This is a genomic window from Anaerobutyricum hallii DSM 3353 (assembly GCF_000173975.1).
In the GTDB taxonomy this organism is placed as follows: Bacteria; Bacillota; Clostridia; order Lachnospirales; family Lachnospiraceae; genus Anaerobutyricum; species Anaerobutyricum hallii.
On the sequence record NZ_ACEP01000172.1, the window covers coordinates 1 to 43,626 of the forward strand.

A 43,626-nucleotide genomic window follows, 5' to 3' on the forward strand; every position below is an offset into this window, starting at 1 on the left:
TTAAATTTGGAGATGTTGCATTATAATAACATACTGCAACATCTCCGTTTTTTTACTTACTGGTAATTAGCTATCTTGTAAACGAAATGATAAATTTTTAATCCATACAAAATAAGAACTTGCCAACAGGATACTTGATAAGAACCACGTTATACCAAAGAAACTATATTTAACATTTGACCATAGAATATACGCAGCAAACAATACTATTGCAATATAAAACAAAATACTTACAATCTTCCATAGCAGCGAATCATCAGAAGAATAACAAATTTTTCTTATATCAACATATTCATTAGTTTGATAAATCAAGGTGATGATGATCAATACGATAGAACTAATAATTTTTATAATAGCTGCTCCATAATTCCACATTATAGGAAAGATCAACAACACCATTGTATTACTAACTTTAGAACCATCCGCCGTATCCATCATAATTTTTACATATTCATAAGATAGTAAGTAATTAAGCCATGTTAAAAATAAAATAAATACTAAAAATATCTTCTTTTTCATTGCCTCGCTCCTTTAATCTGGATGTATTATTTAACATCTTCTATTGATTGCGTTGAAGCTTCTTTGGCAGCTTCCTGTTGATCTTCTTCACCTGCTTTATCATACCATTTTTGTGCTTCTTCTCCTTCTAACGTAGTAAACGTACCATCTCCATTAGGAATATCAACTCTTATGACCTGTCCTCCCTGGTCAACAGAAACAGACTCATCAACCACATTACTTGTTTCTGACTGGTCTGTAAAAGTACAAGCATTTAATGACAAAGCTACTGTCACTGCCATAACCAGTAATATTTTTTTCATGATAGACCTCTTTTCGTTTTACTTTTTTGCTTTCTTTAATGTAGTATTACTTTTTATAATACATATCTTCTTCCACGTTTTCAAGATAAATCACTTCAGGTTAATGATTATTTTTTCCAATAAAAAAAGAAGCCAGCTATATAACCGACTTCTTCTAGAACGTATTTGAAAAATGCTTTCTGCAAGATGTGCGTCGCAATTTGCGGGAGATTTCGCCTGAATGAAGGCGGCGTAGCGGGCTACGGCAACTGAATGAAGGCAAAATATACCGTAAATTAAGGCGTGCAGGTTGTAGGAATGATTTTTCATACACGCTCTAAACTGTGTAAAAAATTCTCTGTTCAAAATTGATTCAATCTATCTCTTACAATGACTTTCTAAACTCTTCTTCAATTCCTATAATTGTCTCGATTAAATCATCTGCACTTTGATACTTATATCTTCCAAACATAATTCCCCAGTCTATCATGAGTGACAGTACAGTTGCATTACGTTTGGCATCTTTATCTTCGATTATATCAAAGTCTGGATATGGTATCTCACTTACGGAGCGGAACCAGTTTACCATGCTGGCGTATCCTGGTACATCTTCCATGACTTCCTGCAAGATGCTCTGTAAAAGTCCCTGCTGTCCACGGTACCTTTCTTTTACACTCTTTTCCCAACATAAGGTAAATGTCTTCATATATATTTCGATTAATGACTTAATCGTTGCTAACAGATATGCTTTAAATTGCTTTCTACTCTGCTCGGACGGGAAGCGTTTAAAACAGGCTGCACAGTACTGAGAAATGAGGTTGCCAACCAGATAACCGAGATCGTAACCAAATGGTCCCATGAAAGCAAATTCCATATCAATCACTTTCATCTTGTCTCTTGATGCCATAATATTTGATGTGTGTAAATCGGCATGAATCAATCCATCTGCATGGCTCATAAACTTACGGCGGAGCTTATAAAGCTCTGTGCGGTATCTGGAATCTTTACTGAACTGATCTGCAAAATCTGCAAAGTTCTTCCCTAAAGAGTAATCAATGTCACAACCAAAACAATCTAAAAACATCTGATCTTCCATAATCTTTCGAAGCTCAGTATTTTCAAAATGCTTTTGCAATCCACGATACTGTTCACGGGACAGATAATATTCTGATGTGCAAAATTCCGTCTTTGCCATAAATTCGCCACACTGACGGCCAAGTTCCGGGAACATCTTATTCTTATTTAACTGAAAACGCACTACCTTTAAATCAGATACATCTTCCATCACAAAGATATTATTTTCCCTGTCCTGAAACTTAAGATATGGCACATATTCCGGTGTAATCGCATAGAAAATACGCATACTATTGTATTCAAGACGATTGCGGTATGTTGCGATTTTCTGCTGGCTTACCCTGCTGATTTCTGTTCCTTGCTTCAGCACCAGAGATTCCTTCGGTGTCTGCACCCTGTAAATGTAATTCACATAGCCGTCTCCGTCCTCTTCCTCTGTTCCCTCTCCAACCATACTGATCTGCACAGGAAGAGAATCATCAAAATCTGGCATATGCGCTTTTAAATACGGAATAATATTTTCCTTCGTAATCTTAATCATATACTTCCCCCAATAATCTTCTATCCGACTCTATATTTATCTGCAACAATCTGCGATTATCATTTAATTACATAGACAAACTTTCTCATAATTATTATAGCCTAATATTATGAACAAAAAAAGCAAAATGTTTGTCTGTGAGGTGGGAAAAAATGTGGCATTGGGGACAGACGAAAACCTGAAAATCCTCATATATCACAAATGCTTCGTATCACTGCGTCCAAACTGCTCAACCGCAATTTGAACTTGCTCTAAGGCACATTTGTGATATATGAGGATTTTCAGGTTTTCTGTGTATTGAACATTCCATGTTTGCCACTTCACAAGCTAGATGCTGTGAATATTAACCTCAATTGCTGTGACTCATATTATTAAATTTGATTCCTTCTGGCATTCTTTATTGCCTTTTTTGAGAAAACAGAAGCTCGATAACAGATAATATATATAAGAACTGTGACTTTAGAGCAAGCTCTTAATGCGGCTGAGCATTAAGAGTGCAATGACACGGAACAGTTCTTATATATATTATCCATTATCGAGCTTCATCAGCTTTTTCATAAACAAGCAATAAAAAAATGCCCAGAACCGGAATCGAACCAGTGACACGAGGATTTTCAGTCCTCTGCTCTACCAACTGAGCTATCTGGGCATTCATTGTATTGCTACAACGTCTAATATTTTACTGTATAAAGTGCTTTTTGTCAATATGAAATGAATAAAAATTCATAAAAAATGCAAAATATTTATTCTCCGTATTCTGCAATCCATTCTGAAACAGTGGAAAATATCTCTTTATTCAGGCTATAATATGTCCATTTTCCATTCTTTCGTGCCTTTACTGCTCCTGCCTGCAGTAAAATTCTCATGTGGTGTGACAGTGTGGACTGTCCAAAGTCCATTTCGTCTAAAAGTTCGCTGGCATTATATTCCCTTTCACGAAGTAAATCAAGAATACGAAGTCTGTTCTCATCAGACATTGCTTTTAATACTCTTGCGTGAACGACAAACTTTTTATTCATATTATGATGATGCTCCTTTCATCTATCAATTTAAAATCTGAACATTAATAATAATGCTCTACTTTAGAGCGTGTTTGAAAAATGCTCTAGCAATGCAATCTGCGGCATATTGCAACGCCGCAGATAAAATATCTGATTATGTTATGCTAATGAAACAAAACTCTCGTTAAGAAATCCCTTTTGTTAAATCTCCCATATTCCTTCCTTGTTCTCCGTTGTCTGAAGCTCAATCTTCTTATCAGAATCTTTAATCTTGATTTCCGGATTCTTTACGATTACCTTTGTATGTGCCGGAACAGACTTCGTTACAAATGCTCCACCTGCTACGATAACACCCTCACCGATTTCTGTCTCTCCACCAAGAATACTGGCTCCAGAATATACCGTAACGTTATCTTTGATCGTCGGATGTCTCTTCTTACCCTTTAACTTCTGTCCACTTCTTGTAGAAAGCGCACCTAAAGTTACTCCCTGATATAACTTCACATTATTACCAATCTCTGTTGTCTCACCAATTACAACACCAGTTCCATGGTCAATAAAGAAATATTCCCCAATCTTTGCGCCAGAGTTAATATCGATTCCTGTACGGCTATGTGCATATTCCGTCATAATTCGAGGAAGGAATGGCACATCCTGTGTATACAGCTCATGAGCGATTCTATAAACAAAAATAGCAAACAGTCCCGGATAAGAAATAACAACATCCTCTCTGCTCTTTGCAGCAGGGTCGCCGTCAAATCCAGCCTGCACATCTTTTAAAAGCATCTGCTGTACATATGGAAGCCTCTTAAAAAATTCCTCACAGACTTCTTCTGCCCGCTCACTGATCTCTTCCTCTGTATACTTTTCATAATCTCTATAATACAAAGAAATCTCAATCTGCGGTTTTAACTTACCATAAATATCTGTCAGACGGTCACCGATAAAATACTGTGGTGAAATGAGTGCAATATTCTCCTCACCAAAATATCCCGGAAACATTACTCTCTTTAAATCCTTTAAAATACGAATAATACAGGAACGGTCAGGAAGGCATCTCTCCCCTCTTGATACGATAAAATCAGTTTTATGGCAGCTTTCCGTCATATCGGCGGAAGCGTTTAAAATAATGTCTTTCATTGTCTCTTTCATAACTTAAGTCTCCCAATTTTTTCAGAAAAAGATTTAATCTCTTTCTAAAATATGTATTACTACACTTATTTTATTTATGCTAAATTATACCAAACAACTCCTAGAAATACAATTCTAACATAAAAATTTCACATTTGCCATTTCTATAACGATTTTTCTTTCCATTTTCCACATCGATAATGAATCACATAGAATATCGCTCTGACCACCCAGTCAAGTACCATCGCAATCCATGCGCCAAATACGCCAAATCCCATATATTTTCCAAAAATAAAGGCACAGGCAATACGGAACAGCCACATAGAAGTTACGCCGACAACCATCGTAAAACGGACATCATTTGCGGCACGAAATACATTTGGCAGGGCAAATGCAGCCGGCCAGAATATCATTGCCATGATACTGTGGAGTATCATAATCTGCGTTGCATAACCGCTTGTTTCGGGAGATAAATTATAGATTTTCAACATAAATGGTAACAAGAGCATCATAACGATGCAGGTAATCCACATACAAGTGTAGGTGAATTTTAACAGACGTTTCGCAAAGTATTCTGCCTGTGGATAATCTCCCGCACCGACACATCGGCTGATTACTGTCACAGTTGCAAGCCCCAATGCCATTCCTGGCAGGATTTCAAAATATGCCAGCGAATTACTTACGGCATTCGCTGCGATAGATGCCGTTCCAAACGTGGAGATCAAGCTTAAAAGAAGGATTTTCCCAAGCTGAAACATACTATTTTCTATGCCATTTGGCACGCCAATATGAAGGATTTTTCGAATCATTTTCCCGTCAAATTTAAACAGATTCATTCCCTTCAATGTAAGTATATGCTTCTCATCATGTAAAAGCCATACCATCAAAAATGCAGCTACCACACGGGATAATAATGTTGGTATCGCAACACCTTCTACCCCTCTATGAAAGCCAAATACGAGGATAGCATTTCCACTTACGTTAATCACATTCATAATACAGGAAACATACATCGAAGTTTTTGAATTTCCCATTGCACGAAACAGAGCCGCTCCACCGCAATACACTCCAAGAAAAGGAATCGAAGCTGCAGATATCAGCAAATATGTATTACAATTCGCCATAACATCTGCCTCGATCGAGCCAAAAACTGTATGTAAAATAAAATATTTACCAAGATAGATAAGTAACATAATGGCTATAGACATCCACACCATAAACTGCATCATCTGTCTTCCGGCATAGGCAGCCTTTTTCTTATCTTTGGCACCAAGATATTGTCCCGAAACAACAGCTCCTCCTGTTGCCAGTGCATTAAAAATATTGATAAGCAGGATGGCAATTGAATCAACCAGTGAAACTGCGGACACCGCCGCTTCACCAACCTGCGCTACCATAATTGAATCGGAAAGGCCGACAAAGACACTTAGAAGCTGCTCCAGAAACAAAGGCAGAATCAACGCTGTCAATGCTTTATCGGAAAAGAGAAGCTCGGTCTTTCCAGTCCAGGGTTTTCTTTTGAATAATGACATTTTTGCCTCCTTTCTTTTTTTGTTAAAACAGACGGAAACTAAGGAATATGCTATACCAATCTGTGACTTTCGTCGCGGCGTGTTGAATGCTCGCTTACGCGCTCGTATCCAACACTTGCTCCCAGGCCACAGATTGGCATAGCATATTCCTTAGTTTCCTGTCTTTGACAGTTCAGAAGGACAAAGGGCATTCAAACTGTCGTATTCTGCTTACTCAAAAGTTGTATTTGGAATATATCATCAATTGAGGCCTACAGCTTAATTTTTAATTTCCCAACGCCAGCCAAAGACAGCCCTCAAAGCGAGAAGATATCCTATATTTGTGGTCTTAGAGCGAGGATTGAATGCGAGCCCTTAGGCGAATATTCAACCCGCAGTGATAGAGTCACAAATATAGGATATCTTCTCACTTTGAGAGCGTCTGTTTTGCTTTTGCCTGCGGCAAATTCCTATTTTAGAAGCCGCCTCCAGAAACATCGAGTTTGCCATCATCATCTGCCGCAGTTCCATTCGAACCGCACCAGTTACAAACTACCTTATCGGAGCCGTCATAACAGCTTACCTTACCGCAGTTTCCGCAGACAAAACATTTCTTTGCGCCGCAGTAAGGGCAGCCTGGATATTCTTCGTCAGTGTAGAAACTTCCGGTAAAGTTGATTTTATCGAAGCCTTCTTTTTCTGCTGTTTCTTCTTTTAATTTAAATGCCCAGGTACGAACCCAGTCATTATCTCTTTTTTCAATTCGGATTCCGTAAAGCTTATCCTGAGCACATTTTGCCAGAATTACGCTTGCTTCTTTTTTCATTCTGCTTCCTCTCCTTCCTGATAAACGAAAGCAATGGATATATCGTCACCGCTGCCTTCTCTTGTCCTTTTTTCAAAATTCCGCTTTAAACTTTTTTGCATTTTTTCCGTATCATGAAACATGTGAGAAAGCAATCCATGATATTTCAAAAAGTCTTCTTCGCTTGCAAATGATTTGAATAACCCGTCTGTGGATACGAATAATGCTTTTACTGTTTCTGTGGTATACCAGTGTTCAAAGAAATGAATCGCATCGGTATTGCAGAGGGAAGAGGTGTAGTTTGCATGGGAATTTTTGTCCTCGAGCGGAATATACAGTTCTTTATCTCCTCCGAGTACAACAAATCCACCATCGCCAAGAATCATTCCATAGGAAAAATCTTTTGTCAAAACGGCTGCCAGTACGGTACTTCCGTAAATGACTGCAGTTCTAAGTCTTCCTTTTGCCTTTTCCGGAATCTTATTCTCTTCTTCCTCGGTCAATGGATTTTCTAAATGATATTCCTCTACGGCCTCTCTCCATTTCATAAGAATCTGCTTTTCCATCTGTGCCAGAATAAATTCGGGATGTTTAAAAAACTGCTCCTTAAAGTCTGGACGGTTCATATAATTTTTCAATAACTTTGTCGTAATCTTTACAGCAATCCTTGAACCTACATCGCTGCGGAAATGCTTGGCGCTGCCATGCCCATCTGCCACAACAGCAATCGCAAACTTGTCAGTGACTACCGTTCCTGAACTGTCCTGACAGACAATACCTTTTCTAATATGGCTGTCTCCGATTACTGTAGAATGTACTCCCTGAAACATTCTACCATCCCTCATCAAATTCAATATCCATATCGTCAAGGTCAGTGAGATCATCCAGTCCTAAAATGTCCTGTTTCATTTCCTGAACTGCCTCCACCATCTGCTCTTTTTTAGCGCCTGCTACTTCTGCAAGAGAACGCTCACCGGTCGCATCGGTAAGTGTCATGCTCGTGCTTCCGATCTTAGAAGAAGTAACCGCAATTTCACGAACAAGCTTTTTCAGCATTTCTGCACCGCATGCCTGAAGTACCAGTTCCTCATCATCAGTAAATTCGCGAAGCACATCTAAATCTACGTTAGAACCGATTGCCAGTGCGATTTTTAGGCCATACTGGAACCAGCGGTTCTTCTTCAGCATCTCGAAACCTTTTTTATAGTTATCAGTTGGATAACCGTCTGTCATAAGGAAAATGACTGGCGCATAAGAGAGGGATGGCGCTCTTAAAAAGCTGTTTCTTGAAAGCTTCTGGCAAAGTTCTTCACAGGCATCTCCCAAATCTGTTACGCCATCTGCTCTTAAGTTCTCCCATCTCTGATATTCTTCAATCAATACTGGTTCTGGTGTAATCCACTCACATCCAGAAGAAAATGACATTACGGCAACTTTTACATCGGTTCCTGCCTCGCCAACACCGATTAATTCCGGTAAAATGTCTCCCATAACACGATTTAATGATTCAAGCTTTGAACCTTCCATACTTTTTGAAGTATCTACCAGAAAAAAAATGACCATACTTTTCTTGGCAGGTGGCATTGTCTCTAACGGGTCAATTGCCTCTATATTTTCATCAAACTGTCTGCTCATCCTCATCTTCCTTTCTCTCCTCCACCTGCTGCATCAGACGGAGATTCCATTCTTCACCCAATTCAAATCGGACAGACATTCCATTCCAGATAGGAATTCCCTGTCCATTCGGAATATCCTTTATTTTTCCGTCAGGATAAAATCCTCTCCACACGCCCTGACTTACATTTTTAATACCATACAAGCCCTTTTTCTGACGATTCTCCACGATCAGACCTGTAACCGTATCTTTATCCATCGGATTTCTTCCTGTCTGGCATTCGTAAAGTTTTTCTCCTTCTGCAAGAAGAATCCTGTCCATTCCATTGGTCAGTGGGTAGTAAATCTTTCCACACTTTGGACAGGCAAATGTTCCATTTTCCTTCGGAAGCAATCGATAACAAAATCCGTGAAAACCACAGTGACAGGACTTGTAGTCCATTGCCATACGAACAAGGAGCTGCTTCCAGTCCACCTCTGTCGGACGAAGTTCTCTAAGCCTTCCCCCATCAAGAAATGCCTTCTGGAACATTTTCTGCAAAATCTCCGGATACTCGTTCCAGTACTGAATCAGCTTGTCCTGAATGCCTTTTACTGGAATATTTTCTTCCTCACCCGGCTCCATGCAGAAGCGTCCTTCTCTCGCCCGGAAAAGTTCTTTTTCCTCTGGGGAAAGAAAACAGCGGTTCACCATCTTTTTCCCTTCAAATGGAGAACCTGTGTGGAAGAAATATTCAAATAAATATACTGCCATAAAATAGCGGTCTGTCTCTAAAGAATAGCATTCTTTAAAAGTTTCGAGTGTTTCCTGTTCTTCTGTTTCAGATAATAATTTTTCCTGCTCTTCTGCTAATGCCTCTGCCAATTCTGGGGCAAGAAATTCTGTAAATTCTATTTCAGCGGCATCTGGTTCCTGCACATATGCCTCTCCAAGAAATTCTTCCCCCTCAAAATGAAACGCTCCATTTTTCAGGTTAAAATAAAATACATCTGGAGAAATGCTACAATACACCTTCCCTTTTTGATGAATCTCCTCAAAAAACCTCGCAAACTGAAATGCACCTTCTATCATGGCATTCATCGAAGAAAAATATGCTGGCCTTAAAACCTTTTTCCCGGTTTCCGCATCAATCACAAGCTGCCTTTCTTCACAGATCTGCGCGAGGGAAACCCAGCCATTTTTATTAAAATTACTCATTCTATCCTCCTACCTACAGGAGAATCTTTGCAATCAGATTATCTCCAAAGTCAATCTCTAATCCTTTCCAGATTGGAACACCTTTTCCCGGTCCAACTTCTCTGACAGAGTTATCCGGGAACTTCGCTTTCCAGACATCACCGGACATATTTTTAATGCCAAATAAGCCTTTCTTTAAACGGTTTTCAATGACCATTCCCGTAACAGATTCAAAATCATCACTATTTTTCTTTGTCAGGCATTTGTATAACTTTGCGCCAAGATTCAGTGGAAGTTCATAGTCTTTCACACCCATTGTGTAAATGGTACTTCCACAATTACGGCAACGTAATGTATGTTCTCCTGTCTTTTCAAATGCAGAAGAAAATGCGGTCTTTCCACAGCTACAGTGAATAATATCCAGCTTTAGCTGAATGAGCATCTGAATCCAGCTCTTTTCGATAATCCGGGCATTTGGCTCCTGAATTCCATAAGTAAAGGAAAGGGTAAATGCCTCTCTGATAAAGTCCGGGTAAATCTTCCACAGCTTGATAACATTATCGTGTACCCCATTAACCGGACGGTTTGATGCATTATTCGGATCATAAATAAATACCGGATCTTTTCCATAATGAATCAGGTCATTTTCCTCAGTCATAACGACACACTGAAGTACCTTACTTCCTTCTAATGGATCCCCACGGAAGAAAAGCTTAAATAAAACAACTGCCAGTGAATATCTGTCTGTCAGCACATCCGGCTTTGCAATACCTCGAACAACTTCCGGTGCCATAAAACCTGGCATACCGCCAATTCCGAAGTTATCACCATCTGCTGCTACGTTATCGCAATCACAAACTAACACATCGCCGCTTCTCGTATCAATAAAGAAACCGCCATCATTTAAATCCTGATAACTTTTTCCTGATAAATGCAGGGCACGGAAGGCCTTAACAATATTAATGGCCGCTGTGAGCATCACATCAAGAGAAGCGAACTTCACCTTAATCTTTCTCGCCGGCTGCCCCTTCACTCTCGGTTTCTCCCAGCGGTATCCATTATAAATATCAGTAAATGATTCATATCCTGACGGAGCAAGCCGCATCAGATACCCAAATGCACCATTTTTCTTTGTCTCTGTTAAAAATAACGGCCAGATAAACTGCTTGCCACCCTCCGGCGCACCATCCTCAATATTCTTTCGAAGATTATTGCGAAATGCCTCCGGATTTTTAATACGGCTGATAAAATACCATTTAAGCGCATACTCCCTGCCATTATAACGGACAAGATAAACAATACCCTGCCCACCTCGTCCAAGCTCTCTGGAGACAACCGCCTCGCCGCCTGCCTCTATTGGAATCCTCTCTCCAATCTTTAACTCTCTCATCTATGTTCTACCATCCTTTATATTCTACCATCCCTCATCGTAATTCACAGCACCAAGGTCAACTGCTTCACCAAGAATATCCTTCGCTCCTGTGCGAATCTCCTCCACAAGTACCTGCTGCTTTGCCTGTGCCACGGTCTCGGCCGCTGGCTGTCTGCCATTTGAATCTACGAGTGCAAGACTACGGCTTCCAATCTGGGAAGAAGTCACTGCAAGAAGCTTAATCAGTTCTCTAAGCTGATCTGCATTCTTTGCCTGAACTGCAAGTTCATCATTCCCGGTAAATGCACGAAGCACATCCATATTTACCTTAGAACCGATACCAAGCGCAATCTTTAACCCATGCTGGAACCATTTATTCTGCTTTAATGTATCCAGGCCCTTCTTCCAGTCATCATTCGGAGAACCATCTGATAACAGGAAAATAACCGGCGCAAAAGAAAGCGATGGTGAACTTAAAAATGTGCTACGGGAAAGCTTCTTAGAAAGCTCCATAAACGCATCCCCCATAAAGGTAAGGCCATCTGCCTCCAAACGATTCCAGTACTGATACTCCTCAATCTTTACCGGTTCCGGAGTCACCCACTCTACATCCGTAGAAAACTTCATAATCGCAATTTTCACATCCGTAGAAGCTTCTCCAACACCAATCAGTGATGGCAATAATTCTTCCATCGTACTATTTAACGAACCGATTTTCGTTCCTTTCATACTGCCTGATACATCAATCATAAAAAATATTGTCATACTCTTCTTCGCCGGCTCCATCGTATCAAGGAAATCTTCCTCAGCCGCATCTGCAACCTCCGGCGTATCAAGAACAAGACTTCTGCTCATCCGATTCTTCTTCAAAAGAATCTCATCATCATCAACTTCATTTAAATCAAGCCACTTTGGCATAAAAAGTTCCCCCAGTCTTCATAAATTCTCTATTTTTTCAACTTCATTTATTATATAACAATTTAGATATTTTACAAACTGCTTTATCTAGTTCTTTGAGATAAATTCTTGCACGAAAAGTTTGATTTGTAAGGTTGGAGAAATAAACAGACGCACCCACATCTCCTGTGTAGTTCAATCCTACAACACAAATTCTGATTTTGCCTCTCCAGCCAAAGCACATCTATCTGGAAATAAAAGAATCTATATTTGTGGTCTCGGAGTAAGTGTTGGATACGAGCGAGTAGAGCGAGTATTCAACACTCTGCAACTAAAGTCACAAATATAGATTCTTTTATTTCCAGATGGCATCTACTTTGCCTGCGGCAAATTACAATTCACAATTATTCACTGTTCTTGGGAATGGAATCGCATCTCTGATATTAGAGATTCCTGTCAGATACATGACGCATCTCTCGAATCCAAGTCCGAATCCTGAGTGATGTGTGGAACCGTATTTACGAAGATCTAAGTAAAACTGATATTTTTCTTCGTCCAATCCAACTTCTTCCATACGTTTTTTAAGCATTTCATAATCATCTTCTCTCTGGCTGCCGCCGATGATTTCTCCGATACCTGGCACGAGGCAGTCCATTGCTGCTACGGTCTTTCCGTCTGGGTTAAGCTTCATGTAGAAAGCCTTGATTTCCTTTGGATAATCGGTTACAAATACAGGACGTTTGAATACTTCTTCTGTGAGGTAACGTTCATGTTCTGTCTGTAAATCTGTACCCCAGGATACCTTATATTCAAATTTATCGTTATGTTTTTCAAGGATTTCTACAGCTTCTGTATACGTTACATGACCAAATTCAGAATTCAACACATGATTCAGCCTGTCTTTTAATCCTTTATCTACAAACTGGTTTAAGAAATCCATTTCTTCCGGCGCATTCTCCATAACGTAGGAAATAACATATTTAAGCATTGCTTCTGCCACTTCCATGTCATCTTTTAAGTCTGCAAATGCCATCTCCGGCTCAATCATCCAGAATTCTGCTGCATGACGGGCAGTATTAGAATTCTCCGCGCGGAAAGTTGGTCCAAATGTGTAGGTATTGCGGAATGCCTGTGCAAATGTTTCTGCATTGAGCTGGCCACTTACTGTCAGATTCGTTGGTTTGTTAAAGAAGTCCTGTGCAAAATCAACATTTCCTTCTTTATCTTTTGGAATATTATTTAAATCAAGAGTTGTAACCTGGAACATTTCTCCCGCTCCTTCACAGTCACTTGCTGTAATGAGCGGTGTATGAACATAAACAAATCCCCTCTCCTGAAAAAACTGGTGAATCGCATACGCTGCCATAGAACGGATACGGAACACTGCCTGGAATGTATTTGTTCTTGGACGAAGATGAGAAATTGTTCTTAAATATTCTAAGCTGTGACGTTTCTTCTGCAGTGGATAATCTGGTGCAGAAGCTCCCTCTAAAGTAACGGTAGCTGCCTGAATCTCAAATGGCTGCTTTGCCTGCGGAGTTGGAACTAGCGTTCCCTCTACGATCACCGCCGCTCCAACATTCATCTTGGAAATCTCCTGAAAATTCTCAAGTTTCTCCTCATATACAACCTGAATTGGTTTAAAAAATGTTCCATCATGAAGCACAAGAAATCCAAAATGTTTTGAACCCCGGATGCTGCGAATCCATCCGCCAAGCTTCACTTCTTTATTTAAAAATTGTTCACTGTTCTTATAAATCTCTCGAATTGTCATGATATAGCAATCCTTTCTCCTACTTATTTTTAATTATATTAAGGCACCATTTCTAATTATTTTTAATTACAAAAGCCCGTTTCTATTTTATCGCAAACTAAGGGGAATTGCTACCTTTTTTTCTGATTTGCCGGGTTTTGAAACAAACAGACGAACCCTCAGCCCCTGTTATATTATTTTTCATGAAATTTTGAATCTACATAATCAAGCAAAGACAATTCCCAAGTTAAATTTGCACAGACAGCCAAAGACAGCTCCCCCTTGCCTGGGGCAAATTCAAATCTTCCTTTTCACCCGATAGATATTACAAGACTGATTTGTGAGTGTATTGGATACATACATCATGTAAATCTGTCCGCCAGCCAGCACTTTTATTCCCTCCGGTTCGCGGAAAGATAATGTTTTTGCACCACGAACTGTTATTGTTTTTTTGCTTCTTACCGCATAATTATAGCGGCGGATTTTTGTCGGCTGATAGCGTCTGGAACGGTCATAACCAAGGAGAAATGACTTTCTCGGACTGCCTTCGATTGTATAGATTGAAGTTCCGTACAGGTCAAATCCCTGGAAATCCCCGCTGGTAGCAGACAAACAGATCCTTTTCACTGGATTTCTTGGATTTATAAATCGTCCCTTTGCAAGATTATAAATCTGATAATACTGCTTGCCGCCATAAGTATAACGAACCGCCATCTGCGTACTATTTTGATTGATTGCCGGATATACATTCGTCATATACTTTTTACTTTTAGCATCTGGAATTTTGTAATGAATTGTTCCGTGTTTTCGAAGTGTTTTATTTTTTTGATAACGAAATCCAGAAATTGCTCTTGACACATCATTCCCTTTACAATCACTGCCTGTCCAAAGCCATGTTTGTCCATTCGAAACCGAACAGTCAAGATTTGTGGCATGTCCAAATTTTTTCAAATCCATGTGGTCTTTTATGTATCGTCCCAGTCCTCTGTATTTTACTCTCGTGATACGCAGATTTCCGGTATATGGGCTTGTCATCTGTATATAATAATAATATTTAGAATCCATTGTGTAAGACTGAATCCAGCGGTGTGCTGCTAACTTTGTTACCTTTTTTATCACTTTTAAATCACTTGATGCTGCTTCTTTTGGTGTAATATCTTTATGTATTACCCTTGTTTTTGCTTCTACGTTCAGCGCATTCTGCTGAAAACACAAACCAAAAAGCAAGGCAAAAAATAATATACCTAATATACTCTGTCCTTTTTTCATACTGCTTTCCTTTCTTTTATAAAACTAATTCACAGGTGAAGTACCTAGAGCGTGTTTGAAAAATGCTCTAGCATTTACATTACCAAAGATTTCCACTTAATTTTCAAACATGCTCTAAACCTGATTCTAGGTTTTCTTATTTATAATATTTATTTAGATACTGTACTCTATGTAATTTTACATACGGGACGCAATTCATCTCCCACCTTAAATGAGAGAATCTTCTTGCTGGAAGAGAAGAAATTGTATTTATTTTTCTTTGTAGTAAAGCATACAATGACAGTATCCTTCAAAATTCTCATCCGCAATCTGTTCCCGAAATTCTTTACACATGCATTTCGTGTCCTCATTCATTTCCAAACGACATGGACAATATCCATTTTTCTTTTTTAAACCTTCTTTTACCATCTTTACTACTTTCTCATTTTCGTTTAATCGAATTTTCATGTTTTTTCTCCTTTTATATTTTTATTTTTTATTATTCTTGGTTCTAATTTTATATCAGATGTGAGATGACGCGCATCTCGTAGCAAGAATGCCGAGACATTCTTGAATTGATGACTGAAATGATTTTTTAAACACCTTCTAGACAATTTTACATTTTTACATATGCGAATTGCTGTAATTTTCTTAAAAAATGTAGTATAGTATAATTATCACATATGTAACAAGGAGGAGGTATATTATGAAAAAATCAGATGAACAGGAACGGAATATAGCTAACCGGCTTTATAATCTGGACAAAAAAGTTTATGAGACAACAGGCAGTACTTTAGGACGTGTCTTTCCTTCCAGTCCATCATTCGCATTAGAGAAAATTATTGATGCACTCAAGATAAATCGAGAATATTTTCTTAAAAACGAGATGACACTAATTGCCAACATGATCGGAACAATCCGAGACGAGGAAAAGGCCGCCCCATTAAAACAGGAGTATGACGAACTGGAGAAAGATATCCTCGCCTACAATCCTACGATTATCTTGCCTCACAGCATTGATAATAATGATGCCGTTGCCTCCCGTCGTTTTTCTTCTGATAACCATTTAATCATATGCATCAGCAGGCAGTTTGGAACCGGTGGGCACACGATTGGTTTTGAACTGGCTCAGCGTCTTGGCATCGCCTATTATGATAAAGAAATCATTCATCTTGCCTGTGACAGAATGGGCTTAAACTCCAAAGATGTAACGGATTACGGTATTGACAGTTCCGGCAGCAGCCGTGGAATCTTAAGCAGCATCGGAAAGGCTTCCAAGAAGTTTTTCTCCACACAGTCTGATATGCTTTTCTTTACCCAGAGCAATCTAATCTGTGAAATGGCCACACAAGAAAGTTGTATCTTCATGGGGCGCTGCGCCGATGTAGTTCTTACCAATAACAACATCCCTCATCTTTCCATTTTCTTATCTGCTCCATTTAAAGAAAGAGTAAAGTATGAGATGGGGATTGCTTCCTGTGATTATAAAACTGCTTCTGCAAAAGTAAAAACAATGGATCAGGAACGTAAAAATTATTACCAGTATTATACCGGCCGTCAGTGGGGATATGCCGGCAATTACGATCTGTGCGTGAACACATTTTTCTATGGACACGATGAGACTATCCAGGTTCTCTATGATATGGCGGAAATGTCCTGTAAAAAATAGTTCATATACTGTCAATTTTATATTCTTGATTTCATAAGAAGATTTTTTGCCAGTTATACAAAAGCATATACAAACATATACCGCAAATTGGGGCGTGCAGATTGCAGGAATGATTTTTTCAAACACGCTCTGGAATATTTAAAAGGCAGGGAGATTCTATTTGTAATTTCCCTGCCTTACTTTTATTGTGCCGGTCTGGCAATCTGTGCAACTCTTCCTTTTCTTGAAGTGTAATCTCTCTTTAAAATAGATGGGTAATTTCCAGTAATAGAAGACATTGTATATCCTACTAACTGATTATTTCTCCATTCATATCCTACAAAGATTTCTACATGATATATATTTTTGTATCTTCCGTTATATCCCTTCTTGTAAAACACCAAATCACCTGGCAAAAGTTTTTTCTTGCCTATTGACACACCGCTGTTTGCTACTACTTTGCCCTTCTTAGTAGACCAGAGCGCCATGCCTGCTGCTGTATTACACCAGGAGGTACTTCCTCCCATTGTAATTCCCTGTGGTAGATAACATCTGCCACAAAATGAACTACAATCCACAGAACGCTTACCCATTCTGTTTCCCTGACTGTAACTCATATTTCTCGCACTATGGAACTTTTTCGCTTTTTCTACTGCTTTATATGCTTTTTTACTACACACAGATACGATACATTTCAAGGTTTTCTTTCCAACCTTTGCCTGAACAATAGCGTTACCCTTTTTATGAAATGTAACCGTTCCATCCTGTGAAACTTCTGCTACAGATGACTTTGATGAAAACCAGATGATATTCTTTCCTTTCTTTACATTCTTTACCTTAAGCTTTACTGGAGCCATCCCCTTATAAGCCGTGACTGTTGTCTTATTTAATGCTACACTCTTACGCTTTGCCTGTACATTTCCCTTTCCTGCAAATAGCAAAACTGCCATAAAAAAGACAGTAAAAAAGAAAATTCTCTTTCCTGTACGTTGATATGTACTCATATTTTTCTAACACTCCCTCGAATAATTACATATTATTTATCTTTTTTCTAAAATGCTATTACAAACAACACGGTTATCATTTTACCATATTTTATTAAAAAATGCACACAAAAATTTAATATATTTGTAACATATATTTCCCTTGTGGACATTTTCAGAGAAAGTTATAATACAAACAGGTAAATTGAATTGCAAATCACACAGCAAAACAAACTACAAAAACACCGATGATATTTAAATATATCAACATACTTAAAAACAAGAAACTTCAGCTTTCACGAGCTGAAGAGTTCACAATATTTATCAACGAAAGGATTTACTTATGAAATTTCACAGAGTTTTACTATTCACTTCTATCCAGATGGATATCACTCCAGTAGGCGATGACCTTCATGTACTTCTTACCTGCGGCGGAGAAAACCGTCTCGGCTGCACCGCTTTTTCCACACCAGTTACAGATACCGACCCTGTAGAATGCGAGACTTCCGTTATCACAGACGTAGATAATCCAGAAGATTTATTCTGCCCTTATATTGCAGAAAGCCTCTGCAAAAAGACCGGACAGCGAGTTTTATGTACTGGTGGAATTTTTGTGGAGAATCCTGACGAACATCAGATAGATAAACTTTACGAAAACGTAGATGAAATGATAATGGACTGGGTTCATTTTCTGGATTAATCATTTCGTATCTGGCTAAAAGCAGACGAAAAACAAGAGAGCATATAATCCCTATCTGTGACTTTCGTCGCGGCGTGTTGAATGTTCGCTCTACTCGCTCACATCCAACACTTGCTCCCAGGCCACAGATAGGGATTATATGCTCTCTTGTTTTTCTGACTTTGGCTAGATAACTTTGGCTAGATACAATGAATTAAATCAGAAATTGATACTGGGGGATTTGGGGACAGAAACTGATGTCTTCTACTTACTCGAAAATGACTGGGAATAGGGGATATGATTTGACCTGCCTATATGTAATAGTAAGATAAAAAAATATCTATCTACAATATCCTGAGAGCAAGCAGAAAACTTCTGCCCTCTCCCCCAAATCCCCACAACCACTATTTAATTCAAACAAAATCCAGCCAAAGACAGCCCGCGAAGAGATACGATATCCTATATTTGTGGCCTCGGAGCAAGGTTTAGATGCGAGCGCTTTAAGCGAGCATTTAAACCGCCGCGACTAAAGTCACAAATATAGAATATCGTATCTCTTCGCGGGCGTCTGTTCTTAATGAATCAAATAGTAATCTATCCATTCGTCTAATGTTAATGGTACATAGTCTGAATACATACAAAAACAATTAATCATATTACAGGGAATCGGCATCGGTTCTTCATCATATTTGCTCTGTCTCTTTGTCTCTCTCGTAATCTGACAGAACTGCCGTACAAGCTGTTCATCCATTGTGTCGTGCACATGTCCGTAAAGCATATAGGTAAGTGGCTCTCCTTTTTTATTTCTTCGATACTGTCCGTTATAACAGAATATCGGGTAGTGGGATAAGACTACTTTTCGGCGGTTATCGTGCATTTCTGCGTATGGTTTTATCCAGACAAAACGTTCTTTGTTGAACTCGCTATCTTTTAAATAACTGTCATGGTTTCCTTTTATCATATAAAGCGTGCCGTTAAGCTGGCTTAATACTTCATTTGTCTCTTTCGCCTTGCCCACAGAGAAATCACCGAGAATCACAACCTCGTCTTTGGGGCGGACTCTGCTGTTCCACTGTTTTATCATATAGGCATTCATCTGGGCTGAGTCTTTAAATCCACGACAGTCCATCTGGGTGTTTAGACTTTCGTGGAAAAAATGCAGATCTGAAATATAATAACGCATAATAATTGTTTGCTCCTCTCTGGAAAGTTATGACTGATTAAATTCATTGAGTGAACAGCAAACAGACAGACGAATCATGAAAGCAAAATATTCCCTATCTGTGGCTTTAGTCGCAGATAGGGGTTATATTCTATCTTTGGGTTCGTCTGTTTCCCCTGATAAATTTAAATAGCAGCTTGAGAGCGTCTATGTAACTAAATTACCAGATCATCCACCGAAATATTCTTTCCTGTCAATCCGATAAAGGCTCCTTCTTCCCCGCCTTCTTCGTGGGCGATGAGCCATTTATTTTTGGCGAAAAGTAACTTTTCTTCTGGAAGTTTTTCCTCTTCTGCTTCCGCTCCAAGCTTTACTCCAAGCGGGAAATTTGTTCCAAATGGTAAAATAACTCCTGTCTTAAATGCGTAATCGTTCTCTTTTGTTCCAATTGGTGTGTAATGAAGTGTTGTGGCATACAGTTCTACTGCGGTTCCTGCGGGAACAAAAAATGCTTCTAACTGTGCGGTATCGTATTTGAAATCATCAGTAATATCTGACTGCTGTCCTAACAGTAAAATGACATCGGTCGCAGCGACATTTGCCTCGGAAGAACGATGATATTCTAATGCATTCAACACTTTGTTGTGTCCACAACAGTATCCAATCTCTACGGAAAGTTCTCCGTAAAGTGTATTGGAAATTTTCTGGCGGAAATCTGGTTCTTCTAATGGTCCAAAGGAAGCTGCATATTCTACCGTCTCTGGATACTTAATCTTTTCGAGTACATTGTAAATCTCTGAAAAATCAATTCCTGTTAAAATCTTTCCATACTTCTTGAAAGAAGCGTCTGTTACCTGTTTCACCTTCATTATAAATCCCCCTGTCTTTGTGAGCGGCTACCTCTTATTCGAACGCCGCCATATCTTTCTTTTTTCAGCTTCTTTTATGAGTTCGTCCCTGAAATCCGGGTGGGCAATAGATATAAGCCCTTCTGCCCTCTCCCATGTAGAACGACCCTCCATGTTAATAACACCATATTCTGTTGCAAGAAAATATACCTGACTTCGCGGAGAAGTGATAATATCTCCATTAAACTGCGGCAATACTCTTGAAAAAAGCTGGCCGCTTTTATCCTTATATGTGGAGCTCATACAGATAAATGCCTTTCCCCCTCTGGCTGAAGACGCTCCAATTAAAAAGTCAAGCTGTCCTCCGGTACCGCTGATCTGCCTTGCACCAAAGCTTTCTGACGATACCTGTCCATATAAATCTACGGAAACACAGCTATTAATAGAAACCATATTGTCAATCTGGGCAATAACGTCCGGACGATTTACATATTCAAGTGGATATGCTGCTACCCCATGATTATCATCTAACCATTCATAAAGCTCCGAAGAGCCAATGGCAACACCGAATACGCCTTTTCCCCTGTCAATCGTTTTCTTTTTATTGGTTAACTTGCCCGCCTTATACAAATGCAGATATGCATCGGAACAAAGCTCGGTGTGCATTCCAAGATCTTTGCGGTCAGTTTCTGCTATCAGCTCTCCAAGAGCATTGGGCATACTTCCAATTCCAAGCTGCAGGGTTGCCCCATCACATATGTACGGCAGAAGATTCTGTGCAATCTTTCGGTCAATCTCAGACGGCACATACGGCTTGCCTGTCGTAAAAGGTTCATGCTTTCCCTCTACGATATAATCCACCTCCGACACATGAATACATTCTCCATATCCACCGTGTATCTTTGGCATATGCTCGTTGACTTCTACGATAACAACATCTGCATTCTGCACAATAGGCCCGGCAACTCCGGTATTTACCGAATAATTAAAATATCCATGCTTGTCCATCGGTGAGACACTGACCATTACTACATTGACATTTAAAAAATACTTATAATACGCAGCATTGTTGTGAAATACCATTGGAATATAATAACATAATCCTCTGTCACAAAGCTTCCTCTCATAAGCAGAACAATGCCATGTATGATAGACAAAATGTTCCTGAGTCTCGTCACATTCTGCTACCTCAATCGGCCCCTCCACAAGATTCCCCCGAATCTTTACATCAAAAAGTTCGTCTCTCCTCTTAGCAAGAGCCTTATCTAAAAGAACCGGCTTTCCGAGCGAGCTGGTATAATCCACCCAGTCTCCACTCTTTACTACTTCTACCGCCTCTTCCGGTGTACAAAGCTTTTGTCTGTACTCAGTCATAAAATCCTTTAACACCGTTCTTCTCCCCTCTGTATTTCTCTCTGTTTGCCAGTTGCACTGACATATCTTCCAATTCTTTCACCATTATTTTAACAAGATTTGTGCTAAATAACAAGAGGATGTGGGGAATTTTTGGAGTTGGCAAAACAGACGAAAGGTAGAGTGCCCTATTATACAATAAATGCTTCGTATCACTGCACTTAAACTGCTCAACCGCAGTTTAAGCTTGCTCTAGAGCGTGTTTATTGTATAATAGGGCACGCTACCTTTCTGACTTTTGCAAGGACCATAAATTTCCCGTACAATCTGGTTGCTTTTTAAGTTACAAATTTTTCTTGGGGATAGATTTGAGGTTGAGAACTGTAGATTTCTGCTTGCTCGGAAGTTAAATAACAGTCTTTCCTACATCTCCCCACTCCCACCCTACTTCTTCCACACTTCTTTTTGAAGAAAAAATGCTATCTATATTTCCAACTTCCTCAAATTCAAAACTACTCGCTCTTGTCGCTACCTGAAATAATTCTACAACACACTCATAGAGTTAACAAATTTAAATTTGGAAAACATTTAAAATAACTTCTGTCTTCCAAAAAACAGAACCCCAACAGATAAAGACTCCCTATTTGTGGCCTCGGAGCAAAGGCTGGATGCGAGCGTGTAAGCGAACATTCAACCTGCAGCGACTAAAGTCACAAATAGGGAGTCTTTATCTGTTGGGGTTCGTCTATTTAGCCAAAACCCAGAATTATTTATCCAGCTTCTTAGCAGCGAGCATTGTTTCTACCACCGCTCTTACGATAGCTTCTAATCCTTCTTCGTCTACTTTTTCTTCTTCTGGAACGCTTAATGCAGCAGTTACGATAGACATGCTGTATACTTCTTCTGCGTTACATCCACGGCTTAAGTCGTTGATTGGAGCGTTAAGTCCCTGTAATACAGGACCTACTGCTGTATATCCACCTAAACGGGAAGCAATCTTATATCCGATGTTAGCTGCGTTGATGTCAGGGAAGATAAATGTGTTAGCCTGTCCAGCTACTGGTGAACCAGGACATTTTACTTCTGCTACTTCTGGAGATACAGAAGCGTCGAACTGAATCTCACCCTCTACTGCTAATTCAGGAGCAGCTTCTTTAATCTTCTTTGTTGCGTTAGCCACCTTTGTTACAGAAGGTCCTTTACCAGAACCAAGTGTAGAGTAAGATAACATAGCTACTTTAGGATCGATTCCGAAAATCTTAGCTGTCTTAGCAGATTCGATAGCAATCTCTACTAAATCATCTTCGGATGGATCAATATTGATAGCACAGTCACCCATAGCAATCTTCTCGTCTCCTCTTACAAGGATGAAGCAAGAGCTTACGATGTTGTTGCCTGGTTTTGTTTTGATGAGCTGAAGAGCTGGACGTACAGTATCTGCTGTGGAATATGTAGCTCCACCTAACAGACAGTCTGCTCCACCCATTTTTACGAGCATAGTACCAAAGTAGTTGCTCTTAGAAAGAGCTGCTCTTACCTGCTCGTCTGTCATTTTACCTTTACGAAGCTTAACCATCTCTGCTACCATAGCATCAATTCCCTCGTAATTTTCAGGGTCAATAATCTGGCAGGCATCAATATTAAAGTTACCTGCTTTTGCTGCAGCCTTAACTTCTTCTGGCTTACCAAGAAGGACAACGCCGAGAATTCCTTCCTGTGTCAGACGATGGGCTGATTCAAGAATCCTTTTATCTGTACCTTCTGTGTATACGATGGTACGAGGATTCTTCTTTAATGTTTCAATCATTTTTGTTAACATAAGATACCTCCCAAAATATATCTTTGTCTAGTAGTATCAATAATAGTACAAAATACGCTACTTATATAGTAAGCCCTGCACCATGTTTTTTCAACAATACATTGATATAAATTTTTGACTACATCGTATAAAAGAAAGTACAAAAATGCATCGGAATTTGTATAAAAATTCCGATGCACCTTTATTTTTTTGATATTTAAATTATACTTTTTTGTGAAGTCAGCAATTCTGGCTTATCATAGCCAAAACTTTCTGCTTCCATCATAAATCATATGATAAATCGACATATGTTTTTTCAACAACATAATCTATATTTTATCATTTATAACAGTATGCGTTTTGTCTCTATTCTACTGTCATCACTGCTTCACGATTCCTTTTTTATTCTGCTAATACTTTCTGCTGTTCTTCTGCATCTTCCGGATTCTCATGGAAAATGGAATAAGCAATGTTTGTAGAGTGGTCAGCGATTCTTTCAAGGCCAATTACCATATCGGTAAAGATAAGGCCGATTTCTACACCGCATACTCCTTTGGACAGACGTTTTACCTGCTGATTCTGGTAATCAATCTGCATCTGATCTACATCATTTTCCATGTCAATGATCTCATCAATGTTGTCCTTTTTATTTGTGACGAACATTTCCATACTCTTATCAAAAAGCTGAAGAACTTCTGTATACATTGTTGTAAGTTCTTCCTTTCCGGCTCCGGTGAACTTCTCGTTAAGCTGACTTCTCTTCTCCGCATTCTCAAGGATATTGATTGCGTGGTCTCCAATCCGTTCAAGGTCAATAACAACATGGAAAAGAGCACCAATTCGTCTGGAATCGGCAAGCGGCAGTTCATAACGGTTAACTTCTACAAGATAATCCGTAATCTCGCTGCTTAAGTAATCAATAATCTTTTCTCTGGCATTGATTTCCTTTACCTTATCAAGATTCTTATCTGCTAATGCTTCCATAGAAGCAACAAGGTTTTCTCTGGCCAGACCAGCCATTCTCTCGATTTCCTGAATAATTTCTACTACGGCTGTAGATGGCACAAACTTGCTTGATGCCTTTCTGATATATTCAAGATGTAATCCGTTATCCTCTTCCTCACCTTCTTTATTTCCAGGAATAAAAAGTTTCGTAAGTTTTACAAACTGTGATGCAAATGGAAGGAAAATAATCGTCTGGAATACTTTAAATGCTGTATCTGCATTCGCAACGAAACGTTTCGCATTATCTGCTCCACCGAGAACAGAAATCGCATCGACGATCTGATTTCTCGCAAAGAACAGAATCGTTCCGATAATGATCATACCTAATGCATTGAATAAGAAATGTACCATGGCTGTACGTTTTGCATTCTTATTTGCATTCATTGCTGCCATAACTGCTGGTGTACAGGAACCGATGTTGGCACCAAGAATAAAGTACAGACAGCTTCCTAATCCAACCAGATGGGAATCCGCTAATAAAACCAGCACACTGACAGTTACAGAAGAACTCTGTACTGCTACTGTAAACAGTAAACCAACAAGTAATGCGATAAATGGATTCTTAAGATAAGAAAACCAGTGCATGATTACTGGATATTCCGGAATTCTGCTCAATGCACCTGTCATACTGTTAATTCCTAAAAACAACGCACCAAAACCGAAGATTACCTCTGAAATCTTTCTTGTTATCGGCTTATTGCCAAACATCATCAGGCATGCACCTGCAAAGATGATATACGGTGCAATGGCAGTCAGTTTCAAAGAAACAAGCTGTGCAGTAATTGTTGTACCAATGTTGGCACCAAATGTAATACCAACGGACTGTTCCAGTGTAAGAAGTCCGGCATTTACAAAGCTGACTTCCATAACGGTGGTTGCACCAGACGACTGGATAATCGCAGTAAATATCGCGCCAAAAATAACTGCAATGAATCGATTCTTTGTTACACGATCCAGAATGACACGCATCTTATCACCCGCAGCCTTCTGCAGCCCCTCACTCATGAACTTCATACCGAATAAAAACAGTGCAAGTCCACTCAGCAGTTCTGTAAGCATAACTAACATGATATTATCCTCTCTTTTGTTTTCTACTTAATGTTGTAATGATTTCTTCAGGCTTTTACACAATCATTACGTTTTTTTTACATGACATTAAGTATTCTAATATATTTTAACGCAAAAGAAAAGACAAATCTTTTGGCATTTCCGACTCAATTCTCATTACTTTTTCACAGAACGGATGTGTGAACGTCAACTGTTGTGCATGCAATGCCGTCCTTGAAATCCCAAGTTCCGGACCATCTCCATAAAAAGAATCTCCCAAAAGCGGACAGCCAATCGAGGCCATATGGAAGCGAATCTGATGCGTTCTTCCTGTCTCAATTACAAGAGAAACCAGACTGAACTTTTCAAATCGTTTCACAACTTGAAAAAATGTTTTTGCTGTTTTTGCATTTTCGCTCTTCCCCACTTTCATTTTTAACTTATCTCCATCACGAGCATCCCGCATCTCTTCCATTGGAATTTCAAGAATTCCCTCTTCTGGAGGATTTCCTTTGACCAACGCATAATATTCTTTTATCAAAATACCCCTCTGCCTTTGTTTAATCATACGCTCCGCTGTCACACTGTTTTTTGCTATTCCTAAAATTCCCGATGTTTCTTTATCTAAACGTCCAATCAAATGAATATTACTCCGTTCGTTCTTCTCCCGTCCCTCATTCTCAAAATACGCCTGCACCCCATTAATCATACTGTCACTCAAATGCCCCTTAGATGGATGCGACACAATTCCTGCCGGCTTATCCACAAAAATCAAATCTTCATCTTCATACAAAATATGGAGATTCATCTTTGTAGATGCAATTTTGTTCTGCTTTTCCTGCGAATCTTCAAGCATCACTTTTAAGAGCTGTCCTTCCTTTCCCCTCGCTCTAACCGTCACTCTCTTCCCATTTAACAGAATTCCCCACTCCTCATGTTTTACAGAACGAACCTTTTTTGTCGTAAATCCCAGCACCTTTTGCATCAGAAAAAGAACCTCTTTTCCGTCATCGGTGGGGCCTAATCTATATTCAAGATAATGTGTCATTGTTACCTCCTTATGAAACTTTTTTGTTCAAAAAAACAGACGAAAAAAGCTGTAATCGGGAAGAACCATTTACAGCTTCTTTCTGTGCTTTGACTGGACAATAAAAGTTAGTTTGTATCCTATGTAACCTGCAATAGCTCCAGTTATGATTCCACCTAATACGTCTGTTGGATAGTGAACATATAAATAGAGCCTTGAAAATGCGATAAGAACGGCAAGGACTAATGCTATTTTCCACAGTTTTTTCTCTCCGGCAAGATACAATGCCATTACTGCTGTAAATGAGGCGGCAGTATGACCGGATGGGAAGGAATAGTCGTGTGGTTTTGCTACGATTAATTGAATGGCGGAGTTTACGTCAAATGGGCGGATTCTTGCTATTAGTGGTTTTAATATTCCGTTGCATAAAATCAGGTCTACGATTAAGGCTGATGCCAGAATCAACCCACTTTTTCTTGTTTTCGGAATAAGCAGCAACACAATCGTTAATAAAATCCATACGATTCCTGCATTGCCAAGTTTTGTGATGTTACTCATAAATATGTCCAATAATGGAGTTCTTATTTTTTGAAGCATACTTAAAATTTCTATTTCCATATGTAACCTTCTTTCTTTTTTTAAATATGTTAAAAATACTTTCAATGGATGTGCTAATTACAAAAATTTTCTTTAACACGCTCTATTTTTCTACATATAAAATCACAAATATAGCTCATAGACTCTATTGGCTTCATCTATAGTGTATCTTCTAATTAAATAACAAAAAAGGCATAGACTTCGAAAAATCTATGCCTTATCTGCTTTCTCATAATGCCGGCGATCGGAATCGAACCGATACGGGAGTATAAGTCCCGCAGGATTTTAAGTCCTGTGCGTCTGCCAGTTCCGCCACGCCGGCAAAGAAAAAACCGGTCGTTCCGGTAACTTCTTACACCTGATGTTACTCAAGTGAATGGGCGGAGGTGGATTCGAACCACCGAAGCAATTTGCAGCAGATTTACAGTCTGTCCCCTTTGGCCACTCGGGAATCCACCCATTCAAGTCGCATTACTGCGCCTGACAATATCGTATTATATACCATCTTGTTTCAAAAATCAAGAGGTTTTTGATTAAATTTTGATTTGTTTGCAGAACAGACGCACCCTAAGAGAGCCGATACCCTATATTTTTGACTCTATCGCTGCGGGTTGAATGTTCGCTTATATGCTCACATTCAATCTCGTTCTAAGGCCACAAATATAGGGTATCGGCTCTCTTGGGATGCTGGCTATGGCTACTAAAGCAAAATGAAAATTTAATGTTGGAGGATTTGAGGAGACACCAGAAGTTTATGGCTACTTAAGAAACTAGATAAGGAAAAACTGAAAAGCAAGAATTTAATTGTATTGACATTTTATTACTTTATAATTATAATATAATTATGAGTGATATCAAATTTCAATGGAACGACAACAAGAATAAAATTAATCAGAAAAAACATAAGATATCATTCGAAGAAGCACAAAGCGTATTTTTTGATGAGGAAGCTTTAATCATTGACGATCCAGAACATTCATTAGAGGAGGAACGTTTCATAATTTTAGGTCTTAGCAAAAAGGCTAATCTTCTGGTTGTCTGTCACTGCTATAGAGAATCCGATACAATTATACGCATTATATCTGCAAGAAAAGCTACTGTAAGAGAAACTATATCTTATAATAAGAATCTATTTTAATGGAGGAATGTATTATGAAAGATGAATATGATTTTACAAAAGCCAGAAAGAATCCATATGCTAAGAAGTTAAAACAACAGATTACTATTAATATTGATGTGGACACAATAGATTATTTCAAAGAACAATCCAAGCAGTCAGGGATTCCTTATCAAACATTAATCAACTTATATCTCGCTGATTGCGTAGCACAGAAAAGGCAATTGCAAATGACGTGGAAATAGTAATTTGCCAGTGAAATAATAATTGCCACAGGCAAGAAGACGCTCCCAAAGAGAGCAGGTATCCTATATTTGTGACTCTATCACTTGCGGGTTGAATGTTCGCCTCCGCGCTCGCATTCAATCCTCGTTCTAAGGCCACAAATATAGGATACCTGCTCTCTTTGGGAGCTGTGTTTTGGCTGGAGATGGAATTACTATTTCACGTTGGGGTGATCTGGAGAATCGCCAGAAGATTATGGCTTTTTAAAAAGTTGAGTCATAAGAGTTCGATACTTATATTATTGTTTTAATATGTAAAAATAATATTTTTTCTTATGGATTTCTGTGTCAATTCTTTGAAATTTAGTTTCCCAGATAGCTTTATTCTCCTGTCTTCTCCCACAAATCTTTCCACAAATTTGCTCGGGCAGCCAAGAAACAGAAGTGTGAGAATCCAATCCTCTATATTTGTGGTCTGGGAGCTACGAGACTATAATAAAATGTTAGAAAAGGCCGGTATTAAAATTATTGATTTTGATGACTTTGTGTTTTGTACAACTGAGTCAAAATCAATAACTTTAATACCGACCTTTTCTTAGAATACTACTTCTCGTAGCGACGAAAATCACAAATATAGAGGATTGGATTCTCACACTTCGTCTGTTTACTCACCCCGACAAATTACTATTTTTCTATCTCTACTGCTTTAAGAAGAATCGCCGATACTCTAGGCAGTGTGATATCCAGCACTCCCGATGTTACGGGATGTACTTTCTTCTCCATTGTGTATCCTTCCTCATTACTCATGATGACTTCTACCATCTCTTCGTCATCTGTAACTCCAACCTCCCATACGGAGACTTTGACTCTTGCTTCGTCAAAACCAGAGTTGATTAAGACAACCATTTTCTCGGTGTCGGTGAAACGTCCGTAACCGAGAACTTTGAAGCCGCCATAAAGATATTTGAGGGAGCCTTTCATTAAAGCTTCTTCTTCCTTATGGATGGCGATAATATCTCTGTGGTACTGAATGAGATTCTGGTCTTCTCTTCCCCACGGATAGGTTCTTCGGTTATCCGGGTCAGTCCAGCCGCACAGTCCAGCTTCATCACCGTAGTAAAGGGTTGGCGCACCCGGCCAGGTCATCTGAATCATGACAGCAGCACGCATAATACCTTTGTTAACATTCTGGTTGGCGGCTTCCGCTCCCATACTTGCAGTACGTCCCACAGTCTGGTTCGTTCTTGTTAAGAAACGGGAATGGTCGTGGTTAGAAAGCTCATTCATGGAAACCATGAGTGACGGATACTGGAATCTTGACATATGATATACCATTGCATCTACAAATGCCTGCGTATTACCAAGAAGATCTCCCCGCCGTTCATCGCTATGCTTTTCCATTCCGGTTAAAAACCAGGTAACTGGTTCCATAAATGCACTGTAGTTCATAATGGTATCCCACTGGTCACCCATAAGCCAGGAACCGGCATCTTCATAATGCTCTGCTAAAATGATAGCTTCAGGATTGGCTTCTTTTACTGCCGTTCTGAAGTCTCTCCAGAACTGGTGATTGAAGTCCTCGCTCTGTCCTAAGTCTGCCGCTACGTCAAGACGCCATCCATCCGCATTATACGGAGGGGAAACCCATTTTCTTCCTACATTTAAAATATAGTCATAAAGCTGTCTGGATTCCTCATAGTTCAATTTTGGCAGGGTTTTGTGTCCCCACCAGCCATCGTAGTCATCGTTATACGGCCACGCATTCTGATTATAGAATTTAAAGAAATGGCGGTATGGGCTGTTTGCATCGACAAATGCACCTTTTTCATAGCCATATTGATTCTCATAGATACGTTCTGCGTCCATCCATTTATTAAAGGAACCGCAGTGATTAAATACACCGTCAAGGATAACTCGCATCCCTTTTTTATGCACTTCTTCTACGAAATGAATGAAAAACTCGTTACTTGCCTCAAGATTGCGTTTGTCTGTGACACGGGAAATATATTTACTTGCGTTCATGTTATTATTTTCCCAGTCTGGAAGTGTATTTCCCTCGTCCACAACAATTTTTCCATAATGAGGGTCAATATAATCGTAATCTTGAATATCATATTTATGATTGGATGGTGACACAAAGATTGGATTTAAATAAATGACATCGACTCCGAGTCCTTTTAAATAATCCAGATGGTCAAGAACACCCTGCAAGTCTCCACCGTAGAAGTTGCGCACATCCATTTCTTCCGGGTAGCGATACCAGTCATCTATCTTTTTCGATGGCTGATTGATATAAATATACTCTCTGTTTAAAACATCGTTAGACGTATCACCATTGGCAAATCTATCTACATAAATCTGATAGAAAATCGCACCTTTCGCCCAGTCTGGTGTAGAAAATCCCGGTGTGACTTTGTAATTAAAGAAAGGCTCTAAATCTCTTGCAGGGCCTTTCTTGTTGAAATAACAGCAGGTACCTCCGGAATGAATCTCAAAATAGTAATCCGCTATCTCTGTCCCCATAAAAAAGCTGCTCTCATAGAAATCGAATCGCTCTGTTTTAGAAGCAATCTGCATCTCCTTTTTCTCACCATTTACACACAAGAATACATGCTCTGCATTCTCTCTTGCGGTACGGAAACGAACAGTAACTTCGTCTCCTGTCTTTGGCTCGACTGGATTCATATAGTTGCTGCTTCCATCTGTAAATAACGCCTGGAAATTCAATACTGGTTTCGTATGATAGCTGTAAAATTGCAATTTCTCTGCTGCGGAAAGATTTCGTATTAGATTTTGAACCATCTCCATAATAACTACCCCTCTGCTGTTTGTTTTTTCATTTCTGTCTACTTACACATTTATTATAATAATTCAAATTTCTATTCGCAAAAGCAAATTTTCCAAGTATACTTTATGAGCTATATCGCCAAAACTTACAATACCGAAAGTATTCATAAAAATGAATATCTTAATTGCACTCTCACGAACAGACTTTGAATCTTTGTTTTTTACTTTCTATTTGCCGGTTCTACGTTAATTGATTTACCTTTAATCTTTACGTTTTTCATTGCTTCTAATACATCAGATGCAACTTCACGTGGTACTTCTACAAAAGTATATTTATCGTACAAGTCAATTGTTCCTACTAAATTACCTGAAATTCCGGATTCTCCAGCAATCGCACCTAAGATATCACCTGGACGGATTCCCTGTTTCTTTCCGATGTTGATAAACAGACGAACCATTCCTTCTTCTGCACCGGTATCTCCAAAGTCTTCTTTATTACTTCCAGCGTCTTTGCCGTCTGCAGTTCCAAGAATCTCTGCAAGGAAAGCTGCGGCAACGTCCATTGCTGTGTAGTCTTTCTCATTTACAAATTCTTCTACCATGTCAATGTATTTGTTTAAGTTCTGGTCTTCGATATAGTGGTCAATACGATCAAAAATTTTCTCTACTCTTGTCTCTGTTACATCGTTAAGAGATGGAATTGGCTGTGCCTTGATCTTTGCCTTGCAGTAACGGCGGATGTCTTTTAACTTGTAAACTTCTCTTCCTACAACGAAACTGAATGCCATACCAGTTCTTCCGGCACGTCCAGTTCTTCCAATACGATGTACATAGTATTCTTCATCCTGTGGAAGATCGTAGTTAAATACGGCATCTACATCGTCTACGTCAATACCTCTGGCAGCTACGTCTGTCGCTACGAGGATATCTGTCTTGCCGCTTCTGAAACGGTGCATAACGCGGTCACGCATGGTCTGCTTCATATCGCCGTGAAGCCCTTCTGCGAAATATCCTCTTCCCTTAAGGTCTGCAACTAACTCGTCTACACCCTTCTTTGTATTACAGAATACTACAGACAGCTTTGGATCGTAAATATCAAGAAGTCTTGATAATACTTCGCTCTTGTTCTTTGGACGGACTTCATAGTAGTACTGTGTGATATTGGGAACGGTCAGTTCCTTTCTGATCACTTTGATAATCTCTGGATTCTGCTGGTATGCTCTTGCAAGCTCCATGATTGGCTTTGGCATTGTTGCGGAGAAAAGCATTGTCTGTCTTTCTTCCGGCACACCATTTAAGATTGTCTCGATGTCCTCACGGAATCCCATATCGAGCATCTCATCTGCCTCGTCTAATACAACTGTATGAATATTGTCAAACTTCACAGTCTTTCTTCTCATGTGGTCCATCATACGTCCCGGTGTTCCAATAATAATCTGTACGCCAGCCTTTAAGGAACGAATCTGTTTGGAAATCTCCTGTCCGCCATAAATTGGAAGAATCTTTACGGATGACATATATTTTGCAAGCTTACGAATCTCATCAGCAACCTGAATAGCCAGCTCTCTTGTAGGACAGAGAACAATTGCCTGTGGTTTCTTAAGCTTAGGATCCACTTTCTGTAAAATAGGAATACCAAACGCTGCAGTCTTACCTGTTCCTGTCTGCGCCTGTCCAATTACGTCCTTTCCAGAAAGTTCTACCGGAATCGCTTTTGCCTGGATTGGGGACATTGCCTCAAATCCCATGTTAGCAACCGCTTTTAAAATTTCCGGTTTTATATCAAGTTCTGTAAATTTTACTGTCTCCATGTAATGTCTCTCTTTCTATTTTTAAGGATGCAATAAAAATTTTAAATTTTTTATAAAACTGCAACTATACTCCCATGCATTTAAACCATAATTTTTATATAATTGAATCTGAATTATAAAAAATTTATAAACTTCCTATTGCAAAAAAAAAGCTCTATCATCCAACAGGAAATAGAGCTAAGTTAACGGCACTCTTGTCTTTAACTGTTATCTACATTTTCTTCTTATTTATCATAGCACAGGTAAAAATAGCCGTCAAATAGAAAATTACCGCCTTTTTTCTTCTAAAGTACAGCACTTTTCCACATTTTTTATTGATGCGGTGCATTTTCCCACATTTTAATGTAAAGTTCTTCCCTTCTGTCATTCTTCATAGGAAATGTTTTGCGCATTTCTTTGATTTCTTCTGGATTTATGTCTCCAATCAGCAAACATTCTTCTTCTCGGATTGTTGTCACCGCCTCCCCATTTGGAGAGTAAATAGCCGAATGGCCGTTATAATGCAGGCCATCCCCCTCTCCTGTTCGGTTTACGCCAACCATAAATACCTGATTTTCAATCGCCCTTGCTTTAAGGAGCGTATCCCACTGGTCGATTCTTGACTTTGGCCAATTCGCTATCACAAAAATAATCTCACTCTTTTCTGAACTAATCTGGAAAATCTCTGGAAACCGCAAATCATAGCAGACAAACGCTCCAAGCGTTGTTCCTTTCCATTCCACAGACTTTAACTTTCTGCCACCCTGATAGTACTCCCCCTCAAATCCATAAGAAAATGGATGAATCTTCGCATAATTTAACTTTAACTCTCCATTCTCTGCGATTCCTAAACGATTATAGTAATGATTCCAGTTCGGATGTTCTTTCAAACGTTCCTCCGGCACCGGTTCTGTATATCCAAAAACAGTCAATATCTTATATTTTTTACTCATTTCCTCAAAAAAATGTTTCTGATTTTCGGATTTTTCTCCTGTCTCTTCCACATTCATTGAAAAACCCGTCAGCGTCATTTCCGGAAAAACAAGACAGTCTACCTGATTCTCCTCGGCTTTCTTAAAAAATTGTTCTACTTTCTCCTTATTATCTTCAATATTTTCCCAGCTTATGTCCATCTGAGCCATTCCAATTCGCATGGTAAATCCTCTTCTTCTTTCTTTTGTCTTTGTTTTATATTAACTTTATTTACTCTTTGTAGCTATTTTTCAATTATCCTTTAAACATATCAGTTTTGTCTTCTATATATCTACATTATTTTTAATAAAACTTTTGAGCGCATCCCTGTCAATATTTATTACTTTTTGTTTATTTACTCTTTGTTTCTCTTAAATTCTAATTTATTCGCCTAAATTCTCTTGTTCGTATTTTTTTCTCAAAAACCCCTCTTGAAATTGCGAACCCCTTGTGATAATATTCATATTAATGATACATGGTTTTTAAAACTACGTTGTATGACATTTATATGGATTTTAATTTTTTAACCGGATATACAACCTTTCAAATCGTGTGAATGCAATGTTTTGAAAAGCTGCAATTCCATTCAGGATAAGAAAAATTATTTTCACTTATCCATTTATGTATTCTCAGAATCTTTCTGTATTCTTTTTTGCAAGAAAAATTCCAGAAATGCATATTCTATGACAGGAGGTTATCATTATGAACAAAACAAGTAAAAAGTTTAAAGATCCCGGCAGTGCCATTACTCATTTAATCGCTATGATCGGTGCAGTTATCTGTGCTTTTCCACTTATCGGCAAAGCAGTACACACGAATAATTCCATCGTTGTTTTTGCCATGAGTGTATTTATCAGCAGCATGATTCTTCTTTACGGAGCAAGCACCCTTTACCATTCTTTGGATATTTCAAAAAAGGTAAATCTTTTCTTCCGAAGAATCGATCATTCCATGATTTTCGTGCTGATTGCCGGTTCCTACACACCAGTTTGCTTACTGGCACTCGATAGAAAGCAGGGAATTCCGCTGCTTGTCCTTGTATGGGCTACTGCAATCATCGGCATTATCATAAAGATATTCTTTATTAACTGCCCACACTGGGTAAGCTCTATCATCTATATCGGAATGGGCTGGACATGTGTACTTGTCTTCAAGCCACTCCTTGCCAGTCTGCCAGCCAGTGCATTTGCATGGCTCCTTGCCGGAGGCATCATTTACACTGTCGGCGGTATTATCTACGGATTAAAGCTTCCGATTTTTGATAAGCTTCCAAAGGACTTCGGCAGCCACGAGATTTTCCACCTGTTCGTTATGGGCGGAAGCATTTGCCATTTCATCTTTATGTATGCTTATTTGATGTAGGGTTGCTGCTACATTTTTTCAGTTATTGATAACAGGCTACATGACTATTAATTTATATCATATAAAAGGCTATCGTCCATATAGTTATCTGACCTCAAGATAACTTATAACACACTTTATATGATTAAATCAATAAAGATTTAGAAAAAGCTCGCTTCATTCACAGCTATCTCCCAAAGTATCTTTAAAAAATACTCTGGTGGCTATGAATAAGAGCGAGCTTCTTTTGTCTGGAAAGCTGCTTAATCGCATACTCCCTTTTCATCGCTTCCTGCTTCGTGTCATACTCCTCAAAATACACCAGCTCCACCGGGCGGCGGTTCTTCGTATACTTGGCACCTTTCCCGCTGTTATGTGCCTCCAGCCTTTTCTTAAGATTATTCGTCCAGCCAGTATACAGAGTTTCATCACTGCATTTTACAATGTATGTATAGTTTCCTTGATGTTGGTTTTGTTTGTCAGTTTCTTTCATTATCTTTTACCAATTATCGCTTTTCTATTGTTTTCTTTTTTACTTTTCTATTGTTTTATCCTTCTGCCTTTTTTATGATTTTCTTCTACAGTTTATCAATTCAAACTTTTTATTATTTCCTGCCACTACTTTTTATCGCAAGCACTTTATTATTTGATTCTTTACCCCAAAATATCCTATTATCTTTTGCTACTACCTCTTGACATAATGAATTTTGTGATTTAGTATAACACATTTTTTCCTATCTGTACTTTCTTTTTGGGGAGCTCACTCTCGTAAACTCCCCTATTTTCATCAGCCGGAACAATCAGTAAATCATACAATATCGTAAAAATAGCAAAAACACAAAGTTAGTTATCAACATATAAAAAACGAGAAAGATACATGTTAGAAAATTCCGGCTGTATTTTTATAAGACTCATTTTTGCAAATTCCTTATCTTCACAACTATTCAGAAGTGATTTTCCTAAAATCATTTTTCTTCTGAATAGTTATTCATATTACTATATGCAATGGGAAATCGGACGTTCCTTATACTCGAAGATATTTCACTGGATTCACTGTCTTATCTTTATACGTCATCTTAAAAAATACATTCGGTCCTTCTAATACAAAAGACTTTGTTGGCTCTGCAACTGTTCCAAGAACATCGCCTTCCTGAATGTCATCCCCAATCTCATAGTCAACATTGTCCAGTTGTCCACAATATGCCTTATAGTAATTCCCAAGTAAAATCGTTACCACTTTGCCATAACGGTCGGTATCTTCAATATTGACAACTCTTCCATTCGCCGGAGAGACTACTTCCTCTCCAACCTTTGCTCCAACAATAATTCCATCATTGCAGGCATACTGATCAAGTGTTGTATAATACACTGTCGCATCCATACTGTAAGGGAGAATAATATTGCCCATTACCGGCCAGGTTAACTTTTTCTTTCCGTTATAATTGTATACCGAATCACCACTTGCTCCACTGTTCTCTGCGTTATTTCCTGCATTTTCTTTTGTTCCACTTATATTATTTTTCGTATTATTTTCATCTTTTGTATCTGCGTCATCCTGTTCTGAAGAACTGTTTCGCCCTGAATTATTACTGTATTTTGTTCCTTCACCGTTATCCTCTGCATTGCTGTCTAATGTATCAGTCCCGTTCTGGCCTTCTGCTCCCGGCTCCACATCCATATCATTATTCGCTGCGGAATCCGCTGAATTTGTTGCTGAACCTGTATCATTCCCGGACACTGGACCAATTACATCGTTACTTTTCTCTGTTGTTTCTGTCTTTGTCTTGTTATCAGACTTGCCCCCATCGGCATTGCCTATTTTAATATTGTAGGCAGTAAGCACTGATAAGATTAAAAAAGCTGCAATCACCAAACTTGAAATATATTTTTTTTGGAATAAGTTATTTGGTCTTTTCATTTCATCACCTCTGGGTATAGTCTTTACCAGAAAAATGAAATTTATACATGGAATTTTGCTGAGGCAATGAATAGACGAACCATTGCGACCCAATCCTAATTCTGTTGACATTGTTTTATCTTTATACATTTCGTGAAATGTTTCATAATCTTTATTATAAATAGAACGTATCATATCAAATACTATGCTGATATCCTGATTTCGAAAACAGAGACTTTCGCTTTGTCTTACCTGTATCAGATTCATTCTATAATCAGATACTAACGGCTTTAAATATTCTGGTATTACCAGCATATCTAGTAAATTAAATGGTCCGTCCCATTCTTTTTCTCCATAGTATATACATAAACTTATTACCGGATGCAGACGGTCATCCTTTTTTAACGCTGATTATTCTTCCAGAAAGTCTTTAGTATAGTGTCTGGTTTCACTTGATTTCTAACAGGCAATTCGACACCATCCTTTCCCTCTTATATACCTAATGGTTATTTATATTTATATATTACCATATTTTTCTTTATTTGTAAATATATTTATTCAAAAAATCCTGATTTGTGAGGCTGCAAATCAGATGAACTCCTGAAGATAAATCTCCCTCAAATCTTTCTCAAAATAAATTCTGAGTTTGCATAGTTAGCCAAAACACAGCCCTCTGGGAATGAAATAATCCTTATTTGTGGCCTCGGAGCAAGGTTTGGATACGAGCGTGTATAAGCGAGTATTCAAACCGCCGCGACTAAAGTCACAAATAAGGATTATTTTCATTCCCAGAGGGCGTCTATTTTGCCTGCGGCAAATCAGGAGTTACAACCTTCGTTCCAGGATAGTAATACGATAATATCGTTGCTGCCGTAATCTGTTTCTCCGCCAACGCATTTGCCCCGTAAAGGCTCATTCCCATATCGTGACCTTTTCCGACGGTGACCATGCGGAGTTTCCCGTTATAGTTTTCTAAATAGAAGTTGGTGGAATTCAGGGCAAAGATTTTCTTCCATTCTTCTCCTGTCCACTTATTATCCTTTGCTGTAATTTCCTGTACGAATCCATTCTCGGTATGTTTTGTGATTTTCAGGCTGCTTTTTAATATTTTTATATTCTGGCTTTTATCTGTTTTTGCAAGATTTCCGCTCTTGTCTGCTTTTGTAAGTTTTTGCAGCACCTCATCATAAGGAAGAACCTTCACATCCATGTAATCTGGTGATTCTACATCCTGACTGCTGTCCACACTGATCAAATATGGTACGGCTACGGAGTACATTTCTTCTGAAGAAACTGTTTTTCCAATGCTAACCTCATGATAAAGTGCATCGGCATATTTATTCTCGTAAGTAAGCACCTGTCCAAAAGTTGCATCGGAAGCATCCTCGAGTTTTTTCTTTATTTCCAAATACGCTTTCCGCCCATTATTCTCTTCTAATTCTTTCATGGAAATGTAATCGAGATTTAGATTTTCTTGTCTGATATTCTGATATTTCCTGTTTATGATTTCTGTGCTTTGTACGTCTTTTACATTATTTGAATTTTGTATACCGACTACATTTGTTGTATTACCTGAATTTTGTGTACTTGCTGCATTTGCTATATTTCTCGTTTTTTGTGCAACTGTCATATCTGTTTCACTACCTACTTTTTTACTATTACTTTCACCGGAAGCTGCCTTCACAAAATTTGTTCTGCAAACAATCATCCACGCTTTCAATGCTTCCTCCTCTTTTATGTAGGATAACTCGGAAGCAGCCATACCGATGACAAATTGTTCTCCGTCCATCTTTTCTCCATTTTTCATCTCAACAGTAATTCCCATTTTTATATCCGCAACACCCATATTCCCGGAGATGAGAATGGTTGCGATGGTGGGGATGAGAAGCGCACCAAAGATGAAAAGGATGTATAAAGCTAATTTCTTCATTGTATATTATATGCAAAAATTTTGATTCATATAACTAGAGCGTGTTTGAAAAAGGCTTTCTGCAAGATGTGCGTTACAATTTGTGGGAGATTTCGCCTGAATGAAGGCGGCATAGCGGGCTTCGTCTGTTAGTTGCTTAATGAATTAAATAGTAATTATCTGTTTCTTTCCCTCTTGTAAAATCACAAAAGAATACTTGTAATTTATGACGGAGTTACATTTACATTAAGGGCACATTTTTATATAATATACACATATAGCATAAATCATGATGGATTAGTGTGTGCATTGGTCTGCTTTTTACATTTATTTGCATTAATATGACAAATCTTGTTCTCTGTGGCTACTTTTTAGCTGTGAAATGAACTGCTGAGATGGATTACTGAAATAAATTAGTGTATTGTCTCATTGATTTTTAATCAACTAACATAGAAAGTTTTTTCTGGATAGTGCACTTTACAAAAGACAGATTGATGGATAACGAAAGGAGGAATCCATGACGAAGGATATGATCAATAACGGGGTTAATTCAGATGATAAGTCCCGTATTATTCAGGAGTATGTTCCGGGTAAGCAGATTACGCTTGCTCATATGGTAACCCGTCCAAAGGCTTCTGTTTATAAGAAGCTTGGTCTGCCGGATGATTATCATGATGCGATCGGTATTTTGACAATCACTCCTTCTGAGGCAACAATTATTGCGGCAGATATTTGTACGAAGGCGGCTTCTATTAAGTTAGGTTTTGTAGACCGTTTTTCCGGTTCTGTTATTATTGTAGGTTCTACTTCTAATGTGGAGTCTGCGCTTAACAGTGTTATTACTACTTTTTATAATAAGCTTGGTTTTGATACGGTTTCTATTACGAAGACTTGATTTAGATACACTTTAGTTTGGAGATTATTTTTTTATGAAAATTATGTTGATTGGTCCGTCGGCAGCGGGTAAGACTACGCTAATTCAGCGTCTTATTGATGAGGAGATTAAGTATGATAAGACGCAGGCAGTGGAGTATATTGGCAATTTTATTGACACACCGGGTGAATATATGCAGCAGAGGGGATACTGGGGTTCTTTAACCATTACTTCCCACGATGCGGATATTATCGGGCTGGTGCAGGATTCCAGTAGTGAGGATTGCTGGTTTTCTGGCGGGCTTACAAGTAAGTTTGAGAAGCCGGTTGTCGGTGTTATCACAAAGATTGACAAAGACGATTCAAATCCAAAGCAGGCTCGTTCCTATCTGGAGCTTGCCGGATGTACGACTATTTTTGAGGTGAGTTCCTATACCGGAGAAGGTGTGGAGGCTTTGTCTCAGGGATTCCACGATATGGTGAATAAGTACAGGGAAGAGAATAAAGGCCGCTATGCCGATGATTATTTTGATTAGAACAGGAGGTGGTAGGCTTGATTACACTATCAAAGGAGAATGTCGTTGATTATGTGAAGTCAAGGCTCGATTTTTTTAATCCTGATGGAGATATTAAGGTTTCTGCAATTGGAGAAGGTACTGTAGAAGAAGATGGAGATGGTTTTATTAACTTTGTCTATCGTGTTTCTGATGGAGTGCATCATCTGATTGTAAAGCAGTCTACTCTGGAATCTCGTTCTAAGGGCAGTTTTACTTTGGATTTAAACCGCTATAAGTTAGAATACGATGCTATGAAGATCTGTGCTGCGATTGTACCGGACCTGATTCCGAAGTTATATGACTGTGATGAGGAGAATCGTGTATTTATTACAGAAGATGTTTCCTATCTTCGAATCTCCCGCTTCCAGCTTTTAAAGGGTGTTACTTATCCAAAGCTTGCAGACCAGATTGCAAGATATATGGCAGCAACACAGTTTTACACTTCTGAATATTATTTAGATACAAAACGTTTTCGTGATCTGAGTGTTCATTTCATGAATACAACTATGCGAAAGATTATGGAAGTTGGTATGTTCCTCACAAGTGTTACACCAGAAGATACGGTTGGACGACCTCTTGATCCGGAATTTGTTACATTTTCCAAGAGAATCTGTGCAGACCCTGCTGTTCTCTTAGCAAGACAGAAACTGAGACATCTTTTTATGTCTAAGGGCGAATGTCTGATTCACTGTGACCTGCATACCTCCAATATTTTTGCCAGCCAGACTGAGGCAAAGGTTATTGATATGGAATATGCGTTCTTCGGACCATTTGCTTATGATATGGGATATTTTACCGCGAACTTTATTGCACAGTATGCTGCCGCTGCTTTCCGTCCATTTGAGACAGAAGAAGCTCGTAAGGAATTTAAAGCATACTGTCTGTTTATGATTCGTGAAACCTATGTGAAGTATTGTGAATATTTCACACAGTACTGCAAAGAAGATTCCAAAGTCGAATACCATAACATTCCTGGTCTTGCAGAAGACTTCTGCCTGACTACACTTCGTGAATTTATTGGATTCGCTGCAAGTGCAATGCTTGGTCGTATCTGCGATCTTATTCCATATCCGGATTACGATGATATTGACGATTATGTACAGCGTCACAATGCTAAATGTTTCTCTATCATTTTAAACAGGGAAATGCTTGTAAAATGGGAATCTTATAATTCTATTGATGAATTTATCCAGGATATCCTTACTATAGAAGAAATCTACTGTAGAAATATTAAAGATTTGAAATTATAAAAGGGAGGCACATTATGATTATTCTTACAAAGGAAAATATTCTTTCTTACATAAAAGAGCATGTGCCTTCCCTGCAGTTAAAAGAGCCGGTTAAAGTTTCTATGATTGGAGAAGGCGACCTCGGTGAAGACGTGGAAGGTGACGGTTATTGTAACTACGTTTTCCGTGTCAGTGATGCCGATGGATATTCTTATATTGTAAAGCAGTCTACGGAGCACTTAAAGCGCCGTGGGCGCGCCCTAACCCCTACTCGTAACCGCTTCGAGTATGAAATCATGGAACTTCGTGCAAAGATCGTTCCTCAGTACGTTCCGGCGCTGTATCTTGGTGACCCGGAGAATAATGTATTTATTATGGAAGATGTATCAAACCTGAAGTTAATCCGCTTCCAGATGAATAAAAATCATCTTTTCCCGGAACTGGCAAAACAGGGCGCACAATATCTTGCTGCCACACATTTTTATACTTCAGAATTCTATCTTCCAACAGAAGAATACCGCAAGCTGCTCGCTCATTTCATGAATGCAGAACTGCGTGTTGTTATGGAGGACGGTATTTTCCTTCATATTTTTGGCTCCGACCATTACGATGCGGCCTGCGGCCCGGAATTTGAAGAATACTGCAAGTCGATTCGTTTTGACCCAAACCTTGAATTCCAGAGATATAAACTGCGTCACCTCTTTATGAGCAAGTCAGAAACACTGATTCATGGCGATTTCCATACCTCTAATATCTTTGCAGATGATACACATTTGAAAGTTATTGATATGGAATATACTTTCGGCGCACCATTCTCTTATGACCTCGGATTCATCATCGCCAATATTATTTCCCAGGCCTGCTCCGCAGCGTTCCGTCCATTTGATACGGAAACCCACCGGAAGAACTATGTCGCTTACCTCATCTCTCTTATCGAGATGCTGTATACCTACTATATTCAGTTTTTCTTTGAATACTGGGAAAAAGATGCGAAGCTTGAATATAAGATTACAAATGGCTATAAAGAAAGCCTGGCACTTGATATTTTACGAGAATGCTTTGGGTTCGCTGCCTGCGTGAACTTCAGCAGAGTATGTGGTGATATGGATACGGCAGATTTTGACTGTATCAAAGATAATGAGCTTCGAACGAAAGCGAAGTTTGCTTCTGCTACGATTGATAAGATGCTGTTTGAAAAATGGGATTCTTATAATGATATTAAAGAAGTCATTGAAGATATTATAAACATGATTTGTTAGATTAATAGCTTATTTCAATAGCTAAACAGACGCACTCAAAGAAAGAAGATACCCTATATCTGTGACTCTATCACTGCGGGTTGAATGTTCGCTCTAGAGCGTGTTTGAAAAATGCTTTCTGTAAGATGTGCGTCGCAATTTGCGGGAGATTTCGCCTGAATGAGGGCGGCGTAGCGGGCTACGTCAACTGAATGAAGGCAAAATATACCGTAAATTGAGGCGTGCAGGTTGTAGGAATGATTTTTCAAACATGCTCTAAGGTCACAGATATAGGGTATCTTCTTTCTTTGGGAGCTGACTTTGGTAAAATATAATTCATTAAGTAATACCTAATCTTTGATTTTTATTTGAAATTTTACTTCCATTACTGGCTACAATACATCCACCTGATTTTGTAAGCCATATTTTTGTTGCATTCGGTGTTGGTTTTCCCTTAGTTACATGAACATGAATCGGTTCATTATTTTCATTAGACCAAAAATATACTGTATATCCACTTACCGTGACATCCTCCCCCACCTCGGCAAGTTTGGTTCTCGTTCGATAACACTACTGTGCTAAGCATAAGCGAGCTATCCCCGTGTGTCCCACGGTTGTCTT

At 38.8% G+C, this 43,626-nt stretch carries 42 protein-coding genes, 3 tRNA genes and 3 pseudogenes; 11 read left to right on the forward strand and 37 right to left on the reverse strand.

The genetic code is table 11. From position 1 onward, the window contains the following. Positions 1-66: 66 nt before the first annotated feature. From EUBHAL_RS14170 to EUBHAL_RS14245, 17 genes and pseudogenes are all read right to left on the reverse strand, one after another. The gene (locus tag EUBHAL_RS14170) at positions 67-519 is read right to left on the reverse strand and encodes a hypothetical protein (RefSeq protein ID WP_005351688.1); all 453 of its coding nucleotides are present in this window, start codon (positions 517-519) and stop codon (positions 67-69) included. A 26-nt stretch (positions 520-545) separates the two neighbouring features. Then, positions 546-821, reverse strand: coding sequence for a hypothetical protein (locus tag EUBHAL_RS14175; RefSeq protein ID WP_005351691.1), 276 nt, complete (start codon positions 819-821; stop codon positions 546-548). A gap of 210 nt (positions 822-1,031) precedes the next feature. Beyond that, positions 1,032-1,130: pseudogene (locus EUBHAL_RS17055) on the reverse strand (DUF6783 domain-containing protein); the annotation flags it as partial. 55 nt (positions 1,131-1,185) lie between these two features. Next, a complete protein-coding gene (locus EUBHAL_RS14180) occupies positions 1,186-2,415 on the reverse strand; it encodes a phosphotransferase (protein WP_005351694.1) in 1,230 nt (409 codons plus the stop codon). Positions 2,416-2,991: 576 nt separating this feature from the next. Then, positions 2,992-3,064 (reverse strand) — tRNA-Phe (locus tag EUBHAL_RS14185). 94 nt (positions 3,065-3,158) lie between these two features. Continuing rightward, complete coding sequence (locus EUBHAL_RS14190) at positions 3,159-3,434, reverse strand: ArsR/SmtB family transcription factor (RefSeq protein ID WP_005351699.1); 276 nt, start codon at positions 3,432-3,434, stop codon at positions 3,159-3,161. A 183-nt stretch (positions 3,435-3,617) separates the two neighbouring features. Beyond that, positions 3,618-4,568 (reverse strand): serine O-acetyltransferase EpsC, encoded by a 951-nt coding sequence (epsC, locus tag EUBHAL_RS14195; RefSeq protein WP_005351700.1) that lies wholly within the window; start codon positions 4,566-4,568, stop codon positions 3,618-3,620. 143 nt (positions 4,569-4,711) lie between these two features. Continuing rightward, positions 4,712-6,079 (reverse strand): MATE family efflux transporter, encoded by a 1,368-nt coding sequence (locus EUBHAL_RS14200; RefSeq protein ID WP_005351702.1) that lies wholly within the window; start codon positions 6,077-6,079, stop codon positions 4,712-4,714. Between the two features lie 454 nt (positions 6,080-6,533). Beyond that, positions 6,534-6,884, reverse strand: a complete 351-nt coding sequence (locus EUBHAL_RS14205; protein WP_005351706.1) for a TerY-C metal binding domain-containing protein — start codon at positions 6,882-6,884, stop codon at positions 6,534-6,536. Next, on the reverse strand, positions 6,881-7,693 hold the full coding sequence (locus EUBHAL_RS14210; protein WP_044923822.1) for a PP2C family serine/threonine-protein phosphatase: 813 nt from the start codon (positions 7,691-7,693) through the stop codon (positions 6,881-6,883). The genes EUBHAL_RS14205 and EUBHAL_RS14210 overlap by 4 nt, the downstream gene beginning before the upstream one ends. A 1-nt stretch (position 7,694) precedes the next feature. Then, on the reverse strand, positions 7,695-8,504 hold the full coding sequence (locus EUBHAL_RS14215; RefSeq protein WP_242648802.1) for a vWA domain-containing protein: 810 nt from the start codon (positions 8,502-8,504) through the stop codon (positions 7,695-7,697). Beyond that, positions 8,482-9,675, reverse strand: coding sequence for a hypothetical protein (locus EUBHAL_RS14220; protein WP_005351712.1), 1,194 nt, complete (start codon positions 9,673-9,675; stop codon positions 8,482-8,484). Before EUBHAL_RS14220 ends, EUBHAL_RS14215 begins: the two co-directional genes overlap by 23 nt. A gap of 13 nt (positions 9,676-9,688) precedes the next feature. Continuing rightward, on the reverse strand, positions 9,689-11,044 hold the full coding sequence (locus EUBHAL_RS14225; protein ID WP_005351714.1) for a serine/threonine protein kinase: 1,356 nt from the start codon (positions 11,042-11,044) through the stop codon (positions 9,689-9,691). Between the two features lie 24 nt (positions 11,045-11,068). Continuing rightward, the gene (locus tag EUBHAL_RS14230) at positions 11,069-11,944 is read right to left on the reverse strand and encodes a vWA domain-containing protein (protein ID WP_005351717.1); all 876 of its coding nucleotides are present in this window, start codon (positions 11,942-11,944) and stop codon (positions 11,069-11,071) included. Between the two features lie 370 nt (positions 11,945-12,314). Then, positions 12,315-13,697: an asparagine--tRNA ligase gene (gene asnS / locus EUBHAL_RS14235; RefSeq protein ID WP_005351729.1), complete on the reverse strand. Its 1,383-nt coding sequence runs from the start codon at positions 13,695-13,697 to the stop codon at positions 12,315-12,317. 276 nt (positions 13,698-13,973) lie between these two features. Then, a complete protein-coding gene (locus tag EUBHAL_RS14240) occupies positions 13,974-14,945 on the reverse strand; it encodes a phage baseplate protein (RefSeq protein ID WP_005351731.1) in 972 nt (323 codons plus the stop codon). A 249-nt stretch (positions 14,946-15,194) separates the two neighbouring features. Then, complete coding sequence (locus tag EUBHAL_RS14245) at positions 15,195-15,392, reverse strand: ferredoxin-thioredoxin reductase catalytic domain-containing protein (RefSeq protein WP_005351733.1); 198 nt, start codon at positions 15,390-15,392, stop codon at positions 15,195-15,197. Between the two features lie 238 nt (positions 15,393-15,630). On the opposite strand from EUBHAL_RS14245, the gene EUBHAL_RS15035 reads away from it, so the two are divergent. Beyond that, on the forward strand, positions 15,631-16,593 hold the full coding sequence (locus EUBHAL_RS15035) for a cytidylate kinase-like family protein (RefSeq protein ID WP_005351746.1): 963 nt from the start codon (positions 15,631-15,633) through the stop codon (positions 16,591-16,593). 46 nt (positions 16,594-16,639) lie between these two features. Further along, positions 16,640-16,735 (forward strand): DUF6783 domain-containing protein, encoded by a 96-nt coding sequence (locus EUBHAL_RS17360; RefSeq protein WP_353963099.1) that lies wholly within the window; start codon positions 16,640-16,642, stop codon positions 16,733-16,735. A gap of 40 nt (positions 16,736-16,775) precedes the next feature. Here EUBHAL_RS17360 and EUBHAL_RS15040 read toward each other — a convergent pair whose 3' ends face one another. Beyond that, the gene (locus EUBHAL_RS15040; RefSeq protein ID WP_005351748.1) at positions 16,776-17,576 is read right to left on the reverse strand and encodes an NlpC/P60 family protein; all 801 of its coding nucleotides are present in this window, start codon (positions 17,574-17,576) and stop codon (positions 16,776-16,778) included. 322 nt (positions 17,577-17,898) lie between these two features. On the opposite strand from EUBHAL_RS15040, the gene lpdD reads away from it, so the two are divergent. Beyond that, on the forward strand, positions 17,899-18,255 hold the full coding sequence (gene lpdD / locus EUBHAL_RS14260) for a prenylated flavin chaperone LpdD (protein ID WP_005351751.1): 357 nt from the start codon (positions 17,899-17,901) through the stop codon (positions 18,253-18,255). A 553-nt stretch (positions 18,256-18,808) separates the two neighbouring features. Here lpdD and EUBHAL_RS14265 read toward each other — a convergent pair. The 9 genes from EUBHAL_RS14265 to EUBHAL_RS14305 all read right to left on the reverse strand — a co-directional run bounded on the left by EUBHAL_RS14265 (position 18,809) and on the right by EUBHAL_RS14305 (position 27,530). Further along, a complete protein-coding gene (locus tag EUBHAL_RS14265; RefSeq protein WP_044923809.1) occupies positions 18,809-19,417 on the reverse strand; it encodes a metallophosphoesterase family protein in 609 nt (202 codons plus the stop codon). Between the two features lie 194 nt (positions 19,418-19,611). Further along, entirely contained in the window at positions 19,612-20,265 is a 654-nt protein-coding gene (locus tag EUBHAL_RS14270; protein WP_005351758.1) for a DUF4867 family protein, read from the reverse strand. 27 nt (positions 20,266-20,292) lie between these two features. Further along, positions 20,293-21,618, reverse strand: coding sequence for an acetyl-CoA hydrolase/transferase family protein (locus EUBHAL_RS14275; RefSeq protein WP_005351760.1), 1,326 nt, complete (start codon positions 21,616-21,618; stop codon positions 20,293-20,295). 745 nt (positions 21,619-22,363) lie between these two features. Further along, a complete protein-coding gene (pta, locus tag EUBHAL_RS14280) occupies positions 22,364-23,416 on the reverse strand; it encodes a phosphate acetyltransferase (protein WP_005351762.1) in 1,053 nt (350 codons plus the stop codon). A gap of 381 nt (positions 23,417-23,797) precedes the next feature. Then, positions 23,798-25,468: a Na/Pi cotransporter family protein gene (locus EUBHAL_RS14285; protein ID WP_005351765.1), complete on the reverse strand. Its 1,671-nt coding sequence runs from the start codon at positions 25,466-25,468 to the stop codon at positions 23,798-23,800. A gap of 106 nt (positions 25,469-25,574) precedes the next feature. Further along, the gene (locus EUBHAL_RS14290) at positions 25,575-26,495 is read right to left on the reverse strand and encodes an RluA family pseudouridine synthase (RefSeq protein ID WP_005351769.1); all 921 of its coding nucleotides are present in this window, start codon (positions 26,493-26,495) and stop codon (positions 25,575-25,577) included. Between the two features lie 69 nt (positions 26,496-26,564). Further along, positions 26,565-27,092, reverse strand: coding sequence for a phosphatase PAP2 family protein (locus tag EUBHAL_RS14295; RefSeq protein WP_005351772.1), 528 nt, complete (start codon positions 27,090-27,092; stop codon positions 26,565-26,567). A 214-nt stretch (positions 27,093-27,306) separates the two neighbouring features. Beyond that, positions 27,307-27,393, reverse strand: a tRNA-Leu gene (locus EUBHAL_RS14300). A 55-nt stretch (positions 27,394-27,448) separates the two neighbouring features. After that, a tRNA-Tyr gene (locus EUBHAL_RS14305) sits at positions 27,449-27,530 on the reverse strand. A 385-nt stretch (positions 27,531-27,915) separates the two neighbouring features. On the opposite strand from EUBHAL_RS14305, the gene EUBHAL_RS14310 reads away from it, so the two are divergent. Both EUBHAL_RS14310 and EUBHAL_RS14315 read left to right on the forward strand, forming a co-directional pair. Further along, positions 27,916-28,209: a BrnT family toxin gene (locus EUBHAL_RS14310; protein ID WP_005351775.1), complete on the forward strand. Its 294-nt coding sequence runs from the start codon at positions 27,916-27,918 to the stop codon at positions 28,207-28,209. 14 nt (positions 28,210-28,223) lie between these two features. Then, positions 28,224-28,433 (forward strand): BrnA antitoxin family protein, encoded by a 210-nt coding sequence (locus tag EUBHAL_RS14315; protein WP_022170346.1) that lies wholly within the window; start codon positions 28,224-28,226, stop codon positions 28,431-28,433. A 663-nt stretch (positions 28,434-29,096) separates the two neighbouring features. Here the strand turns inward: EUBHAL_RS14315 and EUBHAL_RS14320 are convergent. The 3 genes from EUBHAL_RS14320 to EUBHAL_RS14330 form a co-directional block, all read right to left on the reverse strand. After that, on the reverse strand, positions 29,097-31,220 hold the full coding sequence (locus tag EUBHAL_RS14320; RefSeq protein WP_005351782.1) for a glycoside hydrolase family 13 protein: 2,124 nt from the start codon (positions 31,218-31,220) through the stop codon (positions 29,097-29,099). A gap of 200 nt (positions 31,221-31,420) precedes the next feature. After that, positions 31,421-33,010: a DEAD/DEAH box helicase gene (locus tag EUBHAL_RS14325; RefSeq protein ID WP_005351785.1), complete on the reverse strand. Its 1,590-nt coding sequence runs from the start codon at positions 33,008-33,010 to the stop codon at positions 31,421-31,423. Between the two features lie 311 nt (positions 33,011-33,321). Continuing rightward, entirely contained in the window at positions 33,322-34,143 is an 822-nt protein-coding gene (locus tag EUBHAL_RS14330; RefSeq protein WP_005351787.1) for a carbon-nitrogen family hydrolase, read from the reverse strand. Positions 34,144-34,663: 520 nt separating this feature from the next. On the opposite strand from EUBHAL_RS14330, the gene trhA reads away from it, so the two are divergent. Then, entirely contained in the window at positions 34,664-35,323 is a 660-nt protein-coding gene (gene trhA / locus EUBHAL_RS14335; RefSeq protein ID WP_005351790.1) for a PAQR family membrane homeostasis protein TrhA, read from the forward strand. Between the two features lie 184 nt (positions 35,324-35,507). Here the strand turns inward: trhA and EUBHAL_RS14340 are convergent, their stop codons facing one another. The 5 genes and pseudogenes from EUBHAL_RS14340 to EUBHAL_RS17060 form a co-directional block, all read right to left on the reverse strand. Beyond that, complete coding sequence (locus EUBHAL_RS14340; RefSeq protein ID WP_005351792.1) at positions 35,508-35,795, reverse strand: GIY-YIG nuclease family protein; 288 nt, start codon at positions 35,793-35,795, stop codon at positions 35,508-35,510. A gap of 531 nt (positions 35,796-36,326) precedes the next feature. Then, complete coding sequence (locus EUBHAL_RS16590; protein WP_330360932.1) at positions 36,327-37,349, reverse strand: M23 family metallopeptidase; 1,023 nt, start codon at positions 37,347-37,349, stop codon at positions 36,327-36,329. A 6-nt stretch (positions 37,350-37,355) separates the two neighbouring features. Then, positions 37,356-37,589: pseudogene (locus tag EUBHAL_RS16405) on the reverse strand (Rpn family recombination-promoting nuclease/putative transposase); the annotation flags it as partial. 409 nt (positions 37,590-37,998) lie between these two features. Continuing rightward, positions 37,999-39,129: a SpoIID/LytB domain-containing protein gene (locus EUBHAL_RS14350; protein WP_005351799.1), complete on the reverse strand. Its 1,131-nt coding sequence runs from the start codon at positions 39,127-39,129 to the stop codon at positions 37,999-38,001. A 6-nt stretch (positions 39,130-39,135) separates the two neighbouring features. Beyond that, a complete protein-coding gene (locus tag EUBHAL_RS17060; protein WP_308806050.1) occupies positions 39,136-39,231 on the reverse strand; it encodes a DUF6783 domain-containing protein in 96 nt (31 codons plus the stop codon). Between EUBHAL_RS17060 and EUBHAL_RS17065 the strand changes: the two genes are divergently transcribed. The 5 genes from EUBHAL_RS17065 (at position 39,208) to EUBHAL_RS14370 (ending at position 43,026) form a co-directional block, all read left to right on the forward strand. After that, on the forward strand, positions 39,208-39,261 hold the full coding sequence (locus EUBHAL_RS17065; protein WP_308806051.1) for a hypothetical protein: 54 nt from the start codon (positions 39,208-39,210) through the stop codon (positions 39,259-39,261). The two genes, EUBHAL_RS17060 and EUBHAL_RS17065, sit on opposite strands and share 24 nt — an antisense overlap. Positions 39,262-39,625: 364 nt before the next feature. Then, entirely contained in the window at positions 39,626-40,003 is a 378-nt protein-coding gene (locus EUBHAL_RS14355; protein WP_005351801.1) for a BMC domain-containing protein, read from the forward strand. A 34-nt stretch (positions 40,004-40,037) separates the two neighbouring features. Further along, on the forward strand, positions 40,038-40,517 hold the full coding sequence (locus tag EUBHAL_RS14360; RefSeq protein ID WP_005351802.1) for a EutP/PduV family microcompartment system protein: 480 nt from the start codon (positions 40,038-40,040) through the stop codon (positions 40,515-40,517). A 17-nt stretch (positions 40,518-40,534) separates the two neighbouring features. Further along, positions 40,535-41,788: a phosphotransferase gene (locus EUBHAL_RS14365; protein ID WP_044923817.1), complete on the forward strand. Its 1,254-nt coding sequence runs from the start codon at positions 40,535-40,537 to the stop codon at positions 41,786-41,788. Positions 41,789-41,802: 14 nt separating this feature from the next. Beyond that, entirely contained in the window at positions 41,803-43,026 is a 1,224-nt protein-coding gene (locus EUBHAL_RS14370) for a phosphotransferase (protein ID WP_005351808.1), read from the forward strand. 149 nt (positions 43,027-43,175) lie between these two features. On the opposite strand, the pseudogene EUBHAL_RS17070 reads toward EUBHAL_RS14370, so the two are convergent. Together EUBHAL_RS17070 and EUBHAL_RS14375 are read right to left on the reverse strand one after the other, a co-directional pair. After that, a pseudogene (locus EUBHAL_RS17070) lies at positions 43,176-43,274 on the reverse strand (DUF6783 domain-containing protein); the annotation flags it as partial. 70 nt (positions 43,275-43,344) lie between these two features. Continuing rightward, entirely contained in the window at positions 43,345-43,545 is a 201-nt protein-coding gene (locus tag EUBHAL_RS14375) for a DUF4160 domain-containing protein (RefSeq protein WP_005351811.1), read from the reverse strand. Positions 43,546-43,626 lie beyond the last annotated feature (81 nt).

What these genes read in the sequence shown, in the direction of transcription:
- EUBHAL_RS14350 (WP_005351799.1), bottom strand. Translation starts at nt 39,129, where the DNA reads ATGAAGAAATTAGCTTTATACATCCTTTTCATCTTTGGTGCGCTTCTC.
- EUBHAL_RS14325 (WP_005351785.1), bottom strand. Translation starts at nt 33,010, where the DNA reads ATGGAGACAGTAAAATTTACAGAACTTGATATAAAACCGGAAATTTTA.
- EUBHAL_RS14310 (WP_005351775.1), top strand. Translation starts at nt 27,916, where the DNA reads ATGAGTGATATCAAATTTCAATGGAACGACAACAAGAATAAAATTAAT.
- trhA (WP_005351790.1), top strand. Translation starts at nt 34,664, where the DNA reads ATGAACAAAACAAGTAAAAAGTTTAAAGATCCCGGCAGTGCCATTACT.
- EUBHAL_RS14215 (WP_242648802.1), bottom strand. Translation starts at nt 8,504, where the DNA reads ATGAGGATGAGCAGACAGTTTGATGAAAATATAGAGGCAATTGACCCG.
- EUBHAL_RS14200 (WP_005351702.1), bottom strand. Translation starts at nt 6,079, where the DNA reads ATGTCATTATTCAAAAGAAAACCCTGGACTGGAAAGACCGAGCTTCTC.
- EUBHAL_RS14315 (WP_022170346.1), top strand. Translation starts at nt 28,224, where the DNA reads ATGAAAGATGAATATGATTTTACAAAAGCCAGAAAGAATCCATATGCT.
- EUBHAL_RS15035 (WP_005351746.1), top strand. Translation starts at nt 15,631, where the DNA reads ATGAAAAAATCAGATGAACAGGAACGGAATATAGCTAACCGGCTTTAT.
- EUBHAL_RS16590 (WP_330360932.1), bottom strand. Translation starts at nt 37,349, where the DNA reads ATGTATAAAGATAAAACAATGTCAACAGAATTAGGATTGGGTCGCAAT.
- EUBHAL_RS14265 (WP_044923809.1), bottom strand. Translation starts at nt 19,417, where the DNA reads ATGCGTTATTATATTTCAGATCTGCATTTTTTCCACGAAAGTCTAAAC.
- asnS (WP_005351729.1), bottom strand. Translation starts at nt 13,697, where the DNA reads ATGACAATTCGAGAGATTTATAAGAACAGTGAACAATTTTTAAATAAA.
- epsC (WP_005351700.1), bottom strand. Translation starts at nt 4,568, where the DNA reads ATGAAAGAGACAATGAAAGACATTATTTTAAACGCTTCCGCCGATATG.
- EUBHAL_RS14370 (WP_005351808.1), top strand. Translation starts at nt 41,803, where the DNA reads ATGATTATTCTTACAAAGGAAAATATTCTTTCTTACATAAAAGAGCAT.
- EUBHAL_RS14290 (WP_005351769.1), bottom strand. Translation starts at nt 26,495, where the DNA reads ATGACACATTATCTTGAATATAGATTAGGCCCCACCGATGACGGAAAA.
- EUBHAL_RS14170 (WP_005351688.1), bottom strand. Translation starts at nt 519, where the DNA reads ATGAAAAAGAAGATATTTTTAGTATTTATTTTATTTTTAACATGGCTT.
- EUBHAL_RS14180 (WP_005351694.1), bottom strand. Translation starts at nt 2,415, where the DNA reads ATGATTAAGATTACGAAGGAAAATATTATTCCGTATTTAAAAGCGCAT.
- EUBHAL_RS14210 (WP_044923822.1), bottom strand. Translation starts at nt 7,693, where the DNA reads ATGTTTCAGGGAGTACATTCTACAGTAATCGGAGACAGCCATATTAGA.
- EUBHAL_RS14220 (WP_005351712.1), bottom strand. Translation starts at nt 9,675, where the DNA reads ATGAGTAATTTTAATAAAAATGGCTGGGTTTCCCTCGCGCAGATCTGT.
- pta (WP_005351762.1), bottom strand. Translation starts at nt 23,416, where the DNA reads ATGTTAACAAAAATGATTGAAACATTAAAGAAGAATCCTCGTACCATC.
- EUBHAL_RS14205 (WP_005351706.1), bottom strand. Translation starts at nt 6,884, where the DNA reads ATGAAAAAAGAAGCAAGCGTAATTCTGGCAAAATGTGCTCAGGATAAG.
- EUBHAL_RS14360 (WP_005351802.1), top strand. Translation starts at nt 40,038, where the DNA reads ATGAAAATTATGTTGATTGGTCCGTCGGCAGCGGGTAAGACTACGCTA.
- EUBHAL_RS14330 (WP_005351787.1), bottom strand. Translation starts at nt 34,143, where the DNA reads ATGCGAATTGGAATGGCTCAGATGGACATAAGCTGGGAAAATATTGAA.
- EUBHAL_RS14245 (WP_005351733.1), bottom strand. Translation starts at nt 15,392, where the DNA reads ATGAAAATTCGATTAAACGAAAATGAGAAAGTAGTAAAGATGGTAAAA.
- EUBHAL_RS14190 (WP_005351699.1), bottom strand. Translation starts at nt 3,434, where the DNA reads ATGAATAAAAAGTTTGTCGTTCACGCAAGAGTATTAAAAGCAATGTCT.
- EUBHAL_RS14340 (WP_005351792.1), bottom strand. Translation starts at nt 35,795, where the DNA reads ATGAAAGAAACTGACAAACAAAACCAACATCAAGGAAACTATACATAC.
- EUBHAL_RS14175 (WP_005351691.1), bottom strand. Translation starts at nt 821, where the DNA reads ATGAAAAAAATATTACTGGTTATGGCAGTGACAGTAGCTTTGTCATTA.
- EUBHAL_RS14225 (WP_005351714.1), bottom strand. Translation starts at nt 11,044, where the DNA reads ATGAGAGAGTTAAAGATTGGAGAGAGGATTCCAATAGAGGCAGGCGGC.
- EUBHAL_RS14295 (WP_005351772.1), bottom strand. Translation starts at nt 27,092, where the DNA reads ATGGAAATAGAAATTTTAAGTATGCTTCAAAAAATAAGAACTCCATTA.
- EUBHAL_RS14355 (WP_005351801.1), top strand. Translation starts at nt 39,626, where the DNA reads ATGACGAAGGATATGATCAATAACGGGGTTAATTCAGATGATAAGTCC.
- EUBHAL_RS14230 (WP_005351717.1), bottom strand. Translation starts at nt 11,944, where the DNA reads ATGCCAAAGTGGCTTGATTTAAATGAAGTTGATGATGATGAGATTCTT.
- EUBHAL_RS14270 (WP_005351758.1), bottom strand. Translation starts at nt 20,265, where the DNA reads ATGAAGGTGAAACAGGTAACAGACGCTTCTTTCAAGAAGTATGGAAAG.
- EUBHAL_RS14320 (WP_005351782.1), bottom strand. Translation starts at nt 31,220, where the DNA reads ATGGAGATGGTTCAAAATCTAATACGAAATCTTTCCGCAGCAGAGAAA.
- EUBHAL_RS15040 (WP_005351748.1), bottom strand. Translation starts at nt 17,576, where the DNA reads ATGAGTACATATCAACGTACAGGAAAGAGAATTTTCTTTTTTACTGTC.
- EUBHAL_RS14275 (WP_005351760.1), bottom strand. Translation starts at nt 21,618, where the DNA reads ATGACTGAGTACAGACAAAAGCTTTGTACACCGGAAGAGGCGGTAGAA.
- EUBHAL_RS14285 (WP_005351765.1), bottom strand. Translation starts at nt 25,468, where the DNA reads ATGTTAGTTATGCTTACAGAACTGCTGAGTGGACTTGCACTGTTTTTA.
- EUBHAL_RS14240 (WP_005351731.1), bottom strand. Translation starts at nt 14,945, where the DNA reads ATGAAAAAAGGACAGAGTATATTAGGTATATTATTTTTTGCCTTGCTT.
- lpdD (WP_005351751.1), top strand. Translation starts at nt 17,899, where the DNA reads ATGAAATTTCACAGAGTTTTACTATTCACTTCTATCCAGATGGATATC.